This is a genomic window from Lysobacter zhanggongensis, from assembly GCF_046638635.1.
GTDB classification, from domain to species: Bacteria; Pseudomonadota; Gammaproteobacteria; order Xanthomonadales; family Xanthomonadaceae; genus Novilysobacter; species Novilysobacter luteus.
This window is the reverse complement of record NZ_JBJXHK010000001.1, coordinates 54,987-106,182: the sequence shown is the minus strand read 5'-3', so window position 1 is coordinate 106,182 and position 51,196 is coordinate 54,987. Positions and strand designations below refer to the sequence as shown.

Sequence of the window (51,196 nt, the reverse complement as noted above, 5' to 3'; positions counted from 1 at the left end):
GCTGGCGGTGCCGGTCGAGGGCGAGGGCGCGCGCTGGTGGGCCGACGTGCGCGGCGACTTCCAGCGCTACGACCACGGCCGCGTGTACGACGGGGCCGGCCCGGCGTTGACCGTCGGCGTCGACTGGCGCCGTGGCGCGCTGACCTTCGGTGCATTCGGTGGCTACGGCCAGCAGCAGCATGACTGGGGCAACCGCGGCGGCAGTTTCGACCAGAGCGAGGCGAGCGTCGGCGCGTACCTGGCATGGATGTCCGAGGCGGGCGGCTGGATCAACGCGCAGGCCAGCTTCAGCCAACTGGGCTTCGACATCGAGCGCAACGCCAACCTCGGCCAGGCGACCCGCGTGCACCATGCCGATGTCGACGGCGACAACATGAGCGTCGGCCTCAACGCCGGCTGGGAGTTCGGCGACGGCGCCGTGCGCCACGGCCCGGTGATCGGCGTGCTGGCCCAGCAGATCGACATCGACGGGTTTGCCGAGAGCGAACCGGCACTGTCGACCTCGCTGGCTTATCCGGAGCAGACCTTCGACTCGATGATCGCCAGCGCCGGTTGGCAGGTGCGTTACGACGGCGGCCACTTCCAGCCTTACGCGCGCCTGACCGTCGACCGGGAGCTCGAGGACCATCCGGAGCAGGCGTTCGCGCGGCTCCAGTCGATGCCCGGCACGACCGATTACGCGGTGCCCGGCGTGGCGTTCGACGACAGCTACGGCAGCCTGATGTTCGGCGCGCGCACGCAGCTGTTCGGCCTGGACGCCAACCTCGGCAGCAGCCTCACGGTCAACCAGACCGGTGGGCACCATGCGACGGTGTTCGCGACCGTCGGCAGCCGGTTCTGACGGCCGTTACCCGCCGGCGTGCGATCGCCGGCGGGTGCTTCCTGTCGCGCCCCCGCTGGCTGTAGACTTCCGCTCATGCGGGTGTAGTTCAATGGTAGAACTTCAGCTTCCCAAGCTGATAGCGTGGGTTCGATTCCCATCACCCGCTCCAAATTCCACGGCGGCCCCGCTCTCAGGACGGGGTCGCCGTTTTCGTTCCGGCCCCCGGCACCGCCGGTCCCAGCCCGCCGCGGAGGCGACAGATGTCGATGCCATCGAAAGTCGTGCTCGGCTGGCGCGAGTGGGTGGCGCTGCCCACGCTGGGCGTGGGGGCGATCCGCGCCAAGATCGACAGCGGGGCGCGCAGCTCGGCGCTGCACGTGGATGACCAGTGGCGATTCAGCGAGCGCGGCGCCCCGTGGGTGGGATTCCGGCTGACCCCGGCGCATGCGGGGGAAGCGATCGAGTGCACGGCGCCGGTGGTCGACGAGCGCACCGTGGTCGACTCGGGCGGGCATGGCACCCTGAGGGTCTTCATCCGCACCACGTTGCGCGTGGCCGGGATCGAGCGCGAGATCGACATCAACCTGACCCGGCGCCACGGCATGGCGTTCCCGATGCTGCTGGGCCGCACCGCGATGGTGAAAGCCTTCACGGTCGATCCGGCACGCTCGTTCCTGCACGGCCGCGCCGGACCTCCGGTGCGCCTCGACGTTGTTTCCCCCGACCCTGCCCGGCCGCACCCATGAAGCTCGCGATCCTGTCGCGCAACACCAAGCTGTACTCCACCCGGCGCCTGGTCGAGGCGGCCCGCGAGCAGGGCCACACGGTCCGTACGCTGGACCCGCTGCGCTGCTACATGCGCATCGCCAGCGACGGGTTCGCGATGCACTACAAGGGGCAGTCGATCTCCGGCTACCACGCGGTCATCCCACGCATCGGCGCCTCGGTTACGCGCTACGGCACCGCGGTGCTGCGCCAGTTCGAGCTGATGGGCAGCTTCACTCCCAACTCCTCCGACGCGATCCTGCGCGCACGCGACAAGCTGCGCAGCCACCAGTTGCTGGCCGCGCAGGGGATCGGCATGCCGGCCACGGTCTTTGGCGACAACCCGGACGACACCGCTGACCTGCTGTCGATGCTCGGCCCGCCGCCGCACGTCATCAAGCTCAACGAGGGCACCCAGGGCGCCGGGGTGATGCTGACCGAGAAGCTGTCGGCATCGAAGGGCGTCATCGAGGCCCTGCGGGGGCTGTATGCGCAGTTCCTGGTGCAGGAATTCATCCCCGAGGCCAAGGGCGCCGACCTGCGTTGTTTCGTCGTGGGCGGCAAGGTGGTTGCAGCGATGAAACGCCAAGCCCCCAAGGGTGACTTCCGCTCCAACCTGCATCGTGGCGGAAGCGCCCGTGGCGCCAAGGCGACCCTGGCGGAGCAGGATGCCGCCATCCGTGCCGCGCGCGTGCTGGGCCTGGGGGTTGCGGGTGTCGACCTGATCCGCTCCAACCGCGGGCCGCTGGTGTTGGAGGTGAACGCGTCGCCGGGACTGGAGGGGATCGAGGACGCGACCGGTGTGGACGTGGCCGGCGCGATCGTGGAGTACGTGGCCGAACGCCACCGGCGACGGATGTCCAAGCGTGCAGCTGCGAAAGACAAGTAATTGATTTTGCATGCAATGTGCCACCCTCCGGGGGCGGGTCGACGCCGCTTAACGGCCCTTTAATCGCCCCGGGGGTAGCCTTCTCCAAACCGCAGCTTTGCCCGTCACCGGTGTCGATGGCACAGCCACCCAAACCGGGAAGCCCGCAGGTCGCGGTATCGGGGCAACACCCTTTGACCCAGGCGCGGTGGCTCCGCGCCTGGGTTTTTTATCGCGCGTGTTCCATTGCCGACGGTTCCATCACGCGGCGCCGGGGCATGCTGCTGCGGCGCGCGCTCTGGCAGAATCCGTTGGATCGTCGACGTTGCGCCCCTCACACCCATGCCCGATCGACCGCTCCCGGCCGGCCGGGCAACGAACCGGAAGGCACGATGCGCATTCTCGTCATTGAAGACAACCAGGACATTGCCGCCAATCTGGGCGACTTCCTCGAAGACCGCGGCCACACCGTCGATTTCGCCGCCGACGGCATCACCGGCCTGCACCTGGCGGTCGTCCATGACTTCGATGCGATCGTCCTCGACCTCAACCTGCCCGGGCTCGACGGCCTGGAGGTCTGCCGGAAGCTGCGCAACGAGGCGCGCAAGCAGACCCCGGTGCTCATGCTGACCGCACGTGACAGCCTGGACAACAAGCTGGCGGGCTTCGAGTCGGGCGCCGACGACTACCTGATCAAGCCGTTCGCGCTGCAGGAGGTGGAGGTCCGGCTCAACGCGCTGTCGCGCCGCGGCCGCGGGGTGCAGACCCGCGTGCTCAACGCCGCCGACCTCGAATACAACCTCGACACACTGGAGGTGCGCCGGCAGGGCAAGCTGCTGCAGCTCAACCCGACCGCGCTGAAGATCCTGCAGGCGCTGATGGAAGCGTCGCCGGCGGTTGTCACCCGGCAGGAACTGGAAACCCGGGTCTGGGGCGAGGAATTGCCCGACTCCGACTCGCTGCGGGTGCACATCCATGGCCTGCGCGCCGTGGTCGACAAGCCGTTCGAGACCAACCTGATCCAGACCCGCCATGGCATCGGTTACCGGATCGCCGAGCTCGATGGCGGAAACTGAGGCCGTACCCGATCCGGTCGAAGCGGATGCGAACACCGCACCGCCAAGGCGGCAGCGGCGATATCGAAGGCGCCTGCGCAGCCGCATCATTCTGGCGTTCGTGCTGCTCGGGTTTGGGCTGACGACACTGTTTGCGTTTTCCACGCTCGCCCTCCGGAATCGGCTCGAAGCCGAGCTGGTGGAGACAACGCTCCAGCGTGAAGTTTCCAATCTGGTCGAGCAGGTGGAGCGCAACCCGGATGAAGCGCCGTTCTTCCTGATCTTCGACGCGCGGACGTGGAGTCCGCGGAACGCGTTCAAGGTCGATCCGCTGTACCGGGACCTGCCGGAGGGTGTGCACGACATCCGGCAGCAGGCGCCGGACGGGTCATGGCATGTCTACAAGGTCGCGGTACGTAAGGGATACCGACCCGGCGAAGGCGAGTTCACGAGCCTTGTGCGCTACGACGTCACCGGCGCGGCCGCGGCAGCGGAGAAGCTGAGAAGGTGGGTGCTCTTCGCGGTGGCGTTGTTTTCGGGATTGGCGTTCCTGATCGGCTGGTGGGCCGCATCCCGCGTGATGAGTCCTGTATCGGAACTTGCCCGCCGTCTCCAGGGTCCGGTCGGAAGTAGCGGCGCCGACATGCTCGCCAGCCACTTCCCCGATGACGAAGTCGGTCAACTTGCCTCCGCGCTTGACGATTACTCGGCGCGGTTGACCGAAGTGGTACAGCGGGATCGGGAATTCAATGCCGACGTCAGCCACGAGCTGCGTACCCCGTTGGCGGTGATCCGCGGCGCGGTTGAGCTGCTGCTGTCGCGCCCGGACATCGACGACAAGACCCGTGCCCGCGTGCATCGCATCCAGCGCGCCGAGCAGCAGTGCACCGACCTGATCAGCGCGTTGCTGCTGCTGTCACGCAACGAGCGTGGCCACGGCGCCACGGACGTGGCGAAGATCGCCGAGCAGCTGCTCGACGTGCACCGCACCCAGGTCGTCGGCAAGTCGCTCGAGCTGCGGATGGAGGGCGAGCGCGGCCTGGTCGTGGACGCGCCCGAAGCCGCGGTGGCGGTCGCGCTCGGCAACCTGGTCGGCAACGCGGTCAAGTACACGCTCGAGGGCGAGGTGGTGGTGCGACTGCTGCCCCGCGCGGTGGAGGTGGTCGACTCGGGCCCCGGCCTGAGCGAGGAGGATGCCGCCCAGCTGTTCCAGCGTGGTTATCGCGGCACCCACGCCGGGCATACGCAGGGCGGCGGCATCGGACTGTCGATCGTGCGTCGGCTGTGCGACCTCTACGGCTGGGACGTGCGGGTCCGGCCCGGCGAGGTACGCGGCGTGGTCGCAACCCTGACCTTCGACCGCGCGGGGGGCGGTGGCTGAACCGCCCCGCGTACGCTCAGGCGTCCAGCGGTTCCAACCAGCGATAGCGGTCGGGCGTGGAACCGTCGAACAATCCGAAGAACAGTTCCTGCAGCCGGCGGGTCACCGGGCCGGGCTTGCCGGCGCCGACCTGTCGACCATCGACCGAACGGATGGGGGTGATCTCGGCCGCGGTGCCGCACATGAACAGCTCGTCGCACAGGTACAGGTATTCGCGCGGCAGGTCCCGCTCGACCACCTCGATGCCGGCGTCCCGCGCCAGCCGGATGAGCGAGTCGCGGGTGATGCCGTTGAGGAGCGCGGCGCTCACCGGCGTCGTGTGCAGGGTGCCGTTGAAAACGAGGAACAGGTTTTCGCCGGCGCCTTCCGACAACAGTCCGGTGGAGGCCAGCGCGATGCCTTCGCCAAAGCCCAGTCGGCGCGCCTCGCGGGCGACGAGCTGCCCCGACAGGTAGTTGCCGCCGGCCTTTGCACCGGCCGGGATGGTGTTGGGGGCAAACCGCTGCCAGCTGGACACGCAGGCGTCGATGCCGGTTTCCAGCGCCCCCGGCCCGAGATAGGGGCCCATGAACCACGCGCCGACCGACATTTCCACTGGGGTATCGGCCGACAGCCCAAAGCCGCCCAAGCCGCGGAACGCGAACGGGCGGAGGTAGGCGCGGGTCAGTCCATTGCGCCGGACCACCTCGCGGCAGGCCGCGTTGATCTCATCCAGCCCGTAGGGCATCGGCATTTCATAGATCCGCGCCGAAGCGTACAGCCGGGTGTTGTGGTCGGTGAGGCGGAAGATGGCCGGGCCGGACGGAGTCTCGTAACAACGGATGCCTTCGAACACCGACGAGCCGTAATGGAGCGCATGCGCCATCACGTGGGTCGTTGCTTCTTCCCAGCGCTTGATCGCGCCGTTGTGCCAGATCCATTCGGGGTACTGCATGCCGGTCATCCGCGGGAGGTCGGGTCATTGTGCCCGCAGCCCGCCGCGGAGTGCTCAGCCCCGGATCCAGAGGCAGCCGAAATGCTCGTGCAGCTGGAACACGGTCTCGGCCGGCGTGGTGCCGTCCTCGAGGGTCTGCACCAGCCGCAGGGCGACCGGCCGCGCCGGCGGCGCGTGGTAGTCCAGCGGATCAGGCGGCAGCGTGGCCACCTCGGCCGCGACAGTATCGATTGCCGGCGGTGCAGTCGAAGTCCGGCCGTCCGCCGAGGGGATCGCGGCATGGGCCAGCTGCACGCCGCTCCACGACTCCGCGCGCGCCGGCAGCACCGGCACGATGTCCACCAGTGGACGCCGGACCACTTCGTCGAGGCGGTCCATCGTCGAATACCCGTTGCGACCCGACATGCCCGCCCAGTGGTAGACGTTGGCCAACCGGTTGGCATCGCGCGCGTCGATCGCCGTCGACATCTCGAACATGAGGTCCTGCAGGTGCCGCGCGCAGCCGCCGCGGTAGACCCGCCGGTTGCCGGGCAGGGTGGAAGAGGCGGGTCGCTCCACCGCGCCGACGCTGGCGCAGGCCCGGTCCGTGTAGACAGGAGTGCCGTCAGGTTGGACGCACGCGCGGGTCTGCGCCGACGCCGGAGATGCCGTCAGCAGGGCGGGAGGTGCCAGCAATGTCGCCAGCAGCAGGGACAGGAAGATGCGGGTCATCCCCCGAGCCTACCCCGGTGTGAAGGCCGGGTGAAAGGGACTCTGTCGGTTTTGCGGGGACAGGTCGCGTTTTGGCGCACTCAGAACCGGACGAAATAGCAACCCTGGTAGCGCTGGACTTTCAGGTCCTGGACCCGCTGGCTGCCGCCCTGTTCGAACACCAGTTGCATGATGCCGACACTGCCGTCGGCCACGCCGCCGGAGGCGTCGGCGTAGAGGCCGCCGCCGATGCGGGCGTCGAAGAACCTGGTATCCCAGAGCATCTGGTCGGAGAGACGCCCGAGACGTTCCATGACCGACTGGGCCTGGTCATTCCCGAGGCCCACCCAGTGGTAGCTCTCGGCGATACGGTTGACATCGCCCAGCCCCCACGAGCCGTGCAGGTCCATTGCCAGCTGGGTGGGCGAACGGGCGCAGCCGCTGGCCGCCGAGCGGCGTGCGGTGACCGCTGGGCGTGGACCATTGGGTGCGATCAGGGACGAGCTGTCGCTGTCCGCGGAACCACCATCGAACACCAGGCGGTTGACCAGCTCGCCCGACATCGGCGCCGCTTCCGCGCCAAACGCGGCGCAGGCCTTGTCCGTGTAGATCGCTGTTCCATCCGGCGCCAGGCAGCGCTGGATGCCGGCACTCTGCGCCGGCGCGTTGCACGGCATCGCCGAGGCGGCCAGCACGGCGGCGGCCAGGGCACTGAAGGGGAGTCTGTTCATGGCGGCGGGGCACTGCGGGGGTGACCGCCATGCTCCGCCGGGTATCGTCAACGCCTTGTGGCAGAAGGGCTTGCGGGCTGAACCGCTTGCCAACCGGCGCTGAACTCAACCCAACCGGGACAGTACGTTCAGCGTCGGTTTCGCCAGGTTCAACGTGTAGAAGTGCAGCGCCGGCGCGCCGCCATCCACCAGCCGGCGGCACAGCTGGGCGACCACCTCCGCGCCGAACTCACGGACGCTGGTGGAATCGTCGCCATAGGACTGCATGCGTTGGGCGATCCAGCGCGGGATCTCGGCGCCGCACATGTCCGAAAACCGCCGGATCTGGCTGAAGTTCGAGATCGGCATGATCCCCGGCACGACCGGGATTTCGACACCGGCCGCGCGGATGTCGTCGACAAAGCGGAAGTACGCATCGGCGTTGTAGAAGTACTGGGTGATCGCCCCGTTGGCGCCCGCGCGCACCTTGCGGACGAAGTGCTCCAGGTCGGCACGCGAGTCGCGCGCCTGCGGGTGCATCTCGGGGTAGGCGGCCACTTCGATGTGGAAGTGGTCACCGGTTTCGGCGCGGATGAACTCGACCAGCTCGCTCGCGTAGCGCAGGTCGCCCGGGCTGACCATGCCCGACGGCAGGTCGCCCCGCAGCGTCACCAGGCGCTTGGCGCCGAGCGCGCGGTAGAGCTTCAGCAGGCCGCGGATCTCCTCCTTCGAGCCGCCCATGCACGTGATGTGTGGCGCCGCGTCGTAGCCGTGCTGGCCACGCAGGCGCTGGATCGACTCGGGCGTGTGGCTGAGGGTGGAGCCGCCGGCGCCGAAGGTCACGCTGACGTAGTCGGGCGCGTGGTCGCGCAGCCGCGCCGCGGTGCGGTCCAGCTGCGAACGCTGCTCCTCGGTCTTGGGCGGATAGAACTCGAAGCTGATGGGGACCATGGGCGGGCGCCGACGATTGGATCGGCGCAATATATCGCTTCATCGGGATGAATGGAAATGGGTCGGCGACCACATGACTGGCGCAAACAAAAACGGGCGCCGAAGCGCCCGTTTCCATGGATCCCTGTTCCGCCGACTCAGTAGCGGTAGTGGTCCGGCTTGTACGGCCCCTCGACCGCGACGCCGAGGTACTTCGCCTGCTCGTCGGTCAGCGTGGTGAGCTTCACGCCGATCTTCTCCAGGTGCAGGCGCGCAACTTCCTCGTCGAGCCGCTTCGGCAGCAGGTACACCTGCTTGCCGTAGCTCTCCTTGTTGGCCCACAGGTCGATCTGGGCGAGCGTCTGGTTGGCGAACGAGTTCGACATCACGAAGCTGGGATGGCCGGTCGCGCAACCCAGGTTGACCAGTCGGCCTTCGGCGAGCAGGAAGATCGAGTTGCCATTGGCGAAGGTGAACTTGTCGACCTGCGGCTTGATGTTGGTCCGGGCCACGTCCTTCAGGGCGTACAGCGCATCGACCTGGATCTCGTTGTCGAAGTGGCCGATGTTGCAGACGATGGCCTGGTCCTTCATCGCCTGCATGTGCTGCACGGTGATGATGTCCTTGTTGCCGGTGGTGGTGACATAGATGTCGCCGCGGCCCAGGGTGCTTTCGATGGTGTTGACCTCGAAGCCTTCCATCGCCGCCTGCAGCGCGCAGATCGGGTCGATCTCGGTGACCACTACGCGCGCGCCGTAGGCACGCATCGACGCCGCGCAGCCCTTGCCGACGTCGCCGTAGCCGCACACCACCACGACCTTGCCGGCGAGCATCACATCCATCGCACGCTTGAGGCCGTCGGCCAGCGACTCGCGGCAGCCGTACAGGTTGTCGAACTTGGACTTGGTGACCGAGTCGTTGACGTTGATCGCCGGGATCAGCAGCTTGCCCTGCTCGGCGAGCTGGTACAGGCGGTGGACGCCGGTGGTGGTCTCCTCGGAGACACCCTTCCAGTCACGCACGACGGTGGTCCAGAAACCGCGGCGCTCGGCGTGCACGCGCTTGAGCAGGTTCTTGATGACCTGCTCCTCGTGGCTGCCCGAGGCGCTGTTGACCCAGGACTCGTCGCCCTGTTCGAGCTCATAGCCCTTGTGGATCAACAGGGTCACGTCGCCACCGTCGTCGACCACCAGCTGCGGTCCGAGGTAGCCGCCGTTGCCATCGGGGAAGCTCAGCGCCTCCAAGGTGCAGTCCCAGTACTCCTCCAGCGTCTCGCCCTTCCAGGCGAACACCGGGGTGCCGGTGGCGGCGATGGCCGCGGCGGCGTGGTCCTGGGTCGAGAAGATATTGCACGATGCCCAGCGCACGTCGCCGCCGATGTCCTTGAGCGTCTCGATCAGGACCGCGGTCTGGATGGTCATGTGCAGCGAGCCGGTCACGCGCACGCCCTTGAGCGGGGCCTCGGACGCGTACTTGCGGCGGATCGACATCAGGCCAGGCATCTCGTGCTCGGCGATGTCGATTTCCTTGCGGCCGTAGTCGGCCAGCGAGATGTCGGCGATCTTGTAGTCGCCATCCATCGAAAAGGTCTTGGTTACAGCGTTCATGGATGAAGCTCCGGTCATGGCCCCGGTCCGTTGCGGTGGGGCGGTTGAAAGCAACCGGGCGCCGTTCTGGGTGGACCCCGCCGAGCCTGGCCGCGCTCTTCAGCGTCGCGGTCGCAGCGCCCCTCGGCGGGACAGGGCTGGGATTCTATCGCGGCCCTCCCCGGACGAGGAGGGCCGCGTGGCGCCTTACTTCAGCTTGGCGGCCTTGCGCAGCTCTTCGGCGCGGTCGGTCCTCTCCCACGAGAATGCGGTCGCGTTGTGGGTGACGCCGGCCGAGTCGGTGTAGCTCAGTTCCTTCGGCTTGCGGCCGAAGTGGCCGTACGCGGCGGTCGACTGGTACACCGGATGCACCAGGTCGAGCATCTTGATGATGCCGTACGGGCGCAGGTCGAAGTGCTTGCGGATCAGCTTCTCGATCTGCTCGTCGGGGATGCGACCGGTGCCGAACGTGGTGACGGAGATCGAGGTCGGCTCGGCGACGCCGATGGCGTAGCTGACCTGCACTTCGCAACGGTCGGCCAGGCCGGCGGCAACCACGTTCTTGGCGACGTAGCGCGCGGCGTAGGCGGCCGAACGGTCAACCTTGGACGGATCCTTGCCGGAGAACGCACCACCGCCGTGGCGGGCCCAGCCACCGTAGGTGTCGACGATGATCTTGCGGCCGGTCAGGCCGCAGTCGCCGACCGGGCCGCCGATCTCGAACTTGCCGGTCGGGTTGATGTGGAACTTGGTGCCCTTGTGCAGCCACTTGGCCGGCAGCACGGGCTTGAGGATCTCCTCGCGCACCGCCTCGATCAGGTCCTTCTGCTTGATGCCCGGGGCGTGCTGGGTCGACAGCACCACCGCGTCGATGGCGGTTGCCTTGCCACCCTCGTAGCGCAGAGTCACCTGGCTCTTGGCGTCCGGGCGCAGCCACGGCAGCGGCGAGTTGCGCTTCTTGCGGATCCTGGCCTGCTGCTCGACCAGCCGGTGCGACAGGTGGATCGCGGCCGGCATGTAGCTTTCGGTCTCGTTGGTGGCGTAGCCGAACATCAGGCCCTGGTCGCCAGCGCCCATCTCCTCGGGCTTGCGGCGGTCCACGCCCTGCGCGATGTGCGGGCTCTGCTTGCCGATGAGGTTGAGCACGCCGCAGGTCGCGCCGTCGAAGCCGACGTCGCTGGAGTCGTAGCCGATGTCGAGGATCACCTTGCGCGTCAGCGCCTCCAGGTCGATCCAGGCGCTGGTGGTGATCTCGCCGGCGACGATCGCCACGCCGGTCTTGACCATGGTCTCGCAGGCTACGCGGGCGCGCTTGTCCTGGGTCAGGATCGCGTCGAGCACGGCATCGGAGATCTGGTCGGCGATCTTGTCCGGGTGCCCTTCGGACACGGACTCGGAGGTGAAGAGGTAGCTCGACATCGGCGCTATATCCTTGCATTCGGATAAAAGGATGGGCGCGAATCATACAGAGTCCGCCCGCACCGCGCATTGTGCCCGCTCGGGGGTATGCCTGCGGTTAAGGTGCCGCGGCTGTCCAGGCGACGTAGCATTCGCCGATGGACTCCATCACCCAGATCCTGCTCGGTGGCGCGGTCGCCGCCGCCATCGCGCCGGCCGGGCACCGCCGCGCAGCGCTGCTGGCGGGCGCGGCGCTGGGCACGCTGCCCGACCTCGACGTGCTGCCGATCAGCCTGCTGACCGACAACCCGGTCGAGCGCATGACCTGGCACCGCGGCGTCAGCCACTCGCTGTTGGTGCTGCCGTTCGTCGCGTGGGCGATATGGACCTGGTGCCGGAGCCGTGGCGGGCGGGTGGCGCAGGCGCCGCGCCGGTGGTTCTGGGCGATCCAGCTGGCGCTGCTGACCCACCCGCTGCTGGATGCCTTCACTGTCTACGGCACGCAACTGCTGTGGCCGTTCGCGGCACGGCCGGCGATGTGGTCCAGCGTGTTCATCATCGACCCGCTGTACACGGTGTGGCTGCTGGTAGGCGTTGGGGTGGCGGCGATCGCCGGCGAGCGGCGGATCAGCCAGCAGGTGCTGGTCGGCGGGCTCGTGCTCAGCACGATGTACCTGGGCGCCTCGCAGGTGGCCAAGTGGCAAGTCGAGCGGGTGGCGGCGGATTCGCTGGCGGCGATGAACCTGGCGGACGCGCCGCGCTTCTCGGTGCCGACCCCGTTCAACATCCTGCTCTGGCGGGTCGTGGCGATGACGCCGGAGGGCTTCGTCGAGGGCGAGCGCTCACTGGTCGCCGACCGGGGGGCGATGCACTTCCGCGAGTACAGGACCGACGTGAAGGCGCTCGCGGCCGTGTACGAGTATCCGGCGGTGCAGCGGCTGACCTGGTTCAACCGCGGCTTCATGAAGGCCGAGCGGCGCGATGGCGAGCTGGTGCTGAGCGACCTGCGGATGGGGTCGGAACCGGACTATTCGTTCCGCTTCGTGGTCGCCCGCGATGACGGCGCGGGCTGGCGCGAGGTGCCGCCGCGCCAGTTGCAGTGGCCGTGGCAGGCGAGCCGGCGGCTGTCGGCGATGTGGCAGCGCATCTGGACCCCGAACGGGATGCTCGAACCGGCCAGGCCGGCCGGCGACACCGAGCCGCAGTCCACCGTCCGGGCCGATCAGTAGACGACGGCGCGTGCCTGCACGAACGAGAAGAAGAACACCGCGTTCGGGTCGTTCTGCACCTGGCGCATCTCCGCGCGCACGCCCTCGACCACTTCGGGGGTGACCTTGCCAGCCGCGACCAGCTGGTCGGCCGCCGAGAGCAACAGCTCCTCCCAGAAGGCGATCATGGTCTTGCGGCGCGCCGGCTCGCGGTTGTCGAAGTGGAAGGTCTTCACCTCGGTGGTGACGTCGTGGAAGCCACCGGCCAGCAGCAGGTTGCCGAGCTTGGCGCCGACGAACGGGTCGCCGCCACTGTCGATCTGGAAGTCGTTGAACGCCATCCAGTAGCGCCAGGTGTTGGGCGAGTACGGGTCGAGCAGGAACGAGGCATTCATGACCTCGGTGACGTACACGACCGAACCGGGCTGCAGCACCCGGCGGACTTCGCTGAGCGCACGCGCCGGCGCCGGCACATGCTCGAGTACCCAGCACAGGAAGGCGGCGTCGAAGCTGCGTGGCTCGAACGGCAGGTCGGTCGCATCGGCCTCGTGCAGGGCGTAGCGGCCGTCCAGCCACGGCCGGCTGCCGAGGTTCTGGCGGGCGGCGGCGACCTGCGCGGTGTTGAGATCGACGCAGGTCACGTGCAGGTCGGGGAAGCGGCGCAGCAGGATCTCGGTCTGGGCACCCACGCCGCTGCCGACCTCGAGCAGGCGGGTCGCGCCGGCGTAGTCGATGTTGCGGAAGATCGTGGATTCGGCGAGCCGCGCCTGCTTCATCAGGCGCGCCTGCTCGGTCGGCGAGAAGCCGTGCAGGTAGGGGAAGTCGGTAGCGGTGCAGGAGTCGGTCATGTCGGTTCCACGGCTCCGCTCAGGCGGCAACGGGCAGGTCGGGGGCGACGCCCGCGACGAGGGCATCGAAGTAGTCGGCGGTCAGGCGCAATTGTGCGTCGGCGGTCTCGGCGCGGTTGACCACCGCGCGGAACGCGGCGTTCTCGGGGCGATCCCTGGCGTACCAGCCCAGATGCTTGCGGGCGATGCGCACACCGGACGGTTCGCCGTAGAAATCGTGCAGGTGGCGCAGGTGGCCGAGCAGGATGTCGCGGACCTCGGCCAGCGACGGCTCCGGTAGTCCGGTGCCGGTGTCGAGGTAATGGCCGATCTCCCGGAAGATCCACGGCCGTCCCTGCGCGGCGCGGCCGACCAGCACCGCGTCGCAGCCGGTGTAATCCAGCACCTCGCGGGCCTTGCGCGGGGAGTCGACATCGCCGTTGGCCATCACCGGGATCGACAGTGCCGCCTTGACCTCGGCGATCGTGTCGTACTCGGCCAGGCCCTTGTACTGCTGGTCGCGTGTGCGGCCATGCACCGCGAGCGCGGCGATGCCGGCCGCCTCGGCGATCCGGGCGATCTCCAGCGCGTTGCGGTGGCCGGCCGCCCAGCCGGTGCGGATCTTCAGCGTCACCGGCACGTCGACCGCGTTGACCACGGCATCGAGGATGTCGGCGACCAGCGCCGGTTCGCGCATCAGCGCCGAGCCTGCCCAGGCGTTGCAGACCTTCTTCGCCGGGCAGCCCATGTTGATGTCGATGATCTGCGCGCCGTTGTCGACGTTGTGGCGGGCGGCGTCGGCCATCACTTGGGGGACGGTGCCGGCGATCTGCACGCTGACCGGCGCCGGCTCGCCGGCGTGGTCCATCCGGTGGCGCGACTTGGCGGTGCCCCAGAAGCGCGGGTCGGACGTGGTCATCTCCGACACGCACAGACCGGCGCCCAGGCGCTTGCACAGCACCCGGAAGGGCTTGTCGGTGACGCCCGCCATCGGCGCGAGGACCAACTTGGGTTCAATGATGTGGGGACCGATCCGCATCCGCGCAGTTTACCGGCCCGGGATGTATCAGCGCTTGCCCCGGCGCCGGCGCCAGAACAGGAAACCGGTCACCAGCAGGAAGGCCGGCAACAGGCCGGCGGCTACGGTCGCCCATCGGTAGGCGGGCCCGCCGACGGAACCGATGTGCAGCGGGTAGATCGCCTCGGTCATGCGGGCACCTGGGCGCTGGCCGGTGGCGTCGTGTACCGCCAGCACGCGCGTGCCGGCGCGGTTCACATGGACCAGGCTTCGGCCGTTAGGATGCCATTCGCCGGCGTTGCGCGCACGGAACGACACCACGTCGGATCCGGGCTCGGGGGCGCCGGTGCGGGTCAGGCGCGCATCGGGCAGGGCGGTTCCCGCCAGCGCGAGCACGCGCGACCAGTCGATCGGGCGGTCGGCGTCCAGCGCGAGTTCGGGCGGCGTGGGCATGGCATCACCACCGAACGCGCCGGTCAGCACCGCGCGGAACCCGGCGTGGTAGATCATGCCGACGCCGGTCAGCGTGGCCAGCAACAGTAGCGGCAACAACAGCACCCCGCTGCTGCGGTGCCAGGTCAGCCAGCGGCGCACCGGCGGGCCGCGGTGCATCCTGAGTTGCGCGAGCAGCCGCCCGGCCTTGGGCCACCACAGGTACAGCCCGGTCAGCAGCAGCCCGACCGCGATCCAGCCGACGATGCCGAGCACCTCCTTGCCCAGCGCGCCGCCTAGCAGTTCGATATGGAAGTCGTGCAGCCACAAGAGCCAGTCGTCGTCGGTGCTGCGCATCAACAGCAGGTCGCCGGTGGCCGGATCGAAGTAGCCGCGCCGGCCGTCGCCGAAGTAGCCCTGCCACGTCGGCACGCCGTCGGGTTCGGGCAGGTGGACGCTGCCGAGGCCTTCGGGCGACCACTGATCGAAGATGCGCGCCAACACGGCGCCGTCGGCCCGCGGTTCGTGCCCGGCAAGCTGCGGGTGCTGCCATTGCAGCATGTCGTCATGGAAGACCAGCACGCTGCCCGACAGCCCCACCAGCGCGAACACGGTGCCCGCCAGCAGGCCGACCCACAGATGCAGCCACGAGAGCATCGCGCGCAGCCTGTGCCGCACCGCGACCGCCTTCGCCGCAGGGGCGGGGGCGGGGCTGGCGGGGGTCACCGGAAGGCTGGCGCGGGTCTGCATCGGACGCTCAGAAGCGGTGCGACCAGCTCGCGCTGAACACCCGGCCGCGGCCGGCGAAGTAGTCCTCGTCGCTTGGGCGGATCTGCGAGCTGTAGTGGATGTACTGGCGGTCGAACACGTTCTCGATGCCCACTGCCAGCGTGCCCACCGGAAGGCCGACGTTGGCCTGCAGGTCGAAGGTGGTGTAGCCCTCGAACCGGCTGTCGACGACGCCGCGGGTCTCGAACGCGCGGTCCTCCGAATGGCTGGCCTGCACACGAGTGGACAGGCCCGGCAACCACTGGTGCTGCCAGTAGGCGGTCATCCGGTCCGGCGAGATGTTGGCGCCGGGCAGGTCGCTGTCGAGGACGCCGTCGGCGTTGCTGTCGTAGCGGCCGTCGGCCTGCGCGTAGGCCAGGCCGACGCGCGCGGCATCGTTGACCCGGAAGCCGACGCTGCCCTCGAAGCCCTCGATCTCCGTCGCCTCGCGCTTGACCTCGTAACTGCCGGTGGCGGTGTTGAATGCAAGCCGCGACCCGAAGTCGGAATCCGAACGATACGCCGCCAGGTGGACCAGCCAGCGGCCATCGTCGTAGTCGAGGCCAACCTCGCGGTTGTCGGCGATCACAGGCGTCAGCGACACCAGGGTGTCGACGCTCTGGCCGGGTTCGTCGACCGCGCGCAGCACCCGGCCGATGTCGGCGACGCTGTAGCCCTCCGCATACGAGGCGTAGAAGCTCAGCGCGGCGGTGGCTTCCCAGACCACGCCGAAGTTGGGCAGGGTTTCGCTGAAGTCGGGGCTGCCGCCCTGCACCGACTGCGCGCCGTACTGCGGCAGGGTCACGAAGTCGTCGACCTCGAGTTTGGCCCGCTCGTGGCGGACGCCACCGGTGAACAGCAGCGGGCCGAGGCGGTACTCGGCCTGCAGCAGCGGCGAGAGGCTCTGGTACGTGGTCGGCGGCACCCAGCCCAGGTCGCTGGCCAGCTGGCGTTGTTCGGTGGTGTCGCGGATGAGGTCCAGCCCCAGCGTCAGCCGGAGCGGCAGGTCGGCGATGTATCCGCGCGACCAGGTGAACTTGCCACCGAGCTTCTCGGCATTGATCTGCGACTGGTCGTACCAGACCTCGTCGCTCCCGGTGTTGAAGAAGTCGACATAGGCGTTACTGCCGTAACGGCCTTCGAAACGGGTCCAGAACAGCTGGCCCTGGAACTGGCCGCCCGCGAGGTCGTGGTCGCGGAAGTCCAGGCTGGCCGAGCGGGAGTCGTTACGCGGAGGCTCCAAGGGCTGGTCACCGCGCGTGGCGGTGGCCGGAACGCCGAGCCGGTAGTCGCCGTCGACCACGGCGTAGTGGCCTTCGCCTTCCAGCCGGTAATGGCTGGCGGTCAGCTGGAGCCGCCGCTGGTCGTCGATCGCCCAGCCCGCCTTCGCGAACAGATTGCGGCTATTGGCGTCCATCAGGTCGCCCTGCACCGGCTCGGGCGCGATCGGATTGCCGTCGGCATCGTAGTACAGGCCTTCCTGCGCGTAGGAGAGGCCACCCACGAAGTCGAGCGCACCCTGCGCGGTGCCGAAGAGGTACGAAGCGCGATAGCCGGCGCCGTCGTCCTCGCGGGGCATCGCGGTGCTCGCGCCGATGGCGACCTCATGGAAGCGCGCGCCATCCTCGCGGGGCGCCCGCTTGGTGATGATGTTGATGATGCCGCCCGATGCGCCGATGCCTTGCAGGGCGTTGGCCCCGTGGATCACCTCGATGCGCTCGATCATCGCCGGGTCGATGGTGTGCGCGTCGCGCGAGCCGTCGCGCAGCGGGGTCGACTGCGGCACGCCGTCCACCATGTACAGCGGCTGGCGCCCGCGCACCGACTCGCCGGCACTCGTCATCTTCTGTCGCGAGGGCGCGAATGCCGGGATGAGGTTCGCGAGCACCTGCGACAGGTCCTGGGTTACGGCCAACTGCTGCTGCAACTCCGCCTCGTCGATCACCGTGATGGTGTTGGGCAGCGCCGCCTCGGAGTTGGGGATTCGGCTGGTGCTGGCCGAGACGACCACGCGATCGAGGTCGGTTGCGTCCTGGGCGAGGACGGCCGGGCTGGCCGCGAGCAGGAGGGCCGAGACGAGGAGGGTGCGGGACATAAGGGATCCGGGGAAGCGCGAGCGGGGCATGGTAATGGGAATCAGTCCCATTTACGAACCCGAGCTCACAGTCCGACGCCGCGAGATAGTTACAGATCGGCGAGGTGCGGCATGGCCGTCGCCGCGCCGGCGCTTTCGCAGGCCCGCGCGGCATAGAGGCTGGCAAAGCCGACGTGGACGTGGAATGGCGCCGCCGGGTGTGTCGCCCATGCAGCCGCCAGCGCCCCGTTGAAGGCATCGCCGGCGCCGGTGGTATCGATGGCGTCGGCTGGCACCGCGGGCACGCGATAGAACGCCGCGTCGTCGCCGCGAAGCACCCCGTCGGCATGCGACACCAGGCAACCACGCGCGCCGAGGGTCACCACCACTGTGCCGTGCGGCAGCAGCCGGCGGCACAGCCGATGCAGTTCGGCGTCGGCCATTCCCGCCACCGCCCCGGGTTCTACCGGCTCGCCGCAGTGGCGGGCGAGCTGGGCGGAGAATTCGGATTCGTTGGGCGTCAGGACATCGCACTGGGCCAGGAGGCCGGCCGGCAGATCGGCATCGGCCGGTGCGGGGTTGAGCAACGTCGGGACGCCTTCGTCGCGGGCCAGGTCGAAACCGGCAAGCACGGCGTCGACCGGCGATTCCAGCTGCGCCAACACCACCCGCGCATCGGCGAACACGTCACCCTGCGCCCGAACGTGGGCGGGTGTCATGGCCGCGTTGGCGCCGGCACCGATGACGATGCTGTTGCGTCCTTCCCGGTCGACATAGATGCCGGCGGTGCCGGTGGGATGCGTGCTGGCGGCGTCGCGCAGGACGATGCCGTCGACGCTCGCCAGTGCGCGGGCCAGTTGTCCGCCGGCATCGGCGCCGAGCGCGCAGACGAAGGCGGTCACGGCGCCCGCGCGTGCGGCGGCGGTGGCCTGGTTGAAGCCCTTGCCGCCGGGGCCGGTGCGGTATTCGCCCTGGAGCGTCTCGCCGGCGCGTGGCAACACCGGCAACGACCACACGTGGTCGACGTTGAACGAGCCGATCACAACCACCGCGCTCATCGGCGTGTTCCGGTCAGCCGCCGAGGCCGGTCAGCACGCCGGCGATCGTCGCGGTCATCAGGGTCGCGATGGTGCCGCCCAGCACGGCCCGCAGGCCGAAGCGGGCGAGGTCCTGGCGGCGGTCGGGCGCGAGCCCGCCGATGCCGCCGATCTGGATCGCGATCGAACTGAAGTTGGCGAAGCCGCACAGCGCGTAGGTGGCGATCAGGCGGCCCTGGTCGGTCAACACCACGCCGGGGTTCTGCCCGTTCACGATCTCGGCCAGGTGCAGGTAGGCCACGAATTCGTTGAGCACGATCTTCTCGCCGATCAGGCCACCGACGACATTGGCGTCCTGCCACGGTACGCCGATCAGCCAGGCGACCGGCGACAGCACGTAACCCAGCAGGGTGGCCATGTCGGTCGGCTTGCCGAGCGCGGCCGACAAGCCGGTCACCTCGCCGATCCAGGTCAGCGGCCAGTTGATCAGGGCGATCAGGGCGATGAACGCCAGCAGCATCGCGCCGATGTTCAGGGCGAGCCGCAGGCCGTCACCCGCGCCGGCCGCGGCCGCGTCGATGACGTTGCTGGTGGTCTTCTCGACCTCCATCTTGACCGTGCCGCGCGTCAGCGGCGTGCCGGTTTCGGGGATCAGCAGCTTGGCGACGACCATCGTCGCCGGCGCCGCCATGATCGACGCCGCCAGCAGGTGCTTGGCGTAGAACGCCTGCGCCACCGGGTCGCCGCCGCCGAGCATGCCGACGTAGGCCGCAAGCACGCCGCCGGCGATGTGCGCCATGCCGCCGATCATCATCGTGATCAGCTCGGACTCGGTCATCTTCGAGATGTACGGCCGCACCGTCAGCGGGGCTTCGGTCTGGCCGATGAAGACGCTGGCGCAGACGCTGGTGGTCTCTGCACCGGACACCCGCATGACCTTGGTGATCGCCCACGCCATCGCGCGCACCACCGCCTGCATCACCCCCAGGTGGTACAGCACGCTCATCAGCGAGGCGAAGAAGATGATGGTCGGCAACACCTGGAAGGCGAAGATGAAGCCATAGGTCTCGACGTTCATCAGGCTGCCGAAGATGAACTCCGAACCGGCATTGACGAACCCGAGCAGCTTCACGAAGCCGTTGCCGAGCGCGTCGAACACGTCCCGGCCGCCCGGTACCAGCAGCACCAGCGCGGCGAAGCCGATCTGCAAGACGATGCCGGTCAGCACCAGCCGCCAGTCGACCGCCTTCTTGTGGTTGGAGAACAACCAGGCGATGCCGACCAGCACCGCGAGACCAAACAGGCCGAAGGCGACCCGTGACAGACCTTCCATCCACTTCCCCTGCGGCCATTGCCGTGCTCGACCGCGCAGCGTAGGGCAGGCGGGCAGGGGCGGGCAACAATCCGCCGGTTCAGGTACCTCGCTGTGGCGCTCAGCCGTCGCGTGCGATCACCCGGTTGCGCCCCTCGCGCTTGGCCATCTTCAGGCGGCGGTCGGCGCGGCGCAGCAGGGTCGACAGGTCGTGGCCGTCGTGCGGGCTCGCGGCAACGCCGGCACTGAAGGTCAACCGCAGGGGCTCGAGGTTGCCGCGCTCGGGATCGAACGGGCGCTGGCCCAGCACGCGCCGGATCGCATCGACGCGCTCCCAGGCGGTGCCCAGCGGCTGCGGCATCACCAGTACGAATTCCTCGCCCCCCAGGCGCACCAATCGCTCGTTGCGCTCGGTCATGCCCTTGAGGACTTCGACCACATGGCGGATCGCCCGGTCGCCGGCATGGTGGCCGGCCTCGTCATTGATACGGCTGAAGTGGTCCAGGTCGATCAGCGCCAGGCTGAGGCTGCCGTCCTCCTCGCTGGCTACCTCCAACAGCCGCGGCATGCGATGCAGCAGCCAGGTCCGGTTCGGCAGGCGCGTCAGGCCATCCGTGCCGGACATCTCGACCAACCGCTGCATCCGGTAGACCACGGTTGCCGTGATCATCGTCGCGATCACCAGCAGCATCACCCGCTGTACCTGCGCGCCCGGGGTCACCGCCCCGTAGTCGCTGGACAGCAAGTGCTCGGGCGAGTCGGCGAAGGCGAACACAGCGGCGATGATCGCGCCGTACTGGAGTACGGCCAGCGCACCGGCGAACAAGGTCGTGCGACCGTCGCCGCGCAGGGCGGTCAGGACGATCGCCAGGAGGTAGCACCCCCACACCACCATGCTGTTGAGCGCGGCCGGCAGGTGGGCAAACGCCAGCACGATGAGCACGGCGGTGGTCGCGGTGACATCGAACGCGACCGTAGCAAACGACAGCCAGCGATAGCGACGCCGGCGCCGGGCCAGCTGCAGCCAGACCTGTGCGAAGACATTGACGAACACCGCGCCGCCCAGCCCGATCAGGGTCTCGCGAACCGTGCCGCCGCTGACCGCGTTGGCAAGCGGCAGCACCAGCAACAGCGCGGCGATGACCACGCGCAGGCGTGCAACCAGCAGCTCGCCGCCCGCACCGACCTCGAGCATGACCTCGTCGGGTCGAGCCAGCACGGCGGCCAGGATCTCCCTTGCGCTTCGGCTTTCCATGACCTCCCCTGCGTCCGGCCGCAGCATAGCGTGGCCCCGCGACGGGCGTCAGGCCCAAGGCCCTCAGCCGAATCCGCGCAGGGCCACCCAGCCGGCCAGCACGGCGAACACCGTCGCCGCGACATAGCGGGCGGCCTTCAGCGGCAGCCGGTCGGCGAAACGGCTGCCGAGAAGCACCACCGGCACGTTGGCCAACAGCATCCCCACGGTGGTACCGGCAATGACCTCCCACAACGGCTCGTACCGCGCCGCGAGCAGGACGGTGGCGACCTGGGTCTTGTCGCCGATCTCGGCGACGAAGAACGCGATGGTGGTGGCAATGAAGGCGCCCCGCCCGGGCAGCCCGGGTTCATCGTCGAGCGAATCGGGCTTCAGCGTCCACGCCGCCACCGCCAGGAAGCTCGCGGCCACGACCCAGCGCAGGACTTCCGGACGCAGCCAGTCGGCGGCCAGCGCCCCCACCCAGGCCGCCAATGCATGGTTGAGGAGGGTGGCGACGAGGATGCCGGCGATGATCGGCCATGGCCGGCGGAACCGCGCGGCCAGCAGCAGGGCGAGCAACTGGGTCTTGTCGCCGATCTCGGCCAACGCGACCGTGCCGGTGGACACGAGTGCGGCGGCAAGGGGAAGGGTGTCGGGCAGCAGTGACTGCAACTGGGGCATTGGACGATCGGGGAGCCGGGCGGGCAGTCGGAAAGCGACCGCCGCGCGGCCCGGCCCCGGTGCCTGGGCACCCTGGGTCATTCGCACGATGGTCGCCTTCGGTCTTGCCCCGGATCGACTGGCGATCCCCCATGCACCACGGCCTGCCGGCCAAGCGTGTTGATGCATGTCCCCGCGCGTTGCGCGGGTGGGCTACTCCCCGGAGGAAACAGCCCGCCCATTGTACGGGCAGCCGGACGCTGGAGCGAGCCGCCTGCGGCAATCGGGCTCGACCCCGGGCTTACACTGCGATCGTTCCCACCTGGAGTCCGACCATGCAGTACCGCCGCCTCGGCTCGTCCGGCCTGCAACTGTCCGCATTGTCGTTCGGCGCGTGGCTCACGTTCGGTGCCCAGGTCGGCCGCGGCACGGCACGCGAACTCGTCGCGGCCGCGTGGGACCACGGCATCAACTTCTTCGACAACGCCGAGAGCTACGCCAACGGCGAGGCCGAACGGGTCATGGGCGACGTCATCGCCGACCTGCGCCTGCCGCGCGACGGCTTCTGCGTGTCCAGCAAGGTGTTCTTCGGTTCGGTGGAGGCACCGCGGCCGACCCAGCGCGGGCTGTCGCGCAAGCACGTGACCGACGCCTGCCACGGCGCGCTGAAACGGCTGCGGGTGGACTACCTGGACCTGTTCTATTGCCATCGTCCCGATCCGGACACGCCGGTCGAGGAAACCGTGCGGACCATGGATGGCCTGGTCCGCCAGGGCAAGGTGATGTACTGGGGCACGTCCGAATGGTCGGCCGCGCAGATCCGCGAGGCGCACAAGGTCGCCCGCGCGCACCACCTCCACGCGCCGACGATGGAACAGCCGCAGTACAACCTGCTGCACCGCGAACGGGTGGAGTTGGAGTACGCGCCCCTGTATGCCGAATACGGCATGGGCACGACGACGTGGTCGCCACTGGCCTCGGGCCTGTTGACCGGCCGTTACAACGACGGCGTGTCGGAGGACGGGCGATTCGGCGCACTCGGGCCGCACCTGCGCAAGACCATCGTCGGCGGGGAAAGCGAGCGCCGGCTGGAACGTGCGCGCCACTTCACCGCGCTGGCCAAGGAGCTGGACGTGCCACCCGCGCCGCTGGCGATAGCCTGGTGCCTGCGCAACCCGCACGTGTCCAGCGTCATCCTCGGCGCCAGCCGGGTCGAGCAACTGCTCGAGAACCTGCGTGCCATCGAGCTGGTGGAGACCATGGGCGACCCGGTGTGGGGGCGGGTGCGGGTCGCTGCAAACTGAATACGGTTGGCGGGTTGCGCGTCTAATGAGAATCATTATCATCGAGCGCTCCCGTCCTTGAGCACTGCGCCATGGCACTGCAAACCCTCAACCGGCCGCGTCTACTCCACCTGCCGATCCGGTCCGATGACCGGGCGCGTCCCGTCGCCCCAGTGCACCACGCCACGCACCCCCCGGTCGCCGACGCGCGTCCGCTCGACAGCGGTGCGTTGCTGCGCGGCACCCGCGAGGTGCTGATCCGCCACGGCGGCGAGACCTACCGGTTGCGGCATACCCGCAACGACAAGCTGATCCTGACCAAGTAGCCACCGGGCGCGCTGGCCACCCGTACCGGCCACCCGCGCCGGTGCGCGCGCCGTGCATATACTCACCTTACGGATAACTTTGGGGATGTGGCATGGGACTGGGGACGATGCTTGCGATCGTGCTGGTGTTCGCCGGCGTGGTGATGCTGTTCAAGGCGGTACGGATGGTGCCGCAGGGCTACGAATGGACGGTCGAGGCCTTCGGCAAGTACACCCACACGCTGTCGCCGGGTCTCCACTTCCTGATCCCGGTCTACCAGGGGATCGGCCGCAAGATCAACATGATGGAGCAGGTGCTGGAGGTCCCCAGCCAGGACGTGATCACCAAGGACAATGCGGTGGTCAAGGTCGACGGCGTCGTGTACTTCCAGGTACTCGACGCGGCCAAGGCGGCCTACGAGGTGGCACAGCTGGAGATCGCCACGCTCAACCTGGTGATGACCAACATCCGCACCTCGATCGGCTCGATGGACCTGGACGAGTCGCTGTCGCGCCGCGACGAGATCAACGCCAAGGTGCTTGCCGCGGTCGACCAGGCCACGCACCCGTGGGGACTGAAGGTCAACCGCATCGAGCTCAAGGACATCGCCCCGCCGCGTGACCTGGTCGAGGCGATGGCACGGCAGATGAAGGCCGAGCGCGAGAAGCGCGCCAACATCCTGGAGGCCGAGGGCTTCCGCCAGGCGGAAATCCTCAAGGCCGAGGGCGAGAAGCAGAGCACGATCCTCGAAGCCGAGGGCGAGCGTGAGGCCGCGTTCCGCGAGGCCGAGGCGCGCGAGCGACTGGCCGAGGCCGAAGCCCGCGCGACGCAGATGGTGTCGGACGCCATCTCCGCTGGCAACGTACAGGCGATCAACTACTTCGTCGCGCAGAAGTACATCGAGGCGTTCAAGGCACTGGCCGAGGCGCCGAACCAGAAGTTCGTCCTGATGCCGATGGAATCGGCCGGCGTCATCGGCTCGATCGCCGGCATCGCCGACTTGGCCAAGGAAGCGCTCGACCGGCCGGCCGGTCCGCATGCCGTGGTTCCGCCGCGGACGGGGCGCTGAGCGATGCGCTGGGACTGGCAAGCGGTGGCATGGGCGGCCATCGCGCTGCTGTTGTTCGCGGCCGAGACCCTTGCCCCGGGCGCCTTCATGTTGTGGCTCGGGTTCGCGGCAGCGGCGGTGTTCGTCCTGGTGTTGCTGTTCGACCTGCCCCTGCTCGCACAGGCGGTGGCTTTCGTCGTCCTCAGCTTCGCGTCGATCCAGATCTACCGCACCCGCTTCCGTGGTCGCGAGCGGGTGAGTGACCGGCCGACACTCAATCGTCGCACCGACGCCCTGGTCGGACGCGTCGTGCCGCTCGAGCAGGCGATCGTCTCCGGCCGCGGGCGCGTGCAGATCGCTGACGCCTACTGGGACGTCACCGGTCCCGAGCTGCCGGTGGGCACCGCCGTGCGCGTGGTCGGCAGCGACGGCATGACGTTGAAGGTCGAGCCCGCGACCTGACACCGGACGCTTCCGTACGCCGGCGCCGCCACCGCGGCGCCGGTCTGGGATAATGCCCGCCCCACAACAGGCGCCGGACCATGACCCAGAAGACCATCCTCAACGACAGCCACCGCGCCCTCGGCGCCAAGATGGTCGACTTCGGTGGCTGGGACATGCCGATCCACTACGGCTCCCAGATCGACGAACACCACGCGGTCCGCCAGGACGCGGGCATGTTCGACGTCTCCCACATGACCGTCGTCGACCTGAAGGGCGAGCGCGTGCGCGAGTTCCTGCGCAGGCTGGTGGCCAACTCGGTCGACAAGCTCACCAAGCCCGGCAAGGCGCTGTACACCTGCATGCTCGACGAGCAGGGCGGGGTGATCGACGATCTCATCATCTATTTCCTCGGCGAGGAGTTCTTCCGGCTGGTCGTCAATGCCGGCACCCGCGACAAGGACCTCGCGTGGATCGCCCGGCAGGCGGCGCCGTTCGGCGTCGAGGTGGTCGAGCGTGACGACCTCGGACTGGTGGCAGTCCAGGGCCCCAACGCACGCGACAAAGTGATCGGACTGTTGCGAGAGGAGGACCGCGCGTCGATCACCAAGCTTGGCCGCTTCGCCGCGCGCGACGCGCAGCTTGCCGACGGCACCGGCGTCTTCATCGCCCGCACCGGCTACACCGGTGAGGACGGGTTCGAGATCGTCGCGCCCGGTGACCGCACCGTCGCGCTGTGGGACGCGTTGCTGGCCGCCGGGGTGAAGCCGGCCGGCCTGGGCGCGCGTGACACCTTGCGGCTGGAAGCCGGGATGAACCTCTACGGCCAGGACATGGACGAGTCCGTGTCGCCGTACGAAGCCGCCCTCGGCTGGACCGTCTCCCTCGACGAGGGGCGCGGGTTCATCGGTCGCGAGGCGCTCGAGCGACAGAAGGCCGACGGCGCGCCGCGCCAGATGATCGCGCTGGTGATGGACGACAAGGGCGTGTTGCGCCATGGCCAGAAGGTGCTGACCCCGAACGGCGAAGGCGAGATCCTGTCGGGCACGTTCTCGCCGACGCTTGGCAAGGCGATCGCCTTCGCCCGTGTGCCGGCCGGTGACATCCCGCTGGGCGCCGCCGCCAATGTGCGGGTCGACATCCGTGGCCGCGAGGTGCCGGTGCGCGTGGTCAAGTTCCCGTTCGTCCGGGAAGGCCAGCCGCAGGACGGCGTGCTGGCCTGACACGTCCCACCCCGGCGCGGCGCAGTCCACGCGCCGCGGCGCCTTCGCTACACTGTCCGCCCCTTTCCCACACCCGCAGCATCGGAGCATCCCATGAGCGAGATCCCCGGCGACCTGAAGTTCCTGAAATCACACGAGTGGATCCGCGTCGAGGCCGACGGCAAGGCCACCATCGGTATCTCCGACCACGCGCAGGGCCTGCTGGGCGACCTCGTGTACGTCGAGCTCCCGGGCGTCGGTGACCGTGTCGAGGCCGGTACCGCGTGCGCGGTGGTGGAGTCGGTGAAGGCGGCGTCCGATGTCTACGCGCCGGTCAGCGGCACCGTGGTCGAAGTCAACGACGCACTCGGCGACAAGCCCGAGACCATCAACGAGGATGCGTTCGGCGAAGGCTGGCTCTTCACCCTGCAGATGGACGAGCCCGGACAGGTCAACGAGCTGCTCGACCCGGACGGCTATGCCGAGTTGCTCGAAGACGAAGACCACTGACGGGCGACCGTCATGCCCCGATCGGGGCAACGCGACACACATGGAAATCCGCGTCGGCAACGGCGCGGATTTTTCGTTGGCGGCGATCCGTGCCAGTGAGTCGGCATGAAAATTCCCGCGCACTTTCGCCTTGTGCAATGCGAAACGGCTCGCACGGCGGGCGTTCTCCCGATATCGCTGGCTGGTCAAAAATTAGCCAGTGCGGTTTCGCGACGATTACGACCGGCTGCGCTGCGTGCGCGCAAGACCGCACTGCATGGCATGGCTGCAGACCGCGCTGCGCTTGGCTATCAGCGGCGCGTGCAAATGCCCGGGCATCCTGTTGATCGCAACGCAACCGGTTCGCGACGAAGCCGCGTCGACCAATGCGCCGCTGCTGTCGGGAAAACGGCAGGGCGAAGCGCGCGGGGACTTGTTGACACTATGAAAAACCGTGATTAGGTTTCGCGAAACAGCGTTACCCACGGAAGCGAGTGAGCAAAGTCAACGCGACAACGCGGGCAACAACACGGAACTCCGCCTGGATGGTCAAAACGGTGGACGCGGTGCTTCTGTCCCCGGTGGGTTCCAAACATCCGCAATCGCGAAACCTTCCCTTGCATGCAGCCCGGTCGGCCTTCGGCGGATCGGGTTTTTCTTTGCGCGCGACACGCTTCGCCGGCGTGGCGGGCATGCAGGTGGAAGTGCGTGGATCCGCTCCGGCACCGGTGGTGTCGGCGGTTGGTCGCGGGGTCGCACCCCGCGACGTTTTGGTACTGGGCTGTACACCCCGATAGACCACTGACGAGGAGCCATCTCATGGCCACGAAGAAAGCTGCGAAGAAGAAGCCTGCCGCGAAGAAAGCGGCGAAGAAGACTGCGAAGCCGGCAGCCAAGAAGGCCGCCGCCAAGAAGACCGTGCGCAAGTCCGCGGCCAAGAAGGCGGTGAAGAAGCCGGCCGCCAAGAAGGCGACCGCGAAGAAGACCGCGAAGAAGGCAACCGCCAAGAAGACTGCAAAGAAGGCAACGGCCAAGAAGACCGCGAAGAAGGCAACCGCCAAGAAGACCGCCAAGAAGGCAACCGCTAAGAAGTCGGTGAAGAAGACGGCCAAGAAGGCCACGGCGAAGAAGACCGCGAAGAAGGCCGTGCGCAAGCCGGCGGCCAAGAAGACCGCGAAGAAGACCGCCAAGAAGGCAGCTACCAAGAAGACCGCTGCCAAGAAGACCGCCAAGAAGGCGGCGACCAAGCGTCCAGCCGCGAAGAAGACCGCCAAGAAGGCGGCGACCAAGCGCCCGGCCGCCAAGAAGGCCGCCAAGGCACCGGCAGCGAAGAAGGCCACGGCCAAGAAGCCGACCCGTCGCGCCACCAAGAAGCAGCAGGCTCCGACCGCGATGCCGGCAACCCCGGCACCGATGATCTAAGCCACCCGATACCGCAACACTGCAGTCAGCCCTTCCCCGCGGCCCAGGCGGGGGAGGGCTTTTTCATTGGGGCCCGGCGATTGCGATCTGGACTGGATCCGGGTTGCGGCGTCCGCGGATGGAACGCCGCCATGACTCAGCGCGGTGCGGCGGTCGCCTCGGCGGCGCTGCTGCCGGGGGCGTTGCGCCCGTTCTCGGCGTACCAGGCGTGCTGGTTGAAATCGATGTCCAGCCAGGCCGTGGCGCTCGACGGAATCCCGACCGCGCGGTCGATCATCGTCGGCAGCAGCCCCGTCGGCACCGAGCTCTCACCGTTCCACAGCACGGCGATGCCGAGATCCTGGTCGGGCAGCATCGCGATCATGCCGCGATAACCCTGCACGGCGCCGGCGTGGTAGACCAGCGGCCGGCCGGAATAGTTGTAGACCCGCCAGCCAAGCCCGTAGCCCGCGGAGTCGAGGCGGGCACGACGCCACGAGGAGCTGCGCGTCTGGTACGGGGTGTCGACCAGCGGCTTGTGCAGCGTGGCCAGCAGCGGCGCGGGAATGACGTCGGGGCGATGGCCGGTCTGGGCGATGAGCCACTGGGCCATGTCGCTGGCACTGGCATTGACGCCGGCGGCGGGTGCGACTTCGTAGTAGGTCGGCTTGGGCATGACCGAGACCCAGCCACCACGGCCGCGCACGTGCGGCTTGGCCCAGCGCGCGCTGGACTCGATGCCCTCGAGGCCAAGGCTGGCGTCGTTCATGCCCAGCGGCTTGAGCAGGCGGCTCTGCACTTCCTGGCTGTAGAAGTCGCCGGTGGTGGCAAACACGATGTCGCCGATCAGGCTGAAGGCGACGTTCTGGTAGGCGTAGCAGGTGCCGGGCTGGCACTTGAGCGGTGCGCTGGAGAGCCGGCGGGTCAGGGTCCGGTAGTCGACGTAACGCTCAAGGTCGCGATCGAAGGCGTTGTGCGACAGACCAACGCGGTGGCTCAGCAGGTCGGCCACGGTGATCTGGCTGGCGGCGCCGGGCTGGCTCAGCTCGAACTCGGGCATGTAGTCGGTGACCTTGCTGTCCCAGCGCAGGCGGCCGTCGGCCACCAGCAGGCCGGCCATGGTGCCGGCGAACCCCTTGGATAGCGATGCGAGCCGGAACACGGTGTGCGAGTCGACCGGCTCCGCGTCGCTGACGTCGGTGATGCCGTAGCCGCGCGCGCTGAGAACCTTGCCGTCGTGGACGATCGCCATCGCCAGGCCGGGCACGCGCTGGTTGGCGACGATCTGCTGGGCCATCGCCTCGAACATGGCGACGTCGAAGTCGGGTGGCAGCGGCGGGGCGGCCGGCTTGACGCGTGCCGGCACCGGCGGCGCCTGTTGCGGGGTGCTGGTCGCGACCTGCACCGGCTGTGTGGCCGGGTCACGCAAGGAGGCCTCGACCTCGGATGAATTGGCCTGTGCGGTGTCGCTCCACGGGAGCGTGGTCTGCGCCGCCGAACCCAGCGTCAGCGTCAGCAGGAACGCGAGCGCACCCAGACGCCCACCGATGCGAGGGAGCCGGTTCGCTTCGTCTTTCATAGGTCGTCGCGCCTGCGTATGCTCGGGGTCCCCGGATCATAGCGCCGGTTTTCAGGGTTACGCGAGCAAACATGTTCAGCTTCCTGATTTTGTTGGGTTTGTTTCTCCTGTTCATGTTCTGGGGCGTGGGCCTCTACAACGGTCTGGTGACCGCCCGGAACGCCTACAGGAACGCCTTTGCCCAGATCGACGTGCAGCTGCAGCGCCGTTTCGAACTGGTCCCGAACCTGGTCGAGACCGCCAAGGGTTACCTGACCCACGAGCGGGAAACCCTGGAAGCGGTGATGCAGGCGCGCGCGGCGGCGGTGTCGGGCTTGTCGGCGGCCAAGGCCAATCCCGGCGACGCCACTGCCATGGCCCAGCTGGACGCGGGCGAGCGCCAACTCGAGGGTGCGCTCGGAAGGCTGATGATGGTGGCCGAGGCCTATCCGGACCTGAAGGCCAACCAGACCATGGCGCAGCTGTCGGAAGAGCTGACCAGCACCGAGAACCGCGTGGCGTTTGCACGCCAGGCCTACAACGATGCGGTGATGGCCTACAACAACAAGCGTGAGGTATTCCCCTCGAGCCTGGTGGCGGGCAACTTCGGTTTCGCCCCGGCCGCGCCACTTGCCCTGCCAGCGGACCAGCCCGAAATGCGGCTGGCCCCCCAGGTGCGTTTCTGACGCTTGGCATGGCGCCGCCCGCGCGGCACCGACATCCGTCCGATGAACTTCTTTGAGCGCCAGGCGGCCGCGCGCCGCGCATCCGTTCGGCTGGTCGTGCTGTTTGCACTGGCCGTGGTCGCGGTCGTGCTCGCGGTGGATGCACTGGCCTGGGTGGTGAGCGGCGGAAGCGGCGGTGCCCTGGTGGTGGCGACGGTCCTGACCCTTGCGACGATCGGCCTGGGTTCGCTCTACCGGCTGGCGAGCCTGGGCGGGGGTGGCGAGGCGATTGCCGCGCAACTGGGTGGCACGCCGGTCGCGGCCGACACGACCGACCCCGAGTTGCGGCGCCTGCGCAACGTGGTCGAGGAGGTTGCCATTGCCTCTGGCGTACCGGTGCCGGGCGTGTACGTGCTCGACCATGAGGCGGGGATCAACGCCTTTGCTGCCGGCCACGCAGCGGCGGACGCGGTGGTGGCGGTCACCCGCGGGGCGCTCGAGCGGCTCAACCGCGATGAGCTGCAGGGCGTGGTCGCCCACGAGTTCGCCCACATCCTCAATGGCGACATGCGGCTCAACCTGCGGCTGGTCGGGGTGCTGTTCGGGATCTCGATGCTGGGCCTGATCGGCCGCCACGTGCTGGACTTCGGGCGCGTCGGCCTGCAGGGGCGCGGGCATCGTCGTGGCGCTGGCGTGGCGGTCGGCGTGATGGTGGCCGCGGCGGCGATGATCGCGATCGGCTGGGTGGGGTTGCTGTTTGCCCGCCTGATCCGTGCGGGGGTCAGTCGACAGCGCGAGCGCCTGGCGGACGCCAGTGCTGTGCAGTTCACCCGCCAGCCGGCCGGCCTGGCCGGTGCACTCAAGAAAATCGGTGGCCTGCCTGACGGGTCGGTGCTGGCTTCCACCGGCGATGCCGAGGAAGTCAGCCACATGCTGTTCGGCGACGGCCTGGGATTCGGCGGCCGCATGGCGGAATGGTTCGCCACCCATCCGCCGCTGGTCGAACGCATCCAGGCGCTGGAGCCGTCTTTCAGCGACCGGCAACTGGCGTTGCTGTCCAGGCGCTGGAAGGACCAGCCGCCGCACGGGCTGGAGGAAGACATGCACCTCGGCCTTGCCACCCACGACCCACTGCCACCCGCGCACGCCGAACGGGGCATCGTTGCCGGGCAGGTGTCCGCACACGTTGGCAATCCGGACGAAGACGACCACCACCGCGCGGATGTCGTCATGGGTGAGCTGGGTGAACCGTTGCGCGCTCTCGCCCGTGACCGCGACCGGGCCATCGCGCTGGTGCTCGGTGTGCTGGTGGACCCGCGCACGGACGTGGCCCAACGGCAGCTGTTCGGCATCGCCGCGCGCCTGGGGGAAGCGGTCGCGACCGACGTGCGCGGACTGTACGAGCGCCACCTTGCCCACCTGCACCCGATGCTGCGGCTGCCGTTGGTCGAACTGTCGTTCCCGGTGCTGCGCCGGCGTCCGCGTCCGCAACTGGAACTGCTGCTCGACACGGTGGAAGCGATGTCGACCGCGGACGGCGAGGTGTCGCTGTTCGAGTACTGCCTGGGCCGGCTGCTGACCGTGCAGCTGCGCGAGTCCCTGGCGCCGGCACGCTATGCCAGTTTCGGCCGCCGCAAGCCGGGGACGCTCGTCGACGAGATCACCGTCCTGCTGACGGTTGCCGCGCATGCCGGCCATGCCGACGAGGTGTCGGCGCGCCATGCGTTCCTGGCCGGGATGCAGCACATCCTGCCGCACCACCAGGCCCGCTACCGGGCGCCGGCCCAGCCGGTACAGGCGCTCGAACAGGTGTGGCCATCGCTGGACCTGCTCCACCCGATGGCCAAGAAGCTGCTGGTCGAGGCCGTGACCATCGCGGCCAGCCACGACGGCCGTGTCAGCGTGGCCGAAGCCGAGCTGCTGCGGACCATCTGCGCGATCCTGCACTGTCCGCTGCCGCCACTGCTGGGCGCCGCGTACGGCCAGGCCGACCGGATCCGTCACTGACAGCGCAAGCGCGTTCGGCTACCGTGCCGCATCGCTCGTCCCGCGGCCCGCCGTGACCTCCAACGTCTCCAACCTGCGCCGGTTCCGCGTGGCCCTGGCCGAGTCACCACCGCTGTGGTGGGCGCTGCTCTATTTCTTCTGCCTCCTGTGCGGCTACTACGTGCTGCGTCCGGTGCGCGACGCGATGGGCGCGTCCGGCGACCCGGCCACGGTGTTCCCACGCTGGTTGGTCGACCTGGCGGCTAGCGCCGGCGTCGACCTGGGCGAGTACACCCTGCAGGTGCTTTTCAGCGCGGTGTTCGTGGCGATGGTGCTGCTGCAGCCGGTCTACGGCGCGCTGGTGGCGCGTTTTCCCAGGCGGGTGTTCCTGCCGCTGGTCTATCTCGTCTTCATCGCTTGCCTGCTCGGTTTCTACTGGCTGTTCGACACCGGCGTTTCGGGCCGTGGTGCGGCGTTCTACGTCTGGAGCGCGGTGTTCAACCTGTTCGCCGTGGCGGTGTTCTGGAGCTTCATGGCGGACGTGTTCGACAACGAGCACGCCAAGCGCCTCTACGGGTACATCGGCGCGGGCGGCACCATCGGTGCATTGGTCGGCCCGGCCATCACCCGCTGGCTGGTCGGCCCGCTCGGGGTGGCGAACCTGTTGCTGGTGTCGGCCGGCTTCCTTGCGGTCTGCCTGCTGTGCATCCTGCGGCTGAGGCCCTGGGCGGCCCGCCGGGAACGCCGGCACGGTGTGCACGATGGCGAGCAGGCCATCGGCGGATCGGTGCTGGCGGGGCTCAGGCTGGTATGGCAGGAACCACTGCTGCGGGCGCTCGCGGTGATGATGGTGTTCGGGGTCGGCGTCGGCACGTTGCTCTACAACGAGCAGGCCGCGATCGTCCGGGAGTTCCATCCGACGCCGGAAGCGGCGACGCGCTATTACGCCACCATCGACTGGGCGGTGAACGGCCTGACCCTGGTGATCCAGCTGTTCGTCACCCGTTGGCTGCTGCGCCGACACGGCGTGGCGCCGGCATTGCTGCTGCCGGCATTCGCGATCCTGCTGGGCTACTGCGCGCTGGCCGCGTCGCCACTGCCGCTGCTGGTCGCGGTGGTGCAGGTGGCCACGCGCGCCGGCGAGTTCTCACTCGCCAAGCCCGGCCGGGAAACGCTGTACACCCGGGTCGATCGCGAGTCCCGCTACAAGGCCAAGGCGGTCATCGATACCGTGGTGTACCGCGGTGGCGACCTGACGTTCGTGTGGGTGCACAAGCTGCTGTCGATATTCGGTACGACCGCGGTGTTCGCCACCGGCGTGCTGGTGGCGCTCGGGTTCCTCGGCGGCGCCTGGGGCGTGGTGCGGGCGCAGCGGCGGTTGCCCGGGGACGGACTGCACAACGACGCCGACTGACGGCCGCCCGTTGGCGCAACAAGAAAGCGGCGGGCTCTCGCCCGCCGCCGTGTCAGCTTCGATGGCCGCGCCGGTTCAGGCGACTTCGCGGCGACCCTGCGACTCGTCCCGGTAGCCCGCCGAACGCAGCTCCGCGGGATCGAAATCGTCCACGCTGATGGTGTCGACCGTCATTGCGCGCAGCTCCTCGAGCTGGCGGCGCTCCTCCCCGGTGATCCAGCCTTCGCGCACGCCCTCGTCCAGCTGGGCGGTGAAGGTCAGGCCTTCGATGTCGCTGCCCTTGATCGCCTTCAGGAACTTGCGCTCGACCGGCTCGGCGAGGATGACCGCCTGCAGATAGCTGTTGATGCGACCGGCCGGGTTGGTCGGGCCCGGGGTGGTGAACACGCCCGTCGCCAGGCGGTCGCGCGCCTCGTTGGGCGACATCAGCAGCGAAGCGGCGCGGCGGCTCAGGCGGTCGCCCGGCGGGGTCGCCCGGCGGCCCAGCGGGAAGATCAGGGCCCACAGCAGCCAACCGACCGGGCGCACCGGGAAGTTGCGCAACGCACCCGACAGCGCCACTTCGATCTTGTGCACGGCATTGAGCAGCGACCAGGCCAACAGCGGGTGGTCGGTCTCCGGCCGGCCCTGGTCCTCGTAGCGCTTGAGCAGCGCACTGGCGATATAGAGCTGGCTGAGCACGTCGCCGAGGCGGCCCGACAGCGACTCCTTGAACTTCAGCTTGCCGCCGAGCAGCAGCATCGAGGTGTCCGCGCACAGCGCCAGCGCCGCCGAGTACCGGTTGAGCTTGCGGTAGTAGCGGCGGGTGTACGCGTCGCCCGGCGCCTTGCCGAAGCGAGCGGCGGTCAGGCCGAACCACAGCGAGCGCACGGCGTTGGAGATCGCAAAGCCGATGTGGCCGAACAGGTTGCGGTCGAACTCGCGGACGCGCTCGTCCTCGTCCGGCAGCATCGCCGCCTTCATCTCCTTGAGCACCCACGGATGGCAGAGGATCGCGCCCTGTCCGAAGATCATCAGCGAACGGGTCATGATGTTCGCGCCCTCGACCGTGATCGCGATGGGCGAGGCTTGCCACGAGCGACCGAGGTAGTTGCGCGGCCCGAGGATGATGCCCTTGCCGCCGTGGATGTCCATGGCGTCCTGCGCCACCTGGCGCCCGAGCTCGGTGCAGTGGTACTTGGAGATCGTCGACGGCACCGCCGGCAGCTCACCGCGCGCCACCGCGGCTGCGGAGGCCTCCGACAAGGCACTGATGGTGTAGGCGTTGCCGGCAATGCGGGCCAGCGCTTCCTGCACGCCCTCGAAACGCCCGATCGACAGGCCGAACTGCTTGCGGATGCGCGCGTAGGCGCCGGTCACCACCGCGGCCAGCTTGGCGCCGCCGCTGGCAGTGGAGGGCAGGGTGATCGAGCGGCCGATCGACAGGCACTCCACCAGCATCTGCCAGCCCTTGCCCGCGTACGCCTCGCCACCGATCAGCTGGCTCAGCGGCAGGAACACTTCCTGACCGCGCACGGGACCGTTCTGGAACGGGCTGTTGAGCGGCATCGCGCGGCGCCCGACCTCGACCCCCGCGGTTTCCCGCGGCAGCAGGGCCAGGGTGATGCCGATGTCGCGCTTGTCGCCGAGCAGGCCATCCGGGTCGTACATGCGGAACGCCAAGCCGATCAGCGTCGCGACCGGTGCCAGGGTGATGTACCGCTTGTCGAAGGTCAGCTTGACGCCGACCACGTTCGCACCGTTCCAGTCGCCCATGCAGACGACGCCGAAATCCGGGATCGAGGTGGCATCCGAGCCGGCCCACGGACCGGTCAGCGCGAAGCAGGGCACCTCGCGGCCGTCGGCCAGGCGCGGCAGGTAGTGGTCCTTCTGTTCCTGGGTGCCGTAGTGCATCAACAGTTCGGCCGGACCCAACGAGTTGGGCACGCCTACCGTGGAGCTGACCACCGAGGAGATCGACGCGAGCTTCTGGATGACCTTGTGGTTACCCAGTGCCGAAAAGCCCAGGCCGCCGTACTCCTTCGGCACGATCATTCCGAAGAAGCGGTTCTTCTTGATGAACTCCCACATTTCCGGCGGCAGGTCGGCGCGCACGTGGGTGATGTCCCAGTCGTCGGTCATCCGGCACAGCTCCTCGACCGGGCCGTCGAGGAACGCCTGCTCGTCGGCGGTGAGGGTCGGCGCCGGCTGGTCGAGCAGCACCTGCCAGTCGGGGCGGCCGGAGAACAGCTCGCCCTCGAAGCCGACCGTGCCGGCCTCGATTGCCGAGCGCTCGGTCTCCGACAGCGGTGGGAGGATCTTGGTGTAGAAGCCCAGCAGCGGGGTGCTGATGAAGGGCAGGCGGATCTGCGGCAGCAGCAGCGGCACCGCGATCAGCGCGGCGATGATGCCCGCCACCGCGGTGGCGACGCCGTTGGCGCCCAGCAGCCAGCAGGCCACCAGTGCCACGGCGGTCAGCGCGGCCCAGACCGGCAGGCGCAGCCGGTGGTACGCGGAGAACGCGCCGACCAGCAGGAATACGAGGAAGGGGACTGCAATGCTCATTTTGGCGCTCCGGCAGGGGTGCGGCGACGGTGACAGGGTAATCGGCAGTCGGTGGACGGCGCGGCGATGGCGCCGTCCAACATACGGACGAGTATGGTAATATCGCGGGGCCGCGTCAACCCAACGACCCAGCGCATCGGTATGCCGTCGCAGGGGTCAATACGTTCCCCGTCGGTGGCGTACGGTTGCTACAATCGCCCCCCTGATGACGACCATGCCCACGACCGCATCGCCCCGTCCGGAACGCAGTGGCCGCCTCAGCGCGGACGACTGGGGCCAGGCGGCACTCGACCTCATCGCCGAACAGGGCGTGGCCGCCGTGGCGGTCGAACCCCTCGCGCGCCGCCTTGGCGTAACGAAGGGCAGCTTCTACTGGCACTTCCCGTCGCGCGATGCCCTGCTCGTGGCCGCGCTGGAGCGCTGGGAGAAAGTCGAACAGGAAGAAGTGTTCGGCCAGCTCGAAGCGATCGCCGACCCCAGCCAGCGCCTGCGCGCGCTGTTCAACCTGGTCGCGCACGAATACAAGTCCCACGTCATCTATTCCGAGCTGCTCAAGGCGCTGGACCATCCCGCCGTGCAGCCGGTGATCGGCCGCGTGTCCGACCGTCGCATGGAATACCTGACCGCCTCGTTCCGACAGGCCGGTCTGGGCCGCACCGATGCGCAGCACCGCGCCCGCCTGGCCTATGCCGCGTACATCGGCTTCCTGCAGCTCAACCTGCAACTGCACCAGGCGCGTCTGCAGCACGACGAGTTCGAGGCGTACGTCGAGCACGTGATGGTGACGCTGATTCCTTCCCAGTGAACGACCCCGGCGGTCGCGCACCAACGATTTCCGAAACCCACCGGCTGGAGGCCAATGCCGTGAATGCCATTTCCGAAGCTGTTCCCGTCGCCGCGACTGCCGGCAGCAAGCTCCAGGCGCTGAACGCCTGGGTCGCCGAGGTCGCCGCGCTGACCCGTCCGGACCAGGTCCACTGGTGCGACGGCAGCGACGCCGAGAACGCGGAACTGGTGCGCCGGATGGAAGCCGACGGCACCCTGATCCGGCTGAACGAGCAGACCCATCCGGGCAGCTGGTTGCACCGTTCCAACCCCGACGACGTGGCACGCGTCGAGCACCTGACCTTCGTGTGCACCAGCGAGCGCGACGACGCCGGCCCGAACAACCACTGGCTGGCGCCGGCCGAGGCGCACGCGAAGATCGACGCGCTGTTCGACGGTTGCATGGAAGGGCGCACGATGTACGTGATCCCGTACTGCATGGGACCGATCGACTCCCCGTTGTCGCGTTGCGGCGTGGAGATCACCGACAGCCCGTACGTGGTCGCCAACATGCGGATCATGACGCGCATGGGCGCGCCGGCGCTGGCGCGGATCGAGCGCGAGGGGAGCTTCGTCAAGGGTTTGCACTCCACTGGAGAGCTCGACCCTGACCGCCGTTTCATCATGCACTTCCCCGAGGAGCTGACGATCAAGTCGTACGGCTCGGGCTACGGCGGCAACGCGCTGCTGGGCAAGAAGTGCCACGCGCTGCGCATCGCCTCCTACCAGGCGCGATCGGAAGGCTGGCTGGCCGAGCACATGCTGATCCTGGGTATCACCAACCCGCAGGGCGAGACCCACCACATCGCCGCGGCGTTCCCATCGGCCTGCGGCAAGACCAACCTGGCGATGCTGATCCCGCCGGAAGGCTACGTGCGCGACGGCTGGAAGATCACCACGGTCGGCGACGATATCTGCTGGATGCGTCCGGGCAAGGACGGCCGCCTGTACGCGATCAATCCTGAAGCCGGCTTCTTCGGCGTCGCACCGGGCACGTCGAAGAAATCCAATCCCAACGCGCTTGCCTCGATCCAGGCCGAGACCATCTTCACCAACGTCGGCGTGACCGCCGACAACCAGCCGTGGTGGGAAGGCCTGGGCGAGGGCGAGCCGGTCACCGACTGGCGTGGCGAGCCGTACGACGCCGCCAAGCGCCCGGCCGCGCACCCCAACTCGCGGTTCACCGTGTCGGCGCGGCGCTGCCCGAGCTACTCGCCCGAGGCCGAGAACCCCGAAGGCGTCCCGATCAGCGCGATCGTCTTCGGCGGCCGCCGTGCCTCGCTGGTGCCGCTGGTGTTCGAAGCGCGCGACTGGACCCACGGTGTGCTGGTCGGCGCGGCGATGGGTTCGGAGACCACCGCCGCCGCGACCGGTGCTGTCGGCGTGATGCGCCGCGACCCGATGGCGATGAAGCCGTTCTGCGGCTACAACTTCGCCGACTACTTCAACCACTGGCTGTCGTTCGACGACGGCAGGAACAACCTGCCGAAGATCTTCCACGTCAACTGGTTCCGCAAGGGCGATGACGGTTCGTTCCTCTGGCCGGGCTTCGGCGACAACCTGCGCGTGCTCGAGTGGATGATCGGACGGGTCAAGGGCGAGGCGGGCGCGGTAGAGACCCCGATCGGCCACCTGCCCACCGCCGGTGACCTCAACCTCGACGGGGTCGAACTGGGCGATGAGGCCCGCGAGAAGCTGTTCGGCTTCGAGCGCGACGGCTGGAGGGCCGAGTTCGACAGCATCGGCGAGTACCTCGACACCTACGGGCCGCGCATGCCGCCGGCACTGAAGGACGAGCAGCAGCGGATCGCGGCCGCACTGGGCTGACTCCGCCCCGCACGCGGCAGTACCCGACAAGGCCCGGCAACGGGCCTTGTCGATTTGTGGGGCGGGCTCAGAGCTGGTCGCCCTTGAGGTCGCCGATCGTGCGGACCAGTTCGGTGATGCCGGCGCACTCCACGTCGGTGAGGTACGGGTTCCAGACGTCGAACAGCAGCACCACGCGTGTCCGGTGGCTGTTGTTCCATGCCTCGTGCTCGAAGGTGTCATCGAACGTCACGCAATGACCTTCCTGCCAGTCGTGCCGTTGTTTGGCGACGCGCAGCGTGCAGTCCCCGGGCACCAGCAGCGGCAGGTGGGTGACGACGCGGGTGTTGGTCACGCCGGTGTGCGGCAGGATGTGCGAGCCGGCCCCGAGCACCGAGAACAACGCTTCGGGGGCATGGCCGGGGATACGGACGATTGGTGCGGCGTCCAGGGCAGCGGCGGTATCCGGTGCACGCCTGCAGTTCGCGTCGTTGCGACGCCCATGGCGGTGGAAGAAGAACCCGTCCCACTGCGGTCGCCCGGCGTTGCCGGCCAGGTACTCCGACTTCATTCCCGGAGGCGGTTCGCCAAGAAACGGCACCAGCCCCGCGTCCTCGGCGAGGATGCGCAGCAGTTCAGTCTTGAGGAATGGTGTCCGTGCCTCCAGCTCCGCGTGCCACGGAAACAGGTTGCCGTCGAAGATCGGCGGCGAGGGCAGGTCGGGGAAGAAGAGGAAGGTGGGGCGCTGGTCCGGGCTTGCAGGTGCGACGGAGCGGTCGCCGAGGTAGCCGGCCAGGCACCGGCGCAACCGCGCCATCGCCTGCGTGCCGTGGCGGTGCTCCAGCGGATCCACCAGGGCCTGGAGGACCGCGGGATAGTGGTCACGGACGAAATGGAGCGCGTGCTTCACCGCCGGCGCGAGAGCCGCGGGAGTGGTGCCGGAGTCGACCCATTCGCCGCCCGCTTGGGCACCGGTCAGTGCCTGCAGGTAGGCCGCGACTGCATCGCGGCGACGTCCCTGCTGCTCCAGCGCGGTCCCGAGGTAGAGCCGGGCAGCGTGAAAGTCCGGATACTCGACCAGCGCTGGCCGTAGGACGGCTTCGGCTTCGTCCGCGCGCTTCTCGTGAAGCAGCGCCAAGCCGAGGTTCTTCCTGGTGGTGGCATCCGCCGGCGACGCGAGCATTGCCTGCTCGAGCAGCAGCCGCGCCCCGACAGGGTCCCCGCTGGCGAGTGAGGCGACCGCCAGGTAATTGAGCGCCTCGGTGTCCTCCGGCAGCTGCTGCAGGAGTTCCCGGTATGCCGAAATCGCGCCGGGCCGATCGGCAGCCATCGCCGCGGATCGCGCGGCGGCACGCAAGGCTTCTGGGGTGGCGGCATCGCTCATTGGAATTCGATCCGGTGTGGCGGCGTGGCGGTGTGGCGTCCCTTAATGAAAAAGGGCGGCTCCGTTACCGGAGCCGCCCCGCAACTATCCCTGATCAGACTTCGATCAGAACCGCTGTACGTACTCGAGGTACATGTAGCGGCTGTCCGGGATGTCGTACTGCGGGTCGAACGAGTTGGCGAACGCGTTGTACGCGGTCGGCGCACGCTTGGCGAACACGTTGTTCACGCCCAGCTTGACGGTACCGTTCCACGGCAGCTCGTAACGGGCCTGCACGTCGTGGTAGGTGGTCGCACCAAGCGTGTTGCGCGCGGCCAGGCCGTTCTCGTCGCGACGGTCGTCGTCGGAGCAGAGGCCCTCACCCGGGAACGGGCAGTCCTCGACCAGGCGCGAGTAGTAGCGGCTGATCCAGGTGACGCCGAAATCGCCCATGGTCCAATCGAGGTTGGCATTGGCACGCAGGCGCCAGTTCGGGTCGTCCTGGTAGTACATGCCGACGGCATTGGTGGGCTCGTCCTCGGCGGTGAATGCCGATTCCCACTTAGCGGTGTAGGACGCGTTCAGGCCGGCGTTGAACTGGCCCCAGGCGGTTTCCGGGAAGCGGTAGTTGACATCCAGGTCGTAACCCTCGGCCTCGATGACGCTGAGGTTCTGCGGGACGAGGAACAGCTCGACGATCTGCGAGTCGCTGGCGCGACGCGAGAACAGGTCGCAGTACGACTGGTTACCTTCGACGTAGCACTGGTCGAGGATGTAGCTGGTGGTCGGCGTCGAGAGCGCGTTCTCGATCTCGATGTTCCACCAGTCCAGCGCGATGTCGAGGCCTTCAACGTACGACGGGCTGTAGACCAGGCCCAGCGTGGTGCTGGTGGAGGTCTCCGGGCCCGCGTTCGGGTTGCCGCCCAGCGAGAACGGGAACAGGGTCTGGCCGAAGTAGCCGAAGCCCTGGTTGGTCTGCTGGATGAAGTCGTCCGGCACGCCATCGGCGGCACAGTTGGCCGCGATGGTGGCGGTGCGGCCGGCATAGTCGCTCGAGCAGATGTCGCCGAACTGGACGTAGCTGTCGGCCAGGCCGCGGTACAGGCTGGAGATCGACGGCGCACGGAAGCCCTCGGCCCAGTTACCGCGGACCAGCAGGTCTTCGATCGGCTTCCACTTGAAGCCGAACTTGCTGTTCACGGTATCGCCGAAGTTGCTGTAGTCGGAGTAGCGCGAAGCCACGCTGAACTCGAGCAGCTGGGCGCCCGGAACATCGGCCAGGAGCGGAATCAGGAGCTCGGCGTAGACCTCGTCGAGGTCATAGGCGCCTTCGGTCGGCTGACGGCCGTTACCCGACGAGTAACCAGCGGCCACGAACGCGTCCGGGCGGTCGAAACCGCTTTCCTTGCGCGACTCGACACCGGCGGCGAAGCCCATCATGCCGCCCGGCAGTTGCGCGATCTCGCCGCTGAGGTTGGCCGTGAAGCTCTCGCTGCGGTTCTGGAACGCGTCCTGCGCAGTGAATAGGATGTAGTCCATCTGCTCGGCGGGCACGCTGCCGGCCGGCGCGAGCGGGTTGAACGGCACGCAACCGTCGATAACGTCGCCGCCCGGCTCCGTCACGCAGACAACGCGACCATCACGCAGCTCGGAGGGACCGACACCCAGTGCGACGTTGCGCATGTTGGCGTCGCCGATCTGCGCGTCTTCCTGGTCGGACTTGTTGAAGTTGTAGCCGACGTCCCAGTCGAAGTAGCGGTCGGCGAACTGGAAGGAACCTTCCAGGCCGACATAGGTGTGGAACGTCTTGACGTTCTGCTGGTAGACACGCGCCTGCTCGGTGAGGCGGTGGCTCCAGGTGACGTCACGCCCGTCGCCACCGTAGATGGTGTTGTACGGGTTGAAGTAGCTGTCGCCGCTCAGCAGGGTGTCGGCGTCATTACCGAGCGCAGGGCCGCCGCTCAGCGGGAAGCCGGCGAGCTGCTGCTCGGAGCGGCGCTCGTTGTACAGCGCATCGGCGCGGAACGTGATGCTGTCGCTCAGGTCGAAGCGGCCCTTCAGGTAGAGGGCGGTACGGGTCTGCGGGGTCAGCAGGTAGTTGTCGGCGGCATAGTTGTACGCGTGCTCGCTGACGTTCCACGGAACCAGCTGGTCCAGCGCGTAGCGCTGCTGTCCGTCCGGACCGATGCCGGTGGCGCCCGGCGGGACGATCATGTAATTGCTCAGTTCGCCGTTCGGGCCGCCGTTCCAGATCTTGCCGTTGGCCGAAAAACCGCTGTAAAGCGCGGAACCGAGGCCATAGACCGGGTCGGCAGACTGCTCGCGATCGCCAGCCATGACCGAGCCTTCCTCGACGCGGGACAGGCTCATCACGACGTTGCCGCGGTCGTTGCTGGTGCCGATCGTCGCTTCGATGGTCTGACGGTCGCCGTCACCCTCGTCGAACTGGCCGATGTGGGTACGGAACTCTGCACCTTCGTAGTTGTCACGGGTGATGATGTTGACCACGCCCGCGATCGCGTCCGAGCCGTAGATGGCCGAGGCGCCGTCCTTCAGGACTTCCACGCGTTCGATGATCGACGACGGGATGGTGTTGAGGTCGACCGAGCCGCCGAGGCTGGAGACCCAACGACGACCGTCAACCAGGACCAGGGTGCGCGACGAGCCGAGGTTGCGCAGCGAGATCTCGGACGAGCCGTCACCGCCGTTGTTGAAGGTGCGGTTGATGGACGGGCCGGCGGCGGAAATGCGGTTCAGCACTTCGGCGACCGAGGTCACACCCTGCTTCTGGATGTCTTCGCGGCTGAGGACCAGGACGGGCTGCGAGGTTTCGGCATCGACCGAACGGATGCGCGAACCGGTGACTTCGATGCGGTCGAGCGTGGTGGCTTCCTGCTCGGCCGGCGCGGCGTCCTGCGCGAACGCAGTGCCGGTGACGGCGGTGCCCGCGACAAGCGCGAACGAGATCGCGTTGCGGAGCTTGGTGGTCTTAAGGGTCATCTCTCTCTCCAAGTGTGTCTTGGTAATTCCCATGGGAACCCCGCCGGTGAAGTCAAGAAAGACGCCAAATCCGGCAAGGTCGGCCGATGGTATCCCTCCCCGCCCAAAAATTAAAGTGTCGTTAATAAATTGATTCAAGCCACTTCGAGCCACCATGTTTCGTAATTAATTCAATGGCTTGTAATTCATGAACGGGTGGTCAGGTCCCGCAATCGCGTGATCCGTCCGAGATCCCGTCAAAAAAATTGCGGATCCGGTGCGCTGCAGACGGCTGCGACGCCCACGGCAAGGCGCGCCCCCGCGGCGGAACCGGGGGCGGGGGACAGGATGGAATTATGAGAAGCGGGAAAGCGGCCGGCCGGCGGTCAGTGCCGCGTGCCGGCGGGACTCAGAGGTCCTGCTCGTAGCGGACGTAGGGGATGGTGCCCTCGTCCTGGTCCGAACTGCTGCGCGAGAACGGGTTCTTGCCACGCGTCACGACGTTCTCGGCGCCAACCGTGAGCTGGCCGCTCCACGGAGTGCGCCACGTCAGGCCGACGCCCAGACCTTCCCACTGACCCGGATCATTCGGAGTATCGACCACGCGTCCGACAATGTTCGCGCCGAAGTCGCCGATACCGGCGCCGACGGTGATGGAGCGGCTGCTCCAGCGGTCGGCGAGTGCCGGGACGTCGCCAGCCGGAATCAGCCGCGCGCGCGCCCAGGTGCCGCCGATCGACACCGTGGCTTCGTTCCCGATGTTCTGCTGGCCATAGACGGTCAAGGTGTTCTGGTCGAGCTGGCTGGTCTGGCCGTTGGGGCTCAGCCAGGCCGGCATGCTGTCGCGGCCCTTGCCGACCGCCAGCGCGAGCCGGGTGCCGGCGCGGCTGATGCCGGCACCGACGCTGGACTGCTTGCTGCCGTTGGCACGCTTTCCATCCTGCTCCAGCGCGGCGAGCAGGCAGTGGTTGGCGAGGTTGCCGATGGCGCTGGCCAGGCCGGTCTTGCGGTCGCACACCAAGCCGAGCGTGTCGCCGGCCTCAAGGCCGAACGCCGCATCAAGCGTGGTCCGACCGACCCGCCACCGGGCACTGGTGGTCGAGTTGCCGGTCGGCTCGAGCAGCAGTACCGCCTCAAGCTTGCCGCTGGCGTTGTTCCATACCGGCAGGACGGTGGAGTCCCCATGGGCCGGTGCCTTGCCGTTCTGCGCGTACGCGCCCGCCGCCACGCCAAGGGCGAGGAACAGGGTTAACGGCAGTCGGAGCAGACGCAGGTCCATTGATGTCGATACGACCGGGAAGCCCCGGTGTAGTTCCCCATGCCACGAAATTCGATCTTAGGGTGTTTATGAATCTTTAACAATCAACGTCGTGTGAAGACGCTCACTGGGACCGCTCCGGTGCCTCCAGGTCCGATGTGTGGGCCTGGAGCAGCGTTCGTACCTCGGCCTCGGTGAAGATGTACTGCTCCCCACAGAACTCGCAACGGACCTTGGCTTCCCCATCGGCCGCCGCCGCGAGGGCTTCGTACTCGCCGAGCGATACCAGCATGGACTCGACCCGCTCGCGCGAGCAGGAGCAGCCGAACGAAAGCGGCTTGCCGCCGAGCATCTCCACTCCGTCCTCGTGGAACAGTCGGAGGACCACCGTCTCGCCGGTGGCCTCCAGCAGCTCGGCAACGCCGAGGGTGTCGAACAGGGCGCCGACGCGTGTCCAGCCGTCATCGTCGCCAGCGTCGCCGGGCAGCTTCTGGACCATCAGGCCGACCGCCGTCTGGTCGTCGACGGCCAGCAGGAGACGGGTAGGGAGCTGCTCGGATTGACGAAAATAGTCCTCGAACGCTTCCGACAGCGACGGCGATTCCAGCGCCACCAGGCCCTGGTAGCGCACCGGCTCCCGATCGCCGCGGGCGGGGTTCTCGATGGTAATGGCGAGCATGGCGCCGTCGCCGAGCGCCCGCAGGTCGCGCGAGACGGGACCCGCCTCTTCGGCCAACTGGACGATGCCGCGTACTGTGCCGCGCGAGGTGCACTCGGCGAACACGGTGCGCAACGTTCCCTGGCTGCGCAACTGCACCGACAGCCGACCTTCTACCTTTGCGTGGCCGGTGAACAGCGCCGACGCCGCGACCGCCTCGCCCAGCATCTCGATGGCCGCCGGTGCCTGCGCGTCCACGTCCGACATGCGGTCGCGGATCTTGCGCCAGGCGTCGCCGAGGCGGACATACACGCCTCGAACGCCGGCCTGCTGGATCAGGAAGCGATCGAGCTGGCCGCCGTCGGGGGCGCGCTGGTCGCCGGGGGGGGTGGCGGGATCGGAAAGGTTCATCGGTGGCGGTTCCTGTGTCGGCGCATCGCGGATAATGCGTGCAGACCAGTGATGGGTGGATGCGCGAGATGGGGGCTGAGGTCAACCGGTGCAAGCGATGACGAAGACCCCGGGTACCCGCCGGCGACGCCGCTGGTTGCGCTGGCTGCTCGCACTGCCACTGATGTTCCTGCTGGTGAGCACGCTGCAGGTGGCCACGCTGCGCTTCATCGACCCGCCGTTCTCGGCGTTCATGGCCGCCCGCGTGCTGCAGGCGTGGGGCCAGGGTGATGGCGGGTTCCGCATCGCATACGACTGGCGGGGCCGCGACCAGGTGTCATCGCACCTGCCGGTGGCGGTGATCGCCTCCGAGGACCAACGTTTCGCCGAGCACCACGGCTTCGACCTGGAGGCGATCGAGAAGGCGCGTCGCAACAATGCCCGCGGCGGCCGGCTGCGCGGCGCCAGCACGATCAGCCAGCAGGTGGCCAAGAACCTGTTCCTGTGGAGCGGCGGCGGCTGGGTGCGCAAGGGCATCGAAGCCTGGTACACGGTGTTGATCGAAACCCTGTGGCCGAAGGCGCGGATCCTCGAGGTGTACGTCAACGTCGCCGAGTTCGGCGATGGCGTCTACGGGGCCCAGGCCGCCGCCCGCACCTACTTCGGGAAGGATGCCTCCGAGCTCGGGCCGGCCGAGGCGGCCCGGCTGGCGGCGGTGCTGCCCAGTCCGAAACGCTACAGCGCGGCGCGCCCGGGCCCGTACGTGCAGCGCCGCACGCGGGCGATCCAGCGCCAGATGCGCCAGATCGGCGGCACGGGTTATCTCGACGGGCTGGAGTAACGGGACTTGCGGCGCACGGCGATGACCGACAACGCATGGGTCGCGGGCTAACATGCGGCCGATGAGCGCAGATGCCCACGCCACCGACGACCGCCTGACCGTCGTCGTCGCCGCCTTCAACGAGGCCGAGAGCCTGCCGGTGCTGCAACTGCGCCTGGCCGCGGTGCTCGACGACGTCGCCGCCACGCACCGGCTGGACTGCCGCGTGGTGTACGTCGACGACGGCAGTACCGATGCGACCTGGTCGGTGCTGCAGGCGCTGGCAGCGGGTGACCGCCGTATCGCGTTGCTGCGCCTTTCGCGCAATTTCGGCAAGGAGCTGGCGCTGACCGCCGGGCTGGACCACGTCGACCAGGGCGCGGCGCTGATCCTCGACGCCGACGGGCAGGATCCGCCGGAACTGATTCCGCGTTTCGTCGAGCAGTGGCGTTGCGGCTACGACGACGTGTTCGGCACCCGGATCGAGCGCGAGGGCGAGGGCTGGCTCAAGCGCGGCTCGGCGCACGCGTTTTACCGGGTGATCGGTCGGCTGTCGAAGACGCCGATCCCGGCCGACACCGGCGACTTCCGGCTGCTTTCGCCGCGCGCGCTGGCGGCGCTGGGTCGGCTGCGCGAGCGCCACCGTTTCATGAAGGGGCTGTTCGGCTGGGTCGGCTTCAATCGCGTGGCGGTCCCGTACCACCGTGAGCCACGCGTCGCCGGCACCAGCAAGTTCAGTTACTGGCGCCTGTGGAACCTTGCGCTGGAGGCGATCACCAGCTTCTCCACCGCGCCGTTGCGGCTGGCGACCTACCTCGGCCTGCTGACGGCGATGGTCGCGTTCGGCTATGGCGTATGGGTGGTGGTCAAGGCCCTCGCGTTCGGCGACCCGGTGCAGGGTTGGCCGACGATGATGGCGGTGATCCTGTTCCTCGGCGGCGTGCAGCTGATCGCGCTGGGGCTGATCGGCGAGTACCTGGGGCGGCTGTACGACGAGTCCAAGCAGCGTCCGCTGTACCTCATTGACACGTGGCGCCCGGCCTCCGGGGTATCCTCCGGGCAGGTCCACCTCGTCGAAGGAGACGGCCATGCGCAACGTGCGGCACCTGCTCGAAGCGAAAGCGCCTGAGGTTTTTGCGATCGGTCCGGACGTACCGGTGATCGACGCGGTGCGTTTGATGGCCGAAAAGTGCATCGGCGCGGTCCTGGTGATCGAGGACGCGCGACTGGTCGGGATCCTGTCGGAGCGCGACTACGCGCGGAAGATCGTATTGCAGGGCCGGTCTTCGTCCGACACCGCCGTGCGCGACATCATGACCCCGGACGTTGTCACCGTCGGGCTGGACGACACCGTTGACCAGTGCATGCAGGTGGTCACCCACCGACGCATCCGCCACCTGCCGGTGGTGGTGGGCGGCGAGGTGCTGGGCGTGGTGTCGATCGGGGACCTGGTCAAGGCGGTGATCGAGGACCAGCAGGTCGAACTGGACCAGCTGCAGCGCTACATCGCCAGCTGATCGACAACCGCGGCATCGCGCCTGGTCACTTGGCGTAGCGCCCGCCGCAGGACGCATCCTCTCCGGGGCCGAGCTCGAGCGTTGCCAGCAGCGCGGCCGGCGGGGCGATGTTGCCGAGCGTGAGTGCAATTGCGGCACGCAGGCCGATGCGCCCCATGTCCGGACGCAGGTCGGGGTTGGCAAAGCTCCCATCCACCAGCAGCGGTGAGCGGAACGCGAAGAGGCTGCGGTCCTTCGGGCGCGGCTTGATCACCAGGTCCAGCCGCTCGTCCTTGAGATTGATCGTGCCTTCGCCGACCAGGAGGGTGTCGGTGGTGTCGAACGCCAGCGAGCGGGCGGTCATGACGCCGCCGGCGACGCTGAAATCACCGAACGCGCAGCGCACCGGGATCAACCGGTCGTCGGTGAGCTTGAACTTGATGATCTCGGCCAGGTCGATGCCGGCCATCTCCATCAGCAGGTTGCTGATGCGCCCGCGGCCCATGCCGACCGCCACTTCGCCGTCGCTGCTTCCAAGCATGGCGGCCACCGAGTTGCCGCTGCCGGCCAGCTGCACGTGGCCCCCGACCTTGCCTATCGCGTTCTTCGCCAGTTCGACCTCCGGCAGCAAGCTGGACAGGTCCAGCCCGCTGGCGTTGACGTCGGCGCGGGTGCGGATCGGGGATTCACGCGCGTCCATGCGGATGGTCGAACGGATGTCGCCGCCGGCAACGCCGAAGTTGAGCGGGTCCAACCGGAGCAAGCCGTTCTCCAAAAGCAGGTGCGCGTCCATGTCGTCCAGTGGCAACGATGGGGCGTTGATGCGCGCCGCCCGCAGCCGCACGTCGGCATCCATCGCCTGCAGCTTGTCCAGTTCGTACGGGGTGTCGGGCAGCACGCGTCCGCTCGACTGTTGCTGGCTGGCCCGGGCGGCGAGTTCGGGATTGGACGACTCGCCCCCGCCGGTGTCGGGGGCGCCGCCGACGAAACCGGCCAGGTCGTCGAAGTCGAGCCGGCGGGAGTGGAGGTCCGCGCGCAGGTAGGGGCGTGGGCCGCCGGTGTCGACGTTGGCATCGCCGGCAAGGTCGCTGTCGCCGACGGCGCCGTCGAACCCGTTGTAGAACCACGTGCTGCCGTCGCGGGTGAAATGGCCATCGAGGTTGTACGGCGGCGTGTCAGGCAGCGCGATACCGAGCAAGGGGTAGAGGTCGGCGAGGTTGTTGCCGCCCAGCGCGAGCTGCAGGTCGAAGTCGCGCAGGCGCAGCGGGTCCAGCAGGGTGCCGCGGGCATGCGCGTGGGTGTCGCCCGCGCGCGCGCGGGCATCGATGCGGTACGGGCTGTCGGGGTCGCGCAACTCCAGCGGCGACTCGGCCGTGCCCTCCAGGGTGAACGCGTTGCCCTGCCAGCGCCCGCCCCCCTCGACCAGGATCGGCGGCGCCGCGTCGCCTTTGCCTGGTTTCGCGGTGGCGATGTCCACCTTGATGTCGGTGTCGTTGGCGGCATCGAGGAACGCCAGCTTGCCTTCTTCGACCCGGATGCGGCGGAACTCGACCTCGCCATCGCCCGGCTCGCCGAATTTCCAGTTGCCGCCCTTCGCGCCCCGCTCGAGGTTGAGCCGCGGCGCGGCCAGCCGGATGTCGGGGATCAGTACCCGGCCGCGCAGCAGCGGCTTGATCGCAATAGCCAGCTCGAGTTTCCGGGTGGTCGCCATGAGCGGCGTGCTGGCCCAGTCCGCATTGCCGAACGAGAGATCCTCCGCGGTGATCACGGGCACCCAACCCAAGTCGACGTCGAGGTTGCCCCCGATCTCGAAATCACGCCCGGTGCGCGCCTCCACCTGGCGTTCGATCGGACCCTTGAACCAGTTCCAGTCCCACAGCACGAGCAGCGCGATGATGGCCAGCGCCAGCACTGCAAGCGCCGTCAACCACGGGTGGCGGACCACCTGCTGCCTGGCGCGCACGGCGGCGGATGCGGGCGGGGCCCCTTCCGTCTCCGTGCGCGGGGGGTCGGGTGAGCCGCCTGGTGTCGGGGTGGCCATTGGCCGGAGCGGTCAGTCGGCCCGACACGCGATCGGGCCGCCTTCATCCTGGCCAAGTACTGCGCCGCCGCCTTCCACCGAGAACTCGAGCGCCTCGCCAGCGAACAGCGGCGGGCTGCGGTCGTCGATGCGCTGCAGTTGGATCACGCGCCCGTCGTCGGCGGTGACTTCCACCACATCGCCCTTGACCGCCACGTTCCAGCCGCCGTCGCAGCTGTAGCGCATGGTCACGGCTTCGTCGTCCGGCACGGTGGGCTCGACCGGGGCGGCACCGGGCTCGGTCACCACCGGGGCCTCAAGGTCGGCGTTGGGTTCGGCGTTGCAGCCGACCAGTGCGAAGACCGCAAGGCAGGACACGAACAACAGGGTCGGGCGAGTGATGGCCATGGCGCCGCTCCGTGATGACTGGGTCGGGTTGGGCATCCACCTTCGACAGCCGCCGATCAAGCGCGGGTGAATGCGTTGTCCTGCATTCAGTCCGTCCCACTGTCCCGGAGGCACGTAACGGGGTCGCCGCCGCCACGCGACAGTTGCAGGCGGTCACCATCGCGCTCGATGGAGGCGTCGCCGCCTACGTACACATCGCTTCCGCCGGCCGAGGCCGATTCGGCGCGTGGCAGGGTCCGCGTTGTTCCGTCGGGGAGCCGGACGGTGGCGTCGTAATGGCCGAAGCGCGCTTCGACCAGGCTGCCCTCGTCGCAGCGGTACGTCGCGTGGTCCGGGTCGCCGCTGGCCACATCGACCGGCAGCGGTGAGGGAGCCTCGGGTGTTGCCGTCCCGGCCGCCACGGGTGGGGCGGCCGGAGGCGGGGCGTCCGGCCCGTCACAGGCCGCCAGCACAGTGGCGGCACCCAAGGTGGCAACCAGCAGCGGAACGCAGCGATGCCTCATCGCCGGACCTCTCATGGTGGGAGACCGGCCCGAACCTAGCGCCCGCCATGCCAGCGCCGCGTGAGCGCGTGGCCGCCGGTTCAGTCGGCCGCCACCGCGTGGGCATGCTCGCGCGTGGCCAGGAATTCGACCTCGGGCGCGCGCTCCTGCGCCAGCTGCAGGTTGACCCGCGTCGGCGCCAGGTAGACCAGCTGGCCAGCGGCGTCGACGGCGAGGTTCATCGCGTTCTTGTCGCGGAATTCCTCCAGCTTCTTCTCGTTGCCGCAGCGCACCCAGCGCGCCGTTGCAATCGTCACCGGCTCGAAGATCGCGTCGACGCCGTACTCATCCTTGAGCCGGTAGGCGACCACGTCGAACTGCAGCACGCCGACGGCGCCGAGGATCAGGTCGTTGCTCATCAGCGGCCGGAAGAACTGGGTCGCGCCTTCCTCGCTGAGCTGGGCCAGGCCCTTCTGCAACTGCTTGAGCTTGAGCGGGTCGCGCAGGCGCGCACGGCGGAACAGCTCCGGCGCGAAGTTGGGGATGCCGGTGAACGACAGCTTCTCGCCCTCGGTGAACGTGTCGCCGATGGAGATCGTGCCGTGGTTGTGGATGCCGATCACGTCGCCGGAGTACGCGCT

46 protein-coding genes, 1 tRNA gene and 1 riboswitch (1 of these 48 running past the window's edge) are annotated in these 51,196 nt (G+C 68.4%); of the genes, 23 read left to right on the top strand and 24 right to left on the bottom strand.

Annotated features, from left to right (window positions below; genetic code table 11):
* From ACKVMH_RS00520 to ACKVMH_RS00495, 6 genes are all read left to right on the top strand, one after another.
* The coding region (locus ACKVMH_RS00520) for an autotransporter outer membrane beta-barrel domain-containing protein (RefSeq protein ID WP_412698833.1) at positions 1–841 on the top strand (841 nt) is incomplete at its 5' end.
* A 77-nt stretch (positions 842–918) separates the two neighbouring features.
* Positions 919–992, top strand: a tRNA-Gly gene (locus ACKVMH_RS00515).
* A gap of 91 nt (positions 993–1,083) precedes the next feature.
* Positions 1,084–1,569 carry an ATP-dependent zinc protease family protein gene (locus ACKVMH_RS00510; RefSeq protein WP_412698832.1) on the top strand — a complete coding sequence of 162 codons (486 nt, stop codon included), beginning with the start codon at positions 1,084–1,086 and terminating at the stop codon, positions 1,567–1,569.
* Entirely contained in the window at positions 1,566–2,477 is a 912-nt protein-coding gene (rimK, locus tag ACKVMH_RS00505; RefSeq protein WP_215219680.1) for a 30S ribosomal protein S6--L-glutamate ligase, read from the top strand. The genes ACKVMH_RS00510 and rimK overlap by 4 nt, the downstream gene beginning before the upstream one ends.
* A gap of 371 nt (positions 2,478–2,848) precedes the next feature.
* The gene (locus ACKVMH_RS00500) at positions 2,849–3,532 is read left to right on the top strand and encodes a response regulator transcription factor (protein ID WP_412698831.1); all 684 of its coding nucleotides are present in this window, start codon (positions 2,849–2,851) and stop codon (positions 3,530–3,532) included.
* Positions 3,519–4,892 carry a sensor histidine kinase gene (locus ACKVMH_RS00495; protein ID WP_412698830.1) on the top strand — a complete coding sequence of 458 codons (1,374 nt, stop codon included), beginning with the start codon at positions 3,519–3,521 and terminating at the stop codon, positions 4,890–4,892. The genes ACKVMH_RS00500 and ACKVMH_RS00495 overlap by 14 nt, the downstream gene beginning before the upstream one ends.
* A 16-nt stretch (positions 4,893–4,908) precedes the next feature.
* Here ACKVMH_RS00495 and ACKVMH_RS00490 read toward each other — a convergent pair whose 3' ends face one another.
* The 6 genes from ACKVMH_RS00490 to metK all read right to left on the bottom strand — a co-directional run bounded on the left by ACKVMH_RS00490 (position 4,909) and on the right by metK (position 11,161).
* Positions 4,909–5,835: a branched-chain amino acid transaminase gene (locus ACKVMH_RS00490; RefSeq protein ID WP_412698829.1), complete on the bottom strand. Its 927-nt coding sequence runs from the start codon at positions 5,833–5,835 to the stop codon at positions 4,909–4,911.
* A gap of 45 nt (positions 5,836–5,880) precedes the next feature.
* Entirely contained in the window at positions 5,881–6,537 is a 657-nt protein-coding gene (locus ACKVMH_RS00485; RefSeq protein WP_412698828.1) for a DUF4124 domain-containing protein, read from the bottom strand.
* An 80-nt stretch (positions 6,538–6,617) separates the two neighbouring features.
* Entirely contained in the window at positions 6,618–7,247 is a 630-nt protein-coding gene (locus tag ACKVMH_RS00480; protein ID WP_412698827.1) for a hypothetical protein, read from the bottom strand.
* 105 nt (positions 7,248–7,352) lie between these two features.
* Positions 7,353–8,177 carry a methylenetetrahydrofolate reductase [NAD(P)H] gene (metF, locus tag ACKVMH_RS00475; protein WP_412698826.1) on the bottom strand — a complete coding sequence of 275 codons (825 nt, stop codon included), beginning with the start codon at positions 8,175–8,177 and terminating at the stop codon, positions 7,353–7,355.
* A gap of 137 nt (positions 8,178–8,314) precedes the next feature.
* Complete coding sequence (ahcY, locus tag ACKVMH_RS00470) at positions 8,315–9,763, bottom strand: adenosylhomocysteinase (protein ID WP_412698825.1); 1,449 nt, start codon at positions 9,761–9,763, stop codon at positions 8,315–8,317.
* Between the two features lie 49 nt (positions 9,764–9,812).
* Positions 9,813–9,894: riboswitch (S-adenosyl-L-homocysteine riboswitch) on the bottom strand.
* A 55-nt stretch (positions 9,895–9,949) separates the two neighbouring features.
* Positions 9,950–11,161 (bottom strand): methionine adenosyltransferase, encoded by a 1,212-nt coding sequence (gene metK, locus ACKVMH_RS00465; RefSeq protein WP_215219688.1) that lies wholly within the window; start codon positions 11,159–11,161, stop codon positions 9,950–9,952.
* Between the two features lie 137 nt (positions 11,162–11,298).
* On the opposite strand from metK, the gene ACKVMH_RS00460 reads away from it, so the two are divergent.
* On the top strand, positions 11,299–12,369 hold the full coding sequence (locus tag ACKVMH_RS00460) for a metal-dependent hydrolase (RefSeq protein ID WP_215219689.1): 1,071 nt from the start codon (positions 11,299–11,301) through the stop codon (positions 12,367–12,369).
* Here the strand turns inward: ACKVMH_RS00460 and ACKVMH_RS00455 are convergent.
* The 8 genes from ACKVMH_RS00455 to ACKVMH_RS00420 all read right to left on the bottom strand — a co-directional run bounded on the left by ACKVMH_RS00455 (position 12,363) and on the right by ACKVMH_RS00420 (position 21,734).
* Positions 12,363–13,196, bottom strand: a complete 834-nt coding sequence (locus ACKVMH_RS00455) for a class I SAM-dependent methyltransferase (protein WP_215219690.1) — start codon at positions 13,194–13,196, stop codon at positions 12,363–12,365. The two genes, ACKVMH_RS00460 and ACKVMH_RS00455, sit on opposite strands and share 7 nt — an antisense overlap.
* A gap of 19 nt (positions 13,197–13,215) precedes the next feature.
* The gene (dusB, locus tag ACKVMH_RS00450) at positions 13,216–14,214 is read right to left on the bottom strand and encodes a tRNA dihydrouridine synthase DusB (protein WP_412698824.1); all 999 of its coding nucleotides are present in this window, start codon (positions 14,212–14,214) and stop codon (positions 13,216–13,218) included.
* Between the two features lie 27 nt (positions 14,215–14,241).
* Complete coding sequence (locus ACKVMH_RS00445) at positions 14,242–15,375, bottom strand: PepSY-associated TM helix domain-containing protein (protein ID WP_412698823.1); 1,134 nt, start codon at positions 15,373–15,375, stop codon at positions 14,242–14,244.
* 7 nt (positions 15,376–15,382) lie between these two features.
* On the bottom strand, positions 15,383–17,488 hold the full coding sequence (locus ACKVMH_RS00440; RefSeq protein ID WP_412698822.1) for a TonB-dependent receptor: 2,106 nt from the start codon (positions 17,486–17,488) through the stop codon (positions 15,383–15,385).
* Between the two features lie 89 nt (positions 17,489–17,577).
* Positions 17,578–18,525 carry a ribokinase gene (locus ACKVMH_RS00435; RefSeq protein ID WP_412698821.1) on the bottom strand — a complete coding sequence of 316 codons (948 nt, stop codon included), beginning with the start codon at positions 18,523–18,525 and terminating at the stop codon, positions 17,578–17,580.
* 13 nt (positions 18,526–18,538) lie between these two features.
* Positions 18,539–19,837, bottom strand: coding sequence for a NupC/NupG family nucleoside CNT transporter (locus ACKVMH_RS00430; RefSeq protein ID WP_215219695.1), 1,299 nt, complete (start codon positions 19,835–19,837; stop codon positions 18,539–18,541).
* Positions 19,838–19,937: 100 nt separating this feature from the next.
* A complete protein-coding gene (locus ACKVMH_RS00425) occupies positions 19,938–21,071 on the bottom strand; it encodes a GGDEF domain-containing protein (protein ID WP_412698820.1) in 1,134 nt (377 codons plus the stop codon).
* A gap of 63 nt (positions 21,072–21,134) precedes the next feature.
* The gene (locus tag ACKVMH_RS00420; RefSeq protein ID WP_412698819.1) at positions 21,135–21,734 is read right to left on the bottom strand and encodes a TMEM165/GDT1 family protein; all 600 of its coding nucleotides are present in this window, start codon (positions 21,732–21,734) and stop codon (positions 21,135–21,137) included.
* Between the two features lie 314 nt (positions 21,735–22,048).
* On the opposite strand from ACKVMH_RS00420, the gene ACKVMH_RS00415 reads away from it, so the two are divergent.
* The 8 genes from ACKVMH_RS00415 to ACKVMH_RS00380 all read left to right on the top strand — a co-directional run bounded on the left by ACKVMH_RS00415 (position 22,049) and on the right by ACKVMH_RS00380 (position 27,904).
* On the top strand, positions 22,049–23,017 hold the full coding sequence (locus tag ACKVMH_RS00415; RefSeq protein WP_412698818.1) for a potassium channel beta subunit family protein: 969 nt from the start codon (positions 22,049–22,051) through the stop codon (positions 23,015–23,017).
* Positions 23,018–23,088: 71 nt separating this feature from the next.
* A complete protein-coding gene (gene hemP, locus ACKVMH_RS00410; protein ID WP_215219699.1) occupies positions 23,089–23,322 on the top strand; it encodes a hemin uptake protein HemP in 234 nt (77 codons plus the stop codon).
* A gap of 92 nt (positions 23,323–23,414) precedes the next feature.
* Entirely contained in the window at positions 23,415–24,371 is a 957-nt protein-coding gene (locus ACKVMH_RS00405; RefSeq protein WP_215219700.1) for an SPFH domain-containing protein, read from the top strand.
* Positions 24,372–24,374: 3 nt separating this feature from the next.
* Positions 24,375–24,812 (top strand): NfeD family protein, encoded by a 438-nt coding sequence (locus tag ACKVMH_RS00400; RefSeq protein ID WP_215219701.1) that lies wholly within the window; start codon positions 24,375–24,377, stop codon positions 24,810–24,812.
* A gap of 80 nt (positions 24,813–24,892) precedes the next feature.
* Positions 24,893–26,014, top strand: coding sequence for a glycine cleavage system aminomethyltransferase GcvT (gene gcvT / locus ACKVMH_RS00395; protein WP_215219702.1), 1,122 nt, complete (start codon positions 24,893–24,895; stop codon positions 26,012–26,014).
* Between the two features lie 93 nt (positions 26,015–26,107).
* Complete coding sequence (gcvH, locus tag ACKVMH_RS00390) at positions 26,108–26,503, top strand: glycine cleavage system protein GcvH (RefSeq protein ID WP_215219703.1); 396 nt, start codon at positions 26,108–26,110, stop codon at positions 26,501–26,503.
* Between the two features lie 256 nt (positions 26,504–26,759).
* Positions 26,760–26,930, top strand: a complete 171-nt coding sequence (locus ACKVMH_RS00385; protein WP_215219704.1) for a hypothetical protein — start codon at positions 26,760–26,762, stop codon at positions 26,928–26,930.
* Positions 26,931–27,190: 260 nt separating this feature from the next.
* Complete coding sequence (locus ACKVMH_RS00380) at positions 27,191–27,904, top strand: hypothetical protein (RefSeq protein WP_459167093.1); 714 nt, start codon at positions 27,191–27,193, stop codon at positions 27,902–27,904.
* 136 nt (positions 27,905–28,040) lie between these two features.
* Here the strand turns inward: ACKVMH_RS00380 and ACKVMH_RS00375 are convergent, their stop codons facing one another.
* Entirely contained in the window at positions 28,041–29,462 is a 1,422-nt protein-coding gene (locus ACKVMH_RS00375) for a serine hydrolase domain-containing protein (protein WP_412698817.1), read from the bottom strand.
* A gap of 71 nt (positions 29,463–29,533) precedes the next feature.
* Between ACKVMH_RS00375 and ACKVMH_RS00370 the strand changes: the two genes are divergently transcribed.
* The 3 genes from ACKVMH_RS00370 to ACKVMH_RS00360 are packed head-to-tail and all read left to right on the top strand — an operon-like array spanning position 29,534 to position 33,506.
* Positions 29,534–30,127: a LemA family protein gene (locus tag ACKVMH_RS00370; protein WP_412698816.1), complete on the top strand. Its 594-nt coding sequence runs from the start codon at positions 29,534–29,536 to the stop codon at positions 30,125–30,127.
* Between the two features lie 42 nt (positions 30,128–30,169).
* Positions 30,170–32,113: a M48 family metalloprotease gene (locus ACKVMH_RS00365; RefSeq protein WP_412698815.1), complete on the top strand. Its 1,944-nt coding sequence runs from the start codon at positions 30,170–30,172 to the stop codon at positions 32,111–32,113.
* 52 nt (positions 32,114–32,165) lie between these two features.
* Entirely contained in the window at positions 32,166–33,506 is a 1,341-nt protein-coding gene (locus tag ACKVMH_RS00360) for an NTP/NDP exchange transporter (RefSeq protein WP_251370645.1), read from the top strand.
* Positions 33,507–33,581: 75 nt separating this feature from the next.
* Here the strand turns inward: ACKVMH_RS00360 and ACKVMH_RS00355 are convergent, their stop codons facing one another.
* A complete protein-coding gene (locus ACKVMH_RS00355) occupies positions 33,582–36,050 on the bottom strand; it encodes an acyl-CoA dehydrogenase (RefSeq protein ID WP_412698814.1) in 2,469 nt (822 codons plus the stop codon).
* 205 nt (positions 36,051–36,255) lie between these two features.
* Between ACKVMH_RS00355 and ACKVMH_RS00350 the strand changes: the two genes are divergently transcribed.
* Together ACKVMH_RS00350 and ACKVMH_RS00345 are read left to right on the top strand one after the other, a co-directional pair.
* A complete protein-coding gene (locus tag ACKVMH_RS00350) occupies positions 36,256–36,855 on the top strand; it encodes a TetR/AcrR family transcriptional regulator (protein ID WP_215219710.1) in 600 nt (199 codons plus the stop codon).
* A gap of 59 nt (positions 36,856–36,914) precedes the next feature.
* Positions 36,915–38,702: a phosphoenolpyruvate carboxykinase (GTP) gene (locus ACKVMH_RS00345; RefSeq protein WP_412698813.1), complete on the top strand. Its 1,788-nt coding sequence runs from the start codon at positions 36,915–36,917 to the stop codon at positions 38,700–38,702.
* A gap of 67 nt (positions 38,703–38,769) precedes the next feature.
* Here the strand turns inward: ACKVMH_RS00345 and ACKVMH_RS00340 are convergent, their stop codons facing one another.
* From ACKVMH_RS00340 to hslO, 4 genes are all read right to left on the bottom strand, one after another.
* Entirely contained in the window at positions 38,770–40,065 is a 1,296-nt protein-coding gene (locus tag ACKVMH_RS00340; protein ID WP_412698812.1) for an aspartyl/asparaginyl beta-hydroxylase domain-containing protein, read from the bottom strand.
* A 105-nt stretch (positions 40,066–40,170) separates the two neighbouring features.
* A complete protein-coding gene (locus tag ACKVMH_RS00335) occupies positions 40,171–43,044 on the bottom strand; it encodes a TonB-dependent receptor domain-containing protein (protein WP_412698811.1) in 2,874 nt (957 codons plus the stop codon).
* A gap of 388 nt (positions 43,045–43,432) precedes the next feature.
* Positions 43,433–44,302: an XOO1806 family protein gene (locus ACKVMH_RS00330; RefSeq protein WP_407074563.1), complete on the bottom strand. Its 870-nt coding sequence runs from the start codon at positions 44,300–44,302 to the stop codon at positions 43,433–43,435.
* Between the two features lie 103 nt (positions 44,303–44,405).
* Positions 44,406–45,350: an Hsp33 family molecular chaperone HslO gene (gene hslO, locus ACKVMH_RS00325; protein WP_412698810.1), complete on the bottom strand. Its 945-nt coding sequence runs from the start codon at positions 45,348–45,350 to the stop codon at positions 44,406–44,408.
* 97 nt (positions 45,351–45,447) lie between these two features.
* On the opposite strand from hslO, the gene mtgA reads away from it, so the two are divergent.
* The 3 genes from mtgA to ACKVMH_RS00310 are packed head-to-tail and all read left to right on the top strand — an operon-like array spanning position 45,448 to position 47,666.
* Positions 45,448–46,170 carry a monofunctional biosynthetic peptidoglycan transglycosylase gene (mtgA, locus tag ACKVMH_RS00320; protein ID WP_412698809.1) on the top strand — a complete coding sequence of 241 codons (723 nt, stop codon included), beginning with the start codon at positions 45,448–45,450 and terminating at the stop codon, positions 46,168–46,170.
* A gap of 52 nt (positions 46,171–46,222) precedes the next feature.
* Positions 46,223–47,278, top strand: a complete 1,056-nt coding sequence (locus ACKVMH_RS00315; protein WP_412698808.1) for a glycosyltransferase family 2 protein — start codon at positions 46,223–46,225, stop codon at positions 47,276–47,278.
* The gene (locus ACKVMH_RS00310) at positions 47,238–47,666 is read left to right on the top strand and encodes a CBS domain-containing protein (RefSeq protein WP_215219716.1); all 429 of its coding nucleotides are present in this window, start codon (positions 47,238–47,240) and stop codon (positions 47,664–47,666) included. Before ACKVMH_RS00315 ends, ACKVMH_RS00310 begins: the two co-directional genes overlap by 41 nt.
* A gap of 25 nt (positions 47,667–47,691) precedes the next feature.
* On the opposite strand, the gene ACKVMH_RS00305 is transcribed toward ACKVMH_RS00310, so the two are convergent.
* The 4 genes from ACKVMH_RS00305 to ACKVMH_RS00290 all read right to left on the bottom strand — a co-directional run.
* Positions 47,692–49,686 carry an AsmA family protein gene (locus tag ACKVMH_RS00305; protein ID WP_412698807.1) on the bottom strand — a complete coding sequence of 665 codons (1,995 nt, stop codon included), beginning with the start codon at positions 49,684–49,686 and terminating at the stop codon, positions 47,692–47,694.
* A gap of 12 nt (positions 49,687–49,698) precedes the next feature.
* Entirely contained in the window at positions 49,699–50,073 is a 375-nt protein-coding gene (locus tag ACKVMH_RS00300; RefSeq protein ID WP_412698806.1) for a hypothetical protein, read from the bottom strand.
* Between the two features lie 86 nt (positions 50,074–50,159).
* Entirely contained in the window at positions 50,160–50,576 is a 417-nt protein-coding gene (locus tag ACKVMH_RS00295; RefSeq protein ID WP_412698805.1) for a hypothetical protein, read from the bottom strand.
* 80 nt (positions 50,577–50,656) lie between these two features.
* On the bottom strand, positions 50,657–51,196 hold the end of the coding sequence (locus tag ACKVMH_RS00290; RefSeq protein ID WP_412698804.1) for a peptide chain release factor 3. 1,065 nt of this gene lie beyond the right edge of the window; only the last 540 of its 1,605 coding nucleotides appear in the window; its start codon lies beyond the right edge, outside the window — the gene reads right to left on this strand; its stop codon occupies positions 50,657–50,659.

Excerpts from the sequence above, each read along its gene's own strand:
- mtgA (WP_412698809.1), top strand. The coding sequence starts at position 45,448 with ATGACGAAGACCCCGGGTACCCGCCGGCGACGCCGCTGGTTGCGCTGG.
- ACKVMH_RS00370 (WP_412698816.1), top strand. The coding sequence starts at position 29,534 with ATGTTCAGCTTCCTGATTTTGTTGGGTTTGTTTCTCCTGTTCATGTTC.
- ACKVMH_RS00355 (WP_412698814.1), bottom strand. The coding sequence starts at position 36,050 with ATGAGCATTGCAGTCCCCTTCCTCGTATTCCTGCTGGTCGGCGCGTTC.
- ACKVMH_RS00420 (WP_412698819.1), bottom strand. The coding sequence starts at position 21,734 with ATGCCCCAGTTGCAGTCACTGCTGCCCGACACCCTTCCCCTTGCCGCC.
- ACKVMH_RS00375 (WP_412698817.1), bottom strand. The coding sequence starts at position 29,462 with ATGAAAGACGAAGCGAACCGGCTCCCTCGCATCGGTGGGCGTCTGGGT.
- gcvT (WP_215219702.1), top strand. The coding sequence starts at position 24,893 with ATGACCCAGAAGACCATCCTCAACGACAGCCACCGCGCCCTCGGCGCC.
- ACKVMH_RS00365 (WP_412698815.1), top strand. The coding sequence starts at position 30,170 with ATGAACTTCTTTGAGCGCCAGGCGGCCGCGCGCCGCGCATCCGTTCGG.
- metK (WP_215219688.1), bottom strand. The coding sequence starts at position 11,161 with ATGTCGAGCTACCTCTTCACCTCCGAGTCCGTGTCCGAAGGGCACCCG.
- ACKVMH_RS00425 (WP_412698820.1), bottom strand. The coding sequence starts at position 21,071 with ATGGAAAGCCGAAGCGCAAGGGAGATCCTGGCCGCCGTGCTGGCTCGA.
- hslO (WP_412698810.1), bottom strand. The coding sequence starts at position 45,350 with ATGAACCTTTCCGATCCCGCCACCCCCCCCGGCGACCAGCGCGCCCCC.
- ahcY (WP_412698825.1), bottom strand. The coding sequence starts at position 9,763 with ATGAACGCTGTAACCAAGACCTTTTCGATGGATGGCGACTACAAGATC.
- ACKVMH_RS00500 (WP_412698831.1), top strand. The coding sequence starts at position 2,849 with ATGCGCATTCTCGTCATTGAAGACAACCAGGACATTGCCGCCAATCTG.
- metF (WP_412698826.1), bottom strand. The coding sequence starts at position 8,177 with ATGGTCCCCATCAGCTTCGAGTTCTATCCGCCCAAGACCGAGGAGCAG.
- ACKVMH_RS00485 (WP_412698828.1), bottom strand. The coding sequence starts at position 6,537 with ATGACCCGCATCTTCCTGTCCCTGCTGCTGGCGACATTGCTGGCACCT.
- ACKVMH_RS00415 (WP_412698818.1), top strand. The coding sequence starts at position 22,049 with ATGCAGTACCGCCGCCTCGGCTCGTCCGGCCTGCAACTGTCCGCATTG.
- ACKVMH_RS00305 (WP_412698807.1), bottom strand. The coding sequence starts at position 49,686 with ATGGCCACCCCGACACCAGGCGGCTCACCCGACCCCCCGCGCACGGAG.
- ACKVMH_RS00435 (WP_412698821.1), bottom strand. The coding sequence starts at position 18,525 with ATGAGCGCGGTGGTTGTGATCGGCTCGTTCAACGTCGACCACGTGTGG.
- ACKVMH_RS00480 (WP_412698827.1), bottom strand. The coding sequence starts at position 7,247 with ATGAACAGACTCCCCTTCAGTGCCCTGGCCGCCGCCGTGCTGGCCGCC.
- dusB (WP_412698824.1), bottom strand. The coding sequence starts at position 14,214 with ATGCGGATCGGTCCCCACATCATTGAACCCAAGTTGGTCCTCGCGCCG.
- ACKVMH_RS00460 (WP_215219689.1), top strand. The coding sequence starts at position 11,299 with ATGGACTCCATCACCCAGATCCTGCTCGGTGGCGCGGTCGCCGCCGCC.
- ACKVMH_RS00300 (WP_412698806.1), bottom strand. The coding sequence starts at position 50,073 with ATGGCCATCACTCGCCCGACCCTGTTGTTCGTGTCCTGCCTTGCGGTC.
- ACKVMH_RS00385 (WP_215219704.1), top strand. The coding sequence starts at position 26,760 with ATGGCATGGCTGCAGACCGCGCTGCGCTTGGCTATCAGCGGCGCGTGC.
- ACKVMH_RS00445 (WP_412698823.1), bottom strand. The coding sequence starts at position 15,375 with ATGCAGACCCGCGCCAGCCTTCCGGTGACCCCCGCCAGCCCCGCCCCC.
- ACKVMH_RS00455 (WP_215219690.1), bottom strand. The coding sequence starts at position 13,196 with ATGACCGACTCCTGCACCGCTACCGACTTCCCCTACCTGCACGGCTTC.
- ACKVMH_RS00490 (WP_412698829.1), bottom strand. The coding sequence starts at position 5,835 with ATGACCGGCATGCAGTACCCCGAATGGATCTGGCACAACGGCGCGATC.
- ACKVMH_RS00340 (WP_412698812.1), bottom strand. The coding sequence starts at position 40,065 with ATGAGCGATGCCGCCACCCCAGAAGCCTTGCGTGCCGCCGCGCGATCC.
- ACKVMH_RS00350 (WP_215219710.1), top strand. The coding sequence starts at position 36,256 with ATGACGACCATGCCCACGACCGCATCGCCCCGTCCGGAACGCAGTGGC.
- ACKVMH_RS00315 (WP_412698808.1), top strand. The coding sequence starts at position 46,223 with ATGCGGCCGATGAGCGCAGATGCCCACGCCACCGACGACCGCCTGACC.
- ACKVMH_RS00440 (WP_412698822.1), bottom strand. The coding sequence starts at position 17,488 with ATGTCCCGCACCCTCCTCGTCTCGGCCCTCCTGCTCGCGGCCAGCCCG.
- ACKVMH_RS00510 (WP_412698832.1), top strand. The coding sequence starts at position 1,084 with ATGTCGATGCCATCGAAAGTCGTGCTCGGCTGGCGCGAGTGGGTGGCG.
- ACKVMH_RS00430 (WP_215219695.1), bottom strand. The coding sequence starts at position 19,837 with ATGGAAGGTCTGTCACGGGTCGCCTTCGGCCTGTTTGGTCTCGCGGTG.
- ACKVMH_RS00495 (WP_412698830.1), top strand. The coding sequence starts at position 3,519 with ATGGCGGAAACTGAGGCCGTACCCGATCCGGTCGAAGCGGATGCGAAC.
- ACKVMH_RS00400 (WP_215219701.1), top strand. The coding sequence starts at position 24,375 with ATGCGCTGGGACTGGCAAGCGGTGGCATGGGCGGCCATCGCGCTGCTG.
- gcvH (WP_215219703.1), top strand. The coding sequence starts at position 26,108 with ATGAGCGAGATCCCCGGCGACCTGAAGTTCCTGAAATCACACGAGTGG.
- hemP (WP_215219699.1), top strand. The coding sequence starts at position 23,089 with ATGGCACTGCAAACCCTCAACCGGCCGCGTCTACTCCACCTGCCGATC.
- ACKVMH_RS00310 (WP_215219716.1), top strand. The coding sequence starts at position 47,238 with ATGCGCAACGTGCGGCACCTGCTCGAAGCGAAAGCGCCTGAGGTTTTT.
- ACKVMH_RS00335 (WP_412698811.1), bottom strand. The coding sequence starts at position 43,044 with ATGACCCTTAAGACCACCAAGCTCCGCAACGCGATCTCGTTCGCGCTT.
- ACKVMH_RS00330 (WP_407074563.1), bottom strand. The coding sequence starts at position 44,302 with ATGGACCTGCGTCTGCTCCGACTGCCGTTAACCCTGTTCCTCGCCCTT.
- rimK (WP_215219680.1), top strand. The coding sequence starts at position 1,566 with ATGAAGCTCGCGATCCTGTCGCGCAACACCAAGCTGTACTCCACCCGG.
- ACKVMH_RS00295 (WP_412698805.1), bottom strand. The coding sequence starts at position 50,576 with ATGAGGCATCGCTGCGTTCCGCTGCTGGTTGCCACCTTGGGTGCCGCC.
- ACKVMH_RS00405 (WP_215219700.1), top strand. The coding sequence starts at position 23,415 with ATGGGACTGGGGACGATGCTTGCGATCGTGCTGGTGTTCGCCGGCGTG.